The following is a 40803-nucleotide window of genomic DNA, read 5'->3' on the forward strand; positions in this document are numbered from 1 at the left end:
ACCGGGTGGATTTACGTACAATCCATTGCCAGTCATTGACCCAACGATAACAAGTGTTACTCCGAACAATGGAGCAATGGCAGGTTATTATTACATTACGATTCAAGGAAAAGATTTCGATAGAAAAACGACAGTCTATATCGATGACCAAGCAGCGACTTCGACCTATATGAGTGCAACAGAGTTGTCGGTTCAGGTTCCAGCAGGAAAGCGCTCGGGAGCGGTAGATGTTAAGGTAGTAACCGGTGCAAAAGGTACCGCAACAATGACAGGTGGATTTACGTATAATGCACCTGGAGGAGGGGGTCAACAAGGCCAAGCCCCAACGATAACAGGCATTACTCCGAATAGTGGAGCGATGGGTGGCTATTATTACATCACGATTAAGGGTACAGGTTTCGATAGAGGAACGAAAGTAACAATCGATGACCAAGCAGCAAATACGACCTATATAAGCGCAACAGAGTTGTCGGTAATGGTGCCAACAGGAAAGCGCTCGGGAGCGGTAGATGTTAAGGTAGTAACAGGTAAGCAAGGTACCACAACAATGGCCGGTGGCTTTACGTATAATGTACCTGGAGGAGGGGGTCAACAAGGCCAAGCCCCAACGATAACAAGCGTCACTCCGAACAGTGGAGCGATGGGTGGCTATTATTACATCACAATTAAAGGTACAGGATTCGATAGAGGAACGAAAGTAACGATCGATGATCAAGAAGCAGTAACGACCTATATAAGCGCAACGGAGTTGTCGGTGATGGTACCGCGAGCAAAACGCTCTGGAGCAGTAGATGTAAAAATAGTAACTGGAGCGAAGGGGACTGTAACCTTAGCAGGTGGCTTTACCTATCGCTAATTAAGTTTTATGAGCAGGTGCTGTGCACCTGCTCATTTCCATTTTGAAAGAGAGGTTGTTCCATGTTTCCAATATCTCTGTGTATGATTGTGAAAAATGAAGAAAGGCACATAAGTGAAGCGCTGGCTTCAGTCAAGCCATATGTGAAAGAAATGATTGTACTTGATACTGGTTCAACAGATGGTACAAGATTAATTGCAGAAAATAGTGGAGCACAAGTGTATTACAAGCCATGGAATGAAAGTTTTGCAGAGATGAGAAACGTGTGTATATCTTATGTAACTCAGCCCTTCATACTTATACTTGATGCTGATGAGAGGCTTAACTCCGTGAATAAGGAGATGCTAGAGCGGGCAATGGATGCTATGAAACAATTTGACGGATATGCTGCGGATATTATCATAAGGAGCCTAACTCAAACAGGGGAGATTTCCGAATCTTCTAATGTTCGTCTATTCCCTAATCATCCGGATTATTATTATCAAGGAAGAATTCATGAACAGCTAGTTTATAAACATGGAACAGTTAATTCAATACGTTCTGGTATTGCTATTGAGCATCTTGGCTATCAGGAAGAAGAAATCCGTAATAAAGACAAGTACAATCGAAATCTCACTTTACTTCATGCGAGCTTGGAAATGAATCCTGATGATAGTTATCTATTATTTCAATTAGGTAGAACCTATTATGTTAAGCAGGATTATTTGTATGCTGCAGCAGCGCTTACTAAATGTATCGACAATATGGGTGCTAATAAGCAGCATTATTTAAGTACAGTCTATTTAACACTAGGATACACTTACATAAGGTTAAAAGAGTGGGGATTATTCGAAAAATGCTTAAATGATGCTATTGATATTTACCCCGATTATACCGATTTATATTATATGTACGGTACAGCGCTAGTAGAAGCCAAAAATCCTGAATGGCTCATGTATATTCCTGAAGCATTTTTGAATTGTTTGCAGTTAGGTACTCCAGCATCTACTAAATATGAGACGGTTGGTGGAGTTGGTACATTTAAGGCGCATTATAATTTGGGAGTATACTATGAGCTTACTGGAAATATGGAGCTTTCGCTTTATCACTATGAACAAAGCTGTTTATATAATTACAAACTAGCTAGTCACGCTGTACAACGATTAAAGCAGTATAAAGAGGACTGATACTATGAATAATGTTACGATTTCACTATGTATGATAGTTAAAGATGAAGAACATTGTTTGGAACGTTGTTTAGAAAGTGCTAAGCATCTTGTGGACGAGATTATTATTGTAGATACGGGTTCAACTGATCGAACCAAACATATAGCGAGACGATATACAGACAATGTGTATGATTTTGAGTGGACAGAAAACTTTGCAGCAGCACGGAATTATGCGATCGAGCAAGCGTCAAGCGCTTATATTCTGCAGTTGGATGCTGACGAGATTATTATAGATAACGATAATATACTGAAAGCTGGTTTAGATAAAGATTTCTATCATATTACGATTCATAATAATGTTGATTCAGGTCAATTTATTGTTCATCAGTTCGCAAGAGTATTTAAAAATACACCCAAATATAGATATGTGGGAGAATTGCACGAACAAATCCCCGTCAATTACGATACAGAAGAGTGGGGGTTACTACCTTGTTACATCGAACATGATGGATATCTTCAAAGAAATGTACAGCTAAAAGATAAATCAAATAGAAATATGCGAATTCTTAAGAAAGCAACGGCTCAAAATCCAAGTGCATTTAATTATTTTAATCTTGGAGCACAATACATGCAGGAAAATCGTTATTTAGAAGCTCTAGAAGTATTAAAAAAATCGTACGCGTCCGTGGAGCATAATGACCTAGCTCAGAGAGTTGTTTGTCAAATCGTGAAATGTCTATATGAACTAAAGAGATGGGATGAAGCGATTCAATTAGGTGTGGATGCTTTGCGACTGTATCCAAATTCAATTGATTTATCTTTTTTGTTAGGACATTGTTACTTGGAAGTTCATTATGTAAGAGATGCTGAAAAATGTTTTGAAAGATGTCTGACTATTGGAAATAATGCTAAGGCAGAAAACCTAGTATATCAAGCTGGAGCTGAATCATATTTGGCACTAGCTAAATTGGCCGAAACATATATGCTTGATGATGAGCCAGATAAAGCTTATACGTGTTTACAAGATGCTCTGTTGTTGGTGCCAGATAATAAAATGATAACGCAACTATTATTGGAAGTGCGACCGAATATAAGCTATGAAGAACTTCAGTCAAAATTAGCGCCGGTGCTTCCATTGAATCAGCAACGCTATATAAGTCTGATTGGAGCTTTATATAATTTAAGAAACCCATTGATCGTTCAATTTATCGAGAGTTCTTCCTTGACAGTAACTGGTCCAACTGCAGTCCTCTATTATTTATTTAAAGGGGACTACGAGCTAGTTGAGCAGGAACTATTAAAAGCTAAGGATAAAGACAACTTTAAGAACCATTTAAAAGATGTTCTATTATTAGGATTATTGTCAGGGGATTGTTCCGTATTCCAAGCAATGAAATCAAAATTTGGATTGAGTCAACAAGAAGTGAAATGGCTGCAGCAACTTCTAACTCAAGGTGAACCCAAAACAAGTAATCTTTCATCCAATTTGAAATTAATCTGGAGACAATTAGTAGAAGATCTGCTTCATCTCCATAAGTATGAACTTCTTGAAAAGCTTCTTGCTTACGCTGTAGAACCAGAGATGAGATATATTATGAGTGAGCGATTTGTTGCTTTTGGCTTTTATGAAGCTGCACTAGATATTTTAGTTGAGGGTAAGCATGCTGCTTTTAACTATGATGTGTACAGGTTAGCTGCAAGAGCGTTAGAGAAAATAGGGCATACTTCGGATTCTCTCTTCTATTACCAGCAGGCAATTAAAATAAACAGAAGTATGGATTGCTTATATCGAATGTGGAACCTGTTTGGTGATAATATTGTGGAGCAACAGAGATTGCTGCAAGAAATGAAGAAGCTGCAACCTTATTCAGATTGGGTACACAGTTATTAATAATAAGCTTTAAGGAGATTGACCTATGATAGAAAATACGCTCATGCCTTCGTATATGAAAAACTTCGCCTGCATAGGTGGAGATTGTGAGGATACATGTTGTGCCGGTTGGAAAGTTACAATTGATAAAGATACATATAAAAAATATAAAAAATCAAAAAAACCAAAACTACTAAATAGCATATGCATGGAAAGTGCGGAAGATAGAACGAAGAGTAGTTATGGTTATTTAAAGATGAGTGATGATCATAGATGTCCTATGCTAACAGATAATAGTTGGTGCTCGATTCAACTAGAGTTAGGCGAAGAGGCGTTGTCTACTACTTGTACAACTTACCCTCGTATTCTTAACTATGTCAGTGATAGATTTGAACTGTCTGCGGCAATATCTTGTCCTGAAGTGGCTCGATTGGCTTTGTTTAATGAGGATGGAATTGAATTTGACGAACTAGAATTTGAAGTATCTTCGAATTGGTCCATTGCAAATGTAATAAAAACAAATGAAGGCTCGGATAACGAGCATTTATTCTGGCCTGTTCGCATGTTCAGCATTGAAATTGTTCAATATCGAAATATTGCACTGTGTGATAGATTAATTATTTTAGGATTATTCATTGACCGAGTTCAGAAAGAAATAGATGCAGGTAACACGGTGAATATCGAGAATATTGTTGCCGATTATCGTAATAAGATGAGAGATGCTGCTTACGTTAGTTCTCTTAGTAATATCAACGTTAATATTGAATTGCAAGCTAGAGTAATTTTGGAAATCTTACAATTTAGATTCAAGCATGGCGGGATGATTGGTAGGTACGAACAGACTTACAACGAAATGATAAAAGGATATGGTATTACTGAAATAGAGGATTCTTCTGCCCAATTGATTCAAGCGTATCAAGATAATTTTTCTAGATACTACAAACCGTATATGGAAAAGATGGAGTATGTACTTGAAAACTATTTAGTTAACACTATTTTTTACAAGTCATTTCCATCTATGATGAATAAAATGTTTCAAGATTACATGTCAATTATGGTTAACTATGTTCTGGTTAAGACACATCTAGTAGGGGTAGCTGGACACTATGAAGGTCTTAATGATGATATTGTGCTTAGAACCATCCAATCTATGGCGAAAGCAACGAATCATAATGCTACTTTTACTGTGAATGTAATGAATTTGCTTGAAAAAAATAATTACAATTCACTAGCGCATATTGCTACTTTGATTAAAGATGTAAATGTCAATGCAACAGTAGGAATGCGATAAAAAATTCAGATGGCCCATGATTAATTTTCTAGAGAGAATTAATTATGGGCTCTTCTTTATTATTAGTAGTGCAGTAATGAATTTTTTTATTTTTTTTGAGATTACTGAATTTTGAGTTTCTCATGAACTGGTTAATAGCCTGCTAGTTATATTAAAGGGTTTAATAGATTCAAGAATCCAATTATTTTCAAGCCGAATGCACCTCGGTTTTGCTATTAATGTAAGCGAGGAAAGCGTGATTTCTAACGGAGTGGTTGCAAGGATCGTTGTGATTACAAGATCCAGATACGAGCTAAGACGGGGATCGTGCATTGCTTGGCATTACACTCATCGTAGTAGTAATAAGTTGTATGATCTTTCATATTGGAGGGGCTAATTTGTTTATCTATTAGTACGAACAGCGTGCCACGGGCAAGGGGGAGGCGTGTTTGCTTTAGATGAGAATAACTACAATAAATGGCTGTTAAGAAGCATGAAGATTACGTCTTATTTAATAAGATTCATACCTTTAAAGTAGTGAGTACAGTTCCGCTCTGTAGTAATAGAAGAAGGCAGTAATAATATAACAATTTCTCATTGACACCGCTTCCAGCTGATGATATAGTCGATGTTGTGAAGATAAACTTCACGGTACTTGAAGATGAAGGGATGTATAAAGATGCAAGGTAAAGTTAAATGGTTCAACGCAGAAAAAGGTTACGGTTTCATCGAAACAGCTGAAGGTAACGACGTATTCGTTCACTTCTCCGCTATCCAAACTGACGGCTTCAAAACTCTAGAAGAAGGTCAAGCAGTAGAGTTTGATATCGTGGAAGGCGCTCGTGGACCACAAGCAGCTAACGTAATCAAGTTGTAATTATACCGGCAATTGCCGAATAATATATGATACGCTAGCTAAGCCCTCTGACTTGTTCAGAGGGTTTTTTCTTTTATACGGGTATCCAGCTTCGCTGTTCATTCTACTGTCTTAGTATGCTAAATTTCTCGTTACTATTATACAGACTGTTCTCCACTATACTCGCTTTAACGTCTTAATGCAAATCCAGCATCATTTTTTTGGTGAGATGATATTGTTTTGAGCTGTCATTCTTATTGAATATACATACTTATAGCATAATTTATCTTCCAGACTCCATTATGCTGTTTCAATCCTCTTTCAGAACGGGTACATGTAATGAAATAAAGTTCTTACAATCGTAAACGTTCTTTTGAAATCATGTGTGCCCATATGATATAATAGAGGTAAGCAAAGGAGGAGTGCCCTATGAATTACAGCATTCGAGGCCAACAGATTGAAGTTACTGACGCTCTCCGCGAGTATGTGGAGAAGAAGCTAAGCCGACTTGAACGCTATTTTGAAGCACCTACTTCTGACTTGAACGTAACGCTAAGCGTTACCCGTGATTTACACGGCGTTGAAGTCACAATTCCAATGCCAGGTTTACTATTGCGTGCGGAAGACCGCAGCAAAGATATGTATGCATCCGTTGATGCAGTAGTTGATAAGTTAGAGCGTCAAATACGCAAGCATAAGACCAAAGTAAACCGTAAGTTCCGCCAGCGTCATGACGGTGGATTGAAGCAATTGTTTACTGATGGGGATGCTGCACATTCAGCCGTACAAGTACAGGAACAAGAGGATGAGCTAGAACTCGTTCGAACGAAACGTTTCACGCTGAAGCCGATGGATGTGGAGGAAGCGATTCTCCAGATGAATATGATTGGACATAATTTCTTTGTCTTCTCTAATGCTGATACGAAGGAAGTCAACGTCGTATATCGCCGCAATGACGGTCGCTACGGCCTCATTGAGCAAGGCTAATTGATAAGGCGCACTTTCTAATTATAAAGGACGACGTCCCTAATTTATGAAGATTAGAGCCTATTTCCCACAACGGAATGGGCTCTTTTCACGTATAATAGATTATAAGACTTATAGATCCCCGAGACGGGGCTGGGACGGTTGCGACAATCCCATGAAAATGTTACAATTTATTGCAAAACGAGTCAACGAACAAGTTCTCTGTTGCAGGCCTAATTTAGCAAGATAAGCCGTGAGAATACGTTCTGTTTTGCGTGAAAGGGGCTAACCATGCTAGGACTTGTGAAAAAAATATTCGGAGATGCCAATGAACGTGAAGTAAAGCGGTTAATGAAGACCGTTGAGTTCATTAATGGCTTGGAACCGGAATTCGAAAAATTAACTGATGAACAGGTTCGTGCGAAAACGGATGAGTTCCGTGCGCGTATTGAGAAAGGTGATTCATTGGATCAGCTTTTGCCGGAAGCGTTCGCTACTGTTCGAGAAGCTGCGAAGCGTACCCTGGGTATGCGTCATTATGATGTACAGCTACTTGGTGGTATGGTACTTCATGAGGGCAAGATCGCGGAAATGAAAACGGGTGAAGGTAAAACACTTGTTGGAACTTTGCCGGTTTATTTAAATGCGTTGGCAGGTAAAGGCGTGCACGTCGTTACAGTCAATGACTATTTGGCAACTCGTGATAGCGAGATTATGTCTCAAGTTTATAACTTCCTCGGGATGACAGTAGGATTGAACTTGTCGAATATGGATCCTGATGATAAACAGGAAGCATACGCTTGTGATATTACGTACGGAACGAACAATGAGTTCGGTTTCGATTATTTGCGTGACAACATGGTGTTATACAAAGAACAAATGACTCAGCGTCCATTGAACTTTGCGATCATCGATGAGGTAGACTCTATCTTGGTCGATGAAGCGCGTACACCACTTATTATTTCGGGACAGGCTGCAAAGTCTGCTGAATTATACTTTGGGGCAGATCGCTTTATCCGCCGCTTGGTGGAGGAAGACTACTCCATCGATGTGAAGACGCGTCAGGTGTCTCTTACAGAGGCTGGTGTGGCGAAGGCTGAGAAAGCTTTTGGCATCGAGAATATGTACGATGTGAAGAACGTAACGCTAAATCATCATATTCAGCAAGCACTTCGTGCGCATTATATTATGCGTCTTGATGTAGACTATGTAGTTAATGATGGCGAGATTGTTATCGTCGATGAGTTTACAGGACGTATGATGGCTGGGCGTCGTTACAGCGATGGCTTGCACCAAGCGATCGAAGCGAAGGAAGAAATGGAAATTCAGAACGAGAGCATGACTCTTGCTACGATCACATTCCAGAACTACTTCCGTATGTATCGCAAGTTGGCTGGTATGACAGGTACGGCGAAAACAGAGGAAGAAGAATTCAAGAGTATTTACGGTCTTGAAGTTATTCAGATTCCAACGAATAAAACAAACCAACGTAAAGATATACCGGATGTCGTTTACAAGTCAGTTAACGGCAAGTTTAAGGCTGCGGTTGAGCAGATCGTTGAATGTAACAAGAAGGGGCAGCCAGTACTAGTAGGTACGGTTTCCATTGAAAATTCAGAGCGCTTATCTGACATGCTTCGTAAGAAGGGTGTTCAGCATAAAGTGTTGAATGCGAAGTTCCATGCGGAAGAGGCAGAAATTATTTCTCGTGCAGGTCAGCCGGGCTCCGTTACAATTGCGACGAACATGGCAGGCCGTGGTACGGACATCTTGCTAGGTGAAGGTGTAGCTGAAAAGGGTGGTCTTCACATTATCGGCACAGAGCGTCATGAAAGCCGTCGTATCGATAATCAGTTGCGTGGTCGTGCAGGACGTCAAGGTGACCCAGGTTCTTCTCAGTTCTACTTGTCTCTTGAAGACGAGCTAATGCGTCGTTTCGGTGCTGATAACATTATGGCAATGATGGAACGTATGGGCTTTGAAGAAGATCAGCCGATCGAATCGAAGTTGATTACGAAGGCCGTTGAGTCTGCTCAGAAGCGTGTTGAAGGTAACAACTTCGATATGCGTAAAGTCGTTCTTCAATATGACGATGTGATGAACCAACAGCGTGAGATCATCTACAAGCAGCGTCGTGAGGTGCTAGAAGCAGAGAATATCCGCCAAATCGTTATGGATATGATCTCACCTTGTGTTGATCGTATTGTAGAAGCACATTGTAACGATGAAGAAGTTCCAGAGAACTGGGATTACGAAGAAATTATGAAATATATGCACCTTCATTTGCTTGAGGATGGTTCGGTTACGAAGGACGATCTTTGGGGCAAAGAGAAAGAGGACATTAAAGAGTTCCTCTTCAAGAAGGTTGAAGCTAAATATATTGAGCGCGAAGAAACGATGGGCGAAGAGCTTGTGCGTGAATTCGAGAAAGTTATCGTGCTGCGTGCGGTGGACTCGAAATGGATGGATCATATCGATGCGATGGATCATCTTCGTCAAGGTATTCATCTTCGTGCATACGGCGGTACAGATCCGCTTCGTGAATATCAATTTGAAGGTTACGAGATGTTCCATCAAATGATTGCAGCGATTCAGGAAGAAGTATCGACACTCGTGATGAAGTCTCAAGTAGAGCAAAAAGTAGAGCGTCAAGCTGTCATTGATGAGAGCAAGATCTCTACGAATGCTGAACCTGGGGTGAAGCGTCCTGTTCAGAAGGACGAAGAAGTTGGACGTAATGACGCTTGCCCTTGCGGCAGCGGTAAGAAATATAAACAGTGCCACGGTAAGTAAGTGACGTGCAGCGTCTAGTCAGAGAACGGATAGTCTTCATATGTAGCTAGACGTTTAATTGACTGGTGTACGTTACGAATTATTACTAGAGGTATAACTGTATGTAGCAACGGGCAGCCGCATTGGGTGCCCGTTGTTATGTGCATAAATATTTAGTGAGGTGAATTATGATGATCGATCCAAATGTCCGTCATCAACTGCGAGATATCGCTTCCAAGCTCACGAATCTTAGGGGGTCTCTTTGACTTAGACCTTAAGTTGGAGCAGATTGCGAACTATGAAGAAAAAATGGCTGCACCTGACTTTTGGGACGATAACGAACGTGCGCAAGGCTTGATTGCTGAACTTAACGGTGTGAAAGGCATTGCTGATCAATATCAGGCTTTGTCTCAAGAACATGAAGACGTAGCCATGATGCTAGAGTTGGCCGAGGAAGAACAGGATCAATCGCTTGCGACTGAATTGGAATCCTCAGTAAAGCAACTGCTTGATAAGGTAGAAACCTTTGAGCTGCAATTGTTATTGAGCGAGCCATACGATAAATTTAATGCAATTTTGGAGCTGCATCCTGGAGCTGGCGGTACGGAGTCTCAAGATTGGGGACAAATGCTGCTGCGTATGTACACGAGATGGGCAGAGAAGCGTGGCTTTAAGGTTGAAGTCGTTGATTATTTGCCTGGGGACGAAGCGGGAATTAAGAGCGTTACGCTTCTCATTAAAGGCTTTAATGCTTATGGGTATTTGAAAGCAGAGAAGGGTGTTCATCGACTCGTTCGTATATCGCCATTTGACTCTTCTGGACGTCGACATACATCGTTCGTTTCCTGTGATGTTGTTCCTGAAATTACAGATGATACCACGGTAGAAATTCGTACGGAAGATCTAAAGGTCGACACGTATCGTGCAAGTGGTGCGGGTGGACAGCACATCAATACGACGGACTCAGCGGTGCGGATTACGCATATCCCTACTGGTGTCGTTGTTACCTGTCAGACAGAACGTTCGCAGATCAAGAACCGTGAACGTGCGATGACGCATCTTCGCTCCAAGCTCGTTGAGCGGAAGATCGAAGAGCAGCAGAAGCATCTGGCGGAAATACGTGGGGAGCAAATGGAGATTGGCTGGGGCAGCCAAATCCGTTCTTACGTATTCCACCCTTATAGTATGGTCAAAGACCACCGCACATCAGCGGAAACTGGCAATGTCGGCGCCGTCATGGATGGTGACCTCGACATGTTCATTGAAGCCTATTTGCGCACTAGAATTGTATCTTCTTCGGAAAGCTAATAGTAACTTTAAAATGAACCTGCGCCGACATTGTCGGGGCAGGTTTTTTTGTATGCTTGAACGCTGTACCTTAACAAAGAATGGTTGCTGTATAGATGTGCATACTACCTTTGAAGTGAGGGGTATCGGTATATTTAGAGATATGAAATGTTGAGGTATGAAAATGTAAGCAATATTATAAAAGGGGAGAATGTATACTTATGTCATCTTGGTCATTAAAACGTGAACGACGAGGAGCTCCGCTATTTCCTGTCAATCATCCGATTCGTATTGTGTTTGATTACGGATTAATCTTGCTCGGAGCCTTCATTATGGGCATTACATTCAACATGTTTCAATTGCCGAATAAGATTGCTTCCGGAGGTATTTCTGGGTTATCGATCGTCTTGGAAGAAGTACTTGGATGGGTGCCAGCAATAACACAGTATGCATTTAACATCCCGCTCTTTATTTTAGGTGTCATGTTGCTTGGCAAGCAATTTGGTATTCGAACATTGATTGGCTCAATCGCTATGCCATCATTCATTTTTTTAACCTCAGATTTGCCGGCTGCTACTTATAATCCATTGCTGGCATCTATTTTTGGTGGTATCGGAATTGGTCTCGGTCTTGGACTTGTGTTTCATGGTCGTGGCTCAACAGGCGGGAATGCAATTACGGCTCAACTTATTCATACATATCTAGGCGTCAGCAGGCCGCTCGCAATCGCGATGTGTGATGGGATCGTCATTATTTTGGCTGGCGTATTATTGTCGTTTGAGGATGCAATGTATGCCCTGATTGGTCTGTTTGTCATGAGTAAGACGCTCGATGTCGTGCAAGTCGGATTCAGTTATACGAAGGTAGCGTTCATCATTACGGATAAGACAGATGAGATGAGCGGCGCGATCTTGAAGGACTTAAACCGTGGTTTGACGAAGTTGCAGGGTGAAGGTGGCTATACCGGTGAAGGACGTATTGTGCTAATGGTAGTAGTCGGCCAAACGGAAGTCATTAAGCTCAAGCAGCTTGTACAGAGTGTTGATGCAAATGCATTTGTCATCATAAGCGATACAAATGAAGTGCTAGGTGAGGGCTTTAAAATTCCGGCATAACATGATGTGTGAGGTAGGAACTTACCCATTTTGACCCAAAAATAATACTACTACTGCAATTCATGTAGTGTTGGACTATGTAGGACCGTGCAGACGGTCCTTTTTTAATACTCATTTTTAAAATGAGGCTAGTTTGAAAAGAGAGATTGGTTCGCTATCTCTATACATTATTCATGCATAAATGAATATTCCTCGTTCATAAAAGAAAAATTTATAAAAATTAAAAGTGCGCAAGAACGCTTTTATAAAAGGGTTTTTGTGTACTTTTTTTCTGTTTCCACTCACTTTATATGTCAAGCCGAGCAAAAAAGTTATTGTATCTATATAACATAGTAAGTATAATAATGCATAACTTCTAAATCGGTAATACATAAGCGAATAGATACTTATATGGAGCCAGCGGGCGGTTGGATTCCAGAGTGTCAGACGGAGGGAGAGAGGTAGTTGCATACAACAGAGCAAGTTCAATCAAAAGTGAAAGTTGCAATTGTCGGTTCGACAGGGTACGGCGGTGTCGAGCTTATTCGATTTTTGATCCATCATCCAGGAGTAGAAATTACATCAGTAATCTCAGCATCGAGCGCAGGAGAATCGATTGCAGCGGGCTATCCACATTTGAATCAAATTTTGATGAATACGTTGGACGGTGTTGATCCCGTTGAAATAAAAGCAAAGGCAGATGTTGTATTTACAGCTACGCCTTCTGGTGTGAGCACGAAGTTGGTACCACAGCTGCTAGCGGTCGGGTTGAAAGTGATTGATCTGTCAGGAGACTTCCGATTGAAAAATGGCGAGCAATATGAGCAGTGGTATAAACATGAGCCAGCACCCACTGAATTGTTGAATTCTGCTGTGTATGGGCTATGTGAATGGTACGGTAACGATGTGGTAGGCACATCTTTCATTTCTAATCCTGGCTGTTATCCAACAGCGACGCTGCTAGGACTTGCGCCGGCCCTTCAGGCAGGCTGGATTGATGCGGATTCTATCATTATTGATGGGAAATCAGGTGTATCAGGTGCAGGGCGGGGAGTTAGCTTGACGAGCCATTATGCGGAGATTAATGAGAATCTCAAAGCTTACAAAGTAAATCGTCATCAGCATATTCCTGAGATTGAGCAAGTGCTGCAAGATGTGCATGGGCAGCCAGTGACGGTTACATTTACAACACATTTGACGCCGATGACGCGTGGAATTATGTGCACCATGTATGCCAAATTGAACGGCAGCTATACGGATCATGACTTTGTGCAATTGTACAGTGAGCATTATGCGGGGCGCCAATTTGTTCGCATTCGTCCTGAGGGCACTTGGCCCGCAACGAAGGAAGTGTACGGCTCCAATTATTGTGATATTGGCTTTAGCGTAGATAAGCGTACGCAGAGAGTAACCATTATTAGCGTTATTGATAATGTGGTGAAGGGTGCGGCTGGGCAGGCCATTCAGAACTTGAACTTAATGATGGGCTGGGACGAGACAACAGGACTATCTTATGTGCCTGTTTATCCATAATCGTTAGATCGATACGGACCAGTATCTATTAGATATAAAGTAGCTGGATATAGAGTAGGCGGAGGGATAGCCATGATGAATAAGGCGATATCTGAATCGGCAACGGTTGCCGATGGTGCAGATCATAGTTGGAGCGGGCAACAGCAGTTTGCCGTTGTAGATGGGTCGATTACAAGTCCGGCGGGGTTCCGGGCAGCAGGGCTTCATTGTGGATTGAAAAAGACGAGCCGCAACGACATCGGCGCGATTGTGTGTGACGTTCCTGCAACGGCGGCAGCTGTGTACACGTTGAACGCGTTCCAAGCGGCACCGCTTCACGTGACACGTGCAAGCTTAGCGGCGGAAGGCAAGCTTAGCGCCGTCATCGTCAACAGCGGCAACGCGAACGCCTGCACAGGTGTGCAAGGCGAAGCGGACGCGTACCGCATGCGCAATGCCTTCGCCGAGCAGCTCGGCGTGCCTGCGCATCAAGTAGCGGTAGCCTCGACAGGCGTCATCGGCGTGCCGCTGAAAATGGACTGCGTAGAGCGCGGCATTGCGGCGCTCCCAGCTGAGCTTAGCTCGGCGCGAGACGGTGCCGAGCAATTTTGCCAAGCGATACTAACTACCGACCTCGTGAAGAAGGAAGTATGTGTAACGGTTCAGGTCGCCGGCCAGTTGGTGACAATCGCAGGCGCAGCCAAAGGCTCAGGCATGATCCATCCGAACATGGCGACCATGCTAGGCTTTGTTACGACAGATGCGGTCGTATCGTCAGAAGTGCTGCATTCCCTACTCAGGCAGACGACAGATGCCACGTACAACATGATTACCGTCGATGGAGATACGAGCACGAATGACATGCTGGTTGTTATGGCAAGTGGTGTGGCAGGCAATCAGCCGCTGCATGAAGAGCACCCAGATTGGTCTTCCTTTGCAGCAGCTTTCCACTATGTGAACGAAGTGTTGGCTAAAGCGATTGCTCGCGATGGAGAAGGGGCAACCAAACTGATCGAGGTGCGGGTCAACGGAGCGGTGCATGATCAAGCCGCTCGTGCGATTGCGAAAAGTGTGGTCGGCAGCAGTCTTGTAAAGTCAGCTGTGTTTGGAGCTGATGCGAACTGGGGCCGTGTTATTGCAGCTGTTGGGTACTCAGGCGAAGCGGTAAACACGGACTCCGTAGATATTTTTCTAGGACCGATCCCTGTATTGAAGCAATCTACTCCCGTTGTGTTTGACGAGGAACAGGCGTTGGTTTATTTGAAGGAAGATACGATCGTATTTACGATTGATCTCCATATGGGGCAAGGAAGTGCAACTGCATGGGGTTGTGATCTCACATATGATTATGTCCGTATTAACGCGGCATATCGAACATAGAGAGGAGAAGTCGTATGGGATATTCAGCAGGGAAGTTGAGGCGATTCGTGATGAAGTGCGGGGGCAGCACACTTGCTGATTTGCCCGACAGCTTCTACGAACAATTAAGAGAGGTACAGCAATCGGGAACGATGCCGATTATTGTGCATGGCGGAGGACCTGCCATTTCAGAGACGCTGAGCAAGCTCGGCATCGAGACGGAATTCGTCAATGGCTTGCGCAAGACGAGTGAAGAAGTACTCGATGTAGTAGAGATGGTGCTGGCAGGCAGTATGAACAAGCAAATCGTGCGAAGACTGAACCGACTAGGTGCAAGCTCTATTGGGGTATCTGGCACGGATGGCGGGTTGATCGGGGCACAGCCTGTCTCGAACGCAGCTGAAATTGGCTTTGTTGGCGATGTGGTTGGGGTGCAAGCAGAAATTATTAACGGCCTTATTGATATGGGATATATGCCCGTTGTTGCACCGATTGGAATTGATGCGGCAGGCCAGCGCTATAACATCAATGCAGATACAGCGGCAGGCGCGGTAGCAGCTCATTTAGGTGTGCAGCAACTGCTGGTCATTACGGATGTGCCGGGTATTATGCGAGTTGTGGATGGAGAGAAGCAAGTGCTTCCTGTTGTTACGACAGAAGAGATTGAATCTATGATTGCTAGCGGTGAAATATACGGGGGTATGATTCCGAAGGTACGAGCGGCTATGAAGTGTATGGAAGGCGGCGTAGCTGAAGTAATTATCGCCCATGGGATAGAGCCAAATGTAATTCGAAAATTAGCAGCGGGAGAAGCGATCGGTACTAGAATTGTACGTGAATCCGTTTCTATCGTACAGAATTCGTAGTTATTTGTAGTTTTAATTAGGGAGGGATAGTCGATGAGCAATAATACGATGGGTGTGTCCAACAATAGTTCCTTATTTCCTACATATAATCGTTACCCGATTACGCTTGTAAAAGGGGAAGGCAGCAGACTGTGGGATGAGAACGGGCGAGAATATTTGGACTTTATGAGCGGGCTTGCTGTAACCAATCTTGGTCATGTGCCTGAACAGGTCAAAGCACGTCTGACCGAACAGTTGGATGCGTTGTGGCATGTGTCGAACTTGTTTCATATTCCGCAGCAAGAACAGGCAGCAAAGCTGCTAACAGAGCACAGTTGTGCAGATGCCGTGTTCTTCTGTAATAGTGGTGCGGAAGCGAATGAGGCGGCAATCAAACTTGCTCGTCGCTATCACCAAAAAATTGCGAATACAGGACGCTATGAAGTGATTACGTTTGAGCAGTCGTTCCATGGACGGACATTGGCAACGCTGACAGCGACAGGTCAAGACAAGGTGAAAGATGGTTTCACACCGTTGCCTGATGGATTCCGCTATGCACCTTATAACGACATCCAAGCGCTTGAAGCAGCGATCACGGACAAAACATGCGCTATCATGCTGGAGATTGTGCAAGCAGAAGGTGGCGTTATTCCAATTACAGCTGAGTTTGCTGAAGGTGTGGCCAATCTATGTGCTGTGCATGGACTGCTGCTCATTATTGACGAAGTCCAGACAGGAGTCGGTCGTACAGGGCGCTGGTTTGCACATGAGCATTTTGGATTGAAGCCAGATATTTTTACAGTAGCTAAAGGATTGGGCAGCGGATTCCCGGTTGGAGCGATGTTGGCGAAGCAATATTTGCGTGATGCATTTGGCCCAGGTACCCATGGGACGACGTTTGGCGGAACACCCATTGCTATGGCGGCTGTTCTCGGCACGTTAGAAACGCATATTGAAGAGTGCATTCCTGAGCGAGTAGCGGAGATTAGCAGTTATTTGCTAGCACAGCTTCATCAGAAGTTGGGTACACATCCAAAGGTGAAAGCCATTCGCGGAATGGGCCTTATTGTCGGTATCGAATACGATGGTGCAACAGGAGAAATGATCGCTCAAATGCACCAAGAAGGATTGTTAGTGGTACCTGCGGGTCCGAATGTGATTCGACTGCTGCCAAGTTTGCGTGTCACAAAAGAAGAAATCAATGCAGCTGTAACAATCATAGAACGTGTACTGATAGAGCAACCAGCTCAAGTCGGTTAGATAAATTAAACTAGAGCAGCTTAGCTGTGAAATATGGATAGAATGACGTAGCGAGTTGGCTCTATGCCAACTATAAAGATGAAAATGAAGCCACAGAAATGGTTTGGAATGGAGGTATATTCCCTATGATAACGACTCAATTGGACTTAAAAGGGCGGGACTTCGTCGCTCTTGCAGATTATACACAAGAAGAAATATATGCCTTGATACATGATGCTATTGAACTGAAGCGGCTGCAAAAGGCAGGAACACCGCCCCAACCTCTTAAAGGCAAATCGCTTGCAATGATATTCGAAAAGTCTTCCACGCGGACACGGGTCTCCTTTGAAGTGGGAATGTTCCAGTTAGGTGGAACGGCACTGTTTTTGAGTAAAAATGATATTCAAATTGGTCGTGGTGAAACAATCTCCGATACGGCGCAAACATTGTCACGTTATGTAGACGGCATTATGATTCGTACGTTTGCACACAGCACCGTTATTGATTTAGCACGCAGCGCAACCGTTCCGGTTATTAACGGATTGTCTGATTTGAATCACCCCTGTCAGGCGTTAGCTGACTATATGACTGCTTATGAGAAGAAGGGCAAATTGGAAGGGCTGAAGATTGCTTATATCGGTGATGGCAACAATATGGCACATTCACTCATGATGGGTGCTGCTAAGTTGGGTATGCACATCGCAGTAGCAACTCCAGAAGGTTATGGTCCAGATTCGGATGTGATTAAACAGTCCAAAGAACAAGCTGAACTTTACGGATCAACAATAACGCTGACGAGCGATCCACAGGAAGCGGCAGCGGATGCAGATTTTATTTACACTGATGTGTGGGCGAGCATGGGCTTTGAGTCCGAACAAGAGAAGCGGGAAAAAGCATTCAAGAACTTTCAAGTGAATGAGTCACTTGTGAAATATGCCAAGTCAGATTATTTGTTCATGCATTGCTTGCCTGCTCATCGTGGGGAAGAAGTGAGTGAGGGTGTCATCGATGGCCCGCATTCTATTGTGTTTGATGAAGCTGAAAATCGACTGCATGCACAAAAAGCGATTATGGCCGCTATTATGCGCGACTAGTATTTCTATAGACTTTGTAGTGGACGTTTGAGAGGAGCGGGAACGATGGCGAAGGAGAAAATAGTGCTGGCCTACTCTGGTGGGCTGGATACATCCGTTATTTTGAAGTGGTTGAAAGAAACGTATGATGCTGAAATTATCGCTTTTACTGCAGATATTGGGCAAAAAGAAGAGTTGGATGGCTTAGAGGAAAAGGCACTAGCGACAGGTGCTTCCAAAGTATACATCGATGATTTGCGCGATGAGTTCGCGAGCGATTTCATTCAACCGATGTTCCAAGCAGGAGCTCTTTATGAGGGACAATACTTGCTAGGAACGAGCATTGCTCGCCCACTTATTGCAAAGCGTATGGTTGAGATTGCCCGTGCTGAGGGAGCCACTGCAATTGCGCATGGTGCGACTGGTAAAGGGAATGACCAAGTGCGTTTTGAACTTACAGCGGCTGCACTTGCTCCCGAAATTAAAGTGATTGCGCCTTGGCGTTCCGAAGCTTTCCGTGAGCAGTTCCCTGGTCGTGCTGAGATGATTGCTTATGCGGAGAAACATGGCATTCCTGTGCAAGCTTCTGCTGCGAAACCTTATTCCATGGACCGTAACTTGCTTCATATTAGCTTCGAAAGCGGTATTTTAGAGGACCCTTGGTTCGACCCAAGTTCAGATGAGAACAAGGGAATGTTCGTATTGAGTGTATCTCCGGAAGATGCGCCAGATACGGCTGAATATGTTGAACTATCATTTGAGCAGGGTAACTGCGTTGCGATCAATGGTGCTACTCTCACACCGCTGCAAGTAATGGAGAAATTGAACGAACTTGGCGGCAAGCATGGCGTTGGTCGTGTGGATATGGTTGAAAATCGCTTCGTAGGCATGAAGAGCCGCGGAGTGTATGAGACGCCGGGTGGAACGATTTTATTTACGGCTCATCGTAAGATGGAGTCGTTGACGATGGATCGTGAAGTGATGCATTTGCGTGATTCATTAATTGCGAAATATAGCAATATCGTTTACAACGGTTTCTGGTTTGCGCCAGAGCGCTTGGCTATTCAAGCATTGGTGCAAGAAAGTCAGAAAAACGTTACAGGTACGGTGCGTTTGAAGCTTTATAAAGGAAATGTGATTGGTGCTGGGGTTAAGAGCCCAGTCAGCCTTTATAATCCAGATATCGCAACGATGGAAGCTGATCCGACGCAGGCTTACGATCAGAACGATGCAACGGGCTTTATTCAGTTGAACGCATTGAGATTAAAAGTATCTGCTGGTGTACACGGTGCGAATGCGACGGCAGAAGCTCCTAAGCAATCGGCAGAAGTTGTATTCACGAATTGAACCTTGTGCTGAAACGTAATTCGTGACGATATGTGATGTGAAATGTCATACCATTCGGATTCGGATGTAGATAGATATTCTCATGGGCAGGAGGGGACAGTGTGAGTAAGCTTTGGGGCGGACGTTTTACGAAGCAGACGGATGAACTGGTGGAGCAATATACGGCATCGATTACGTTCGATAAGAAGATGGCCGAAGAAGATATACAAGGCAGTCTCGCTCATATTACGATGCTCGGTCGCTGCGGAATCGTGCCGCAGCAAGATGCGGATCGCATCAAGGATGGGCTACTGCAAGTGCTGGCGCTGATTCAAGCAGGTGAGATGGAATACTCGGTGTCGGATGAAGATATTCATATGAATATCGAGAAGAAGCTGATTGAGCTGATCGGACCTGTTGGGGGCAAGCTGCATACAGGTCGCAGCCGTAACGATCAGGTTGCTACGGATATGCATCTTTATTTGCGCAAGCATGTTGTTCAATTCGTTGAGTTGTTAGGCAATGTACAAGAAGCGCTAATCACACAGGCAAAGGAGAATGTGGACACCATAATTCCGGGGTATACACATCTCCAGCGTGCGCAGCCAATTCTATTTGCACATCATCTATTGGCTTATGTATCCATGTTCGAACGTGATATTGAGCGGTTGAAAGATAGTTACAAGCGTATCAACACGCTGCCATTAGGCGCAGGAGCCTTGGCGGGGACGACGTTCCCGATTGACCGTCATTTTGTTGCGGAGCAGCTTGGTTTCGAACGTGTTTATGAAAATAGTCTAGATGCGGTCAGCGATAGAGACTTCATTGTGGAGTTTCTAGCCAATGCTTCGCTTATTATGACGCACTTATCGCGATTGTGTGAGGAGCTTGTGCTGTGGTCCAGTACAGAGTTTCAATTCATTGAATTGGATGATGCTTTCTGTACGGGATCTAGCATTATGCCGCAGAAGAAGAACCCAGACGTACCTGAACTTGTACGAGGCAAGACAGGGCGCGTATATGGCAATCTTATCGGCATGCTGACGGTACTAAAGGCACTTCCGCTAGCTTATAACAAAGATATGCAGGAAGACAAAGAAGGCATGTTTGATACGGTTGCAACGTTGGATGGCGCGCTGCGTCTGTTTGCTCCAATGATTGCTACGATGAAAGTAAACCGTAGTCGCATGCGTCAAGCGGTCAACCAAGACTTCTCAAACGCGACGGATATTGCAGATTTTCTTGTGAACAAGGGTTTGCCTTTCCGCCAAGCGCATGAAGTTATTGGCAAGACGGTGCTGTACTGTATTCAAAAAGGCGTCTACTTGCTGGACTTGTCGCTTGAGGAATTCCAGCAGTTCTCTCCGTTGTTCGATGAGAAGATTTATGATGTGCTCCAGCCTGAGCAGGTCGTGAATGCACGGAATGTTTACGGCGGAACGGCTAAGCCGCAAGTGGAAGCGGCGATTGTTCGTGCAATGGAAGCTTTGCAAGTTACGATTGCTTGGAATGAGCAGAAGCAAGCTGAAGCAACTGCAGCCCAGGTTCAACCCATGATTGCAAAGTGATGAGGTGCAGAATTTAATCAGCATTATGCTTAGGATTAGGTAACTAATTCAAGGGCAGCATGATGCCCACTATAAACAGCACGCGTTAATAGCGTCCCGTGAGGCGCTAACGCGTGCTGTTTGGTTTATTTTGATAACTTTCTTTTTATCTACCTTGATCGAAGTTTGGACCATGTAAGCCATCTTCTACAATTGGTTTGCGCTCTTCTGCCTTTTCACGTTCAGGCGTGCCTCCATTATTGACAGCAATTAAAGAAGGCTGTGGTTTGTAGGTATCTAACGAAACTCGTTCACGTGATACTTCTTTGCCGTCTACTAACTTTAAACGATAGGTCTCAACTTGGAAGCCGTTCTTTCCAGGCTGTAGCAATTCTTGTGTTCCGGGTGTAAGTTGATTATTCCGTACATATTTGACATCTGGTTTCATGATTTTAATCGTTTTCGTTTCCATTTTGTACTGTACGTTTGAATTCATCGTTCCAAAGAGCTTAATCGTGAGTCGATCCTCTTCTGTTGCTGTTCGAATAAGTAGATGTTTGCCAGTCGTATTTTTGAATTTGAAATTAATATATCCTTGTGAAAAAGTGGCGTCTAATCCTATCGGAATATATTTAACAGGCAAGGAGTGGTTTCTGCGTTCTACGATGTGGAGTCCTGAACGTAGTGCAGCATTGTATAGCGTGCTCGAAACTTGGCAGATTCCACCGCCCACACCTGGTACTAATTTACCATTGAAGATGACAGGGGCTTCCTTAAAGCCATGTTGTCGTTCGGTGTCAACAATAATGCGATCATAGTCAAAGATGTCACCGGGCTTGAGTATCATATTGTTAATCGTTTGGGCAGCTGCTTTAACGTTATGGGTTCGTCCGTCTTCTTCTTGAACAAAAGTTGTCGAGAACTCCATAATTTTGCGTTCGATCCCTTCTGCTTGCAGAGAGTGGAGGGTAACAGGTGCGTCATATCGCTGAAGTGGTACCTCTACCACGATAGAATGAGTTGTGGTCCATTGAGCTGGCAAGGCAGCCCGAATGGTTTGTTCCAGCTGTATTCGGTCGAGGCGATAAACAGGTATATCCGCTTTGTACTCAATCGTATCACTTGCTGTGATGATTCGCGTAGCAGAGATAGGTGCACCAAATGCTTGCAATTCCCATTGTGGAGTGAATCTTTTTCTCCAAATAGACTGCTTCCAATCAAATGTTAGCGACCACTTTTCTTGAAAATATAACCGTTTATGTATTCTCTGCCATAAAGAGCCTTGCTGTAATTGCTTAAGCTGCTCCACGAGTGCGGTAGCTTGATAACGTACGCCAATATCCGCAAGTGTGGTCCGAACTGAAGGGAGCTTAGCGGCATTGAAAGTGAATACAATCGGTCTTTGTTCGAGTTTACGAACTCGTTCAGCTAGTTGCTGCTCGAATGTTGAGATATCCATTCCACTGATTAGCCAGTCGGATAACTGCACATGTGCGGGAATGGTATTGGATTGTGTATAACGTTCAGCCCAGTACCATAAGGCACCGCACGAAAGGACGATAAGAAGTGAAACACCGACTATCCATGCATACCATTTTTTTAGCATAGGAAGCTGCCCCCTGTCCATCAAGGTCGTCTTCCCCATCTTATGCGGATAAGCTGTGAATATTTCCATATTGATTAAAACCATTTTCAACTATTATAAGTCTATTAAAATAAGGATGATTATTCCATTTGTATCGATTTATTTGGCTAATGTTGGACATGTTAAGACATTTTCCCGGGAAATAATGAATTTCTTACCTGTCAACTGCAAAATGGTGTAGAAATTGTAATAATTGAAGAGGATTTAGCGGCCTAGTGTCGAATATATAAGGGCTGATCTTATACACATAGGAAGTGATAACTTTTGATTGAGATGCAAGATATTTGGAAGACCTATACGAACGGCTCGCATGCATTGCGCGGAGTCAATGTCCTTATTGATAAAGATGAGTTCGTATATCTAGTTGGTCCATCAGGAGCAGGTAAATCTACATTTATGAAGTTAATTTATAGAGAAGAAGTGCCTACGAAGGGCCAGCTCTTCGTAAATGGATTTAACATTGGGAAACTGAAGCAGCGTAAAATTCCGTATGTGCGCCGTAATATCGGCGTCATTTTCCAAGATTTTAGATTGCTTCCGAAGCTTACGGCGTATGAAAATGTCGCATTTGCAATGGAGGTTATTGAAGCGCCGAAGAAGGTTATTAAGCGCCGTGTCCCAGAAGTGTTGGAACTAGTTGGTTTGAAGCAGAAGATGAACTGCTTGCCATCTCAGCTTTCAGGCGGTGAGCAGCAACGTGTAGCCATTGCGCGTGCAATCGTTAATAATCCTGCAGTACTTGTGGCCGATGAGCCTACAGGGAACTTGGATCCTGAAACATCGTGGGAGATTATGAAACTGTTAGAAGAAATAAATTATCGAGGCACTACCATTATTATGGCAACGCATAACAAAGACATCGTCAACCGAATACGGCGTCGTGTCATTGCGATTGAAGAAGGTATGATTGTGCGCGATGAGGTTCGGGGGGATTACGGTTATGACACTTAATACAATATCCCGCCATCTTAGAGAAGGTAGCAAAAGCATTGTGCGCAACGGCTGGATGTCGGTTGCTTCTATAAGTTCTATCGTTATTTCATTGTTTATTTTAGGTGTATTTATTCTATTGTCATTTAACTTGAACCATTTGATGAGTCAGGTTGATAGTAAGATTACGATAAGTGTATATCTAAAGGTCGGAACGTCTAAGGAACAAGTTGATCTACTGGAAACGGACATCGGAAATATGTCGGAAGTTAGCCAAGTGACGCTGATCCCTAAAGCAGAGGGTTTGAAGTTATTAGAGAAGAAGCTTGGTGATAAAGGAAAGGATCTTGTTAAAGGATATACGCCTGAGACGAACCCACTTCCCGATGCATTCACCATCGAGGTTTACAAGCCAGAAACGGTGTCCATGGTAGCGAAAAAGATTCAAGCTTTGAACGAAACGAATAAGGACAAGCCTATCGATATTGTTAACTATGGACAAGGTCATGTAGAGAAACTATTCAAATTGACAGAGATGATCCGTAACTTTGGCTTAATTCTTGTTGTCGGTCTAGGTTTCACGGCTATGTTCTTAATTGCGAATACGATCAAGATTACGATTATGGCGCGACAGCGTGAGATTAGCATTATGAAAATGGTAGGTGCAACAAACTCATTTATCCGCTGGCCATTCTTTGTGGAAGGTGCGTTAATCGGACTTATCGGCTCTGTTGTAACGATTGCTATTTTATTCTTAGCTTACAACCAATTGTTTGCACTTACGGCAGATACGATGGGCATTCAGTTTATAGATATGCTGCCTTTGAGCAACATTTGGGCGTTTGCATTTGGTAGCTTGATGGCTTTAGGAATTTTGATCGGGGTTTGGGGAAGTACCATTTCGATTCGCAAGTTCTTAAAAGTGTAAGCTGGTTCAGATCCTACAGCGGATATAGTTTGGACAATCGTTATATCGATTTATATGGAAAGAGGAGGAGACTTGGTTGAAGAAGAAAAGTATCGCGGTTGCTTTGTGCGGAGCTATGCTGCTTACGATGACACCTGCTACAGTCACAGAAGCTTCTCAGGCTGGTTCCATTGACCGCAAGTTAAAAGATCTACAACAGGAAATGCGTAAAGCCGAGCAAGTCCAGCAAAATGCTGATGCTAAGGCCGCTAAGGCAGCGAAAAGTAAAAAAAAGACCCAAGCGGATATGAAAGTAATTTCTGGTCAGATTGAATCTAAGGTTGCAGAAATGACCAAAGTTTCGCTTGATATTGATAAGACAGAGCTTAAATTGAGCGAGAATGCATTCCAATTAGAAGAAGCAAATCGACGTATTGAAGAGCGTAGCAAAATGTTGGATACGCGTGTGAAGCTAATGTATACGAGCGGAAATGTTTCTTATTTGGATGTAATATTTAGCGCGACTAGCTTTAAAGATTTCTTAGATCGTCTTGATTCATTAGAATTGATCGCAAACCAAGATCAGAAGATTTTAGAGGATCATGAAAAGGACAAGCTGCTTGTCATTGAGAAGAAAAAAGAAATTGAGCAAGATCTTAGACGTGTCAAAAGTCTATACGCTAAGTTAGATGAAACGAAGCAGGATCTTATGCAGAAAGAACGCGAAAAAGAAGTCATGATTGCGAGTCTGGATAAGCAAATTGAAGAGGCCCACGGTTTGAGTGAGGAACAAGATAAAATGCTTGTAGAGTTCGCGATGGAACGTTCTAAATTGTTGAAGGACAAAGCAGCAGAAGATGCACGCCGAAAGCGTGAAGCTGCAGAGCGAGCGAAAAAACCGACGACTTCTTATGTGACGAGTGTACCGACATACAGCGGCGGCAAGCTTGCAGTTCCGCTAAAAGATGGCTATACGCTGACTTCTCGTTTCGGTGGGCGTTCAGATCCGATTACAGGCAGAGCTTCTAATCACAGTGGTATCGATATGGCCGCTCCTTCAGGTACACCAATCTATGCAGCTGAGGGTGGTACTGTCATTATGGCAGAGTTGTGGAATGGCTACGGTAATACAGTCATTATTGACCACGGCAACGGTTTGTGGACGCTTTACGGCCATATTCGCAACGGCGGTATCAAAGTAAGTAAGGGTGATGTTGTGAGCCGAGGGCAGAAGATTGCTGAGGTCGGAACAACAGGACGCTCGACAGGTAACCACCTTCATTTTGAAGTTCGCTTAAACGGAAATAAGGTAGATCCTGAAAATTATTTGAATGGATAAGATAGGCATAGACATATACTACAATGGTGGAGCATATTACAAGCTCTAATTCATGAAGGCGGTGAGCAGATGTCATTCAAAGGACGGACAGTAGCGCTTATGGTAGGCAGCGCAATCGTGTTGAGCAGCCTACTGACGGTGGCTGTGATGAACGTACCGGCTCTTTCCGGCCATGTGAATGCAACAGGTACGGGGTTCTCATCGCAGCAGATGCAGAAGCTTAACTCTGTGCTTCATACTATTGAGAGCAATTATATAGAGCCAGTTGAACGGGAAAAGTTATTGTCCGGTGCGTTGGACGGAATGTTTGCTGTATTAAAAGATCCTTACTCCACTTATATGAGAAGAAGTGAAGCTACTTCCTTCAATGAAAGTGTGGAGGGAGAGTTTACAGGAATCGGGGCTGAAGTTTCTTTAGATAATGGTGCGGTGACGGTCGTCTCTCCAATCAAGAACTCTCCAGCTGAGAAAGCAGGCTTGCAGCCTAAGGATGTACTCCTAACGGTTGATGGCGAAAGTCTTGATGGCAAAACGTTGACGGAAGCGGTTAGCAAAATCCGCGGTCCTAAAGGTTCTACCGTTAAGCTTGAGGTGAAGCGACCTGGTCATGAGCAAGTTATGGTATTCCAAATTAAGCGGGACAAGGTAGACTTAGAGACGGTATATCCATCGATGTTGGAAGGTAACATCGGTTATATTGAACTTCGTCAATATTCTGCTAATACAGCGGAACGCTTCGAGAAGGCTCTTAAAGAGCTTGAAGCGAAGCAAATGAAAGGGCTTATTATCGATGTTCGAAACAATCCGGGTGGAGTGCTGGATACGGTTAAGCAAATGACAGAGCACTTTGTTCCAGTTGGTAAGCCTATTTTGCAAATAGAGTATAGAGATAAGAAGCGGGATGTATACAAGTCCAAAGGTGCGAAAGATGTGAAACCATATCCGATTGCGGTGCTAACGAATAAAGGTAGCGCTAGCGCGTCGGAAATTATGGCAGCTGCTTTGCAAGAGTCGGCTGGTGCTATCCTTGTAGGGGATAACACTTTTGGCAAAGGTACGGTGCAATCAAGTCATCTTGTATCCAAAAATGATGGGGATCTTATCAAGCTTACGATTGCGAAATGGCTGACACCGGATGGTAAGTGGATACATGAAAAAGGAATTGAACCTGATGTGAAGGTAGCCCAGCCAAGCTACTTCCAAGCAGCGCCTATTCCAAAAGATAAAACATTGAAGCTTAATTTGACATCCGCAGATGTGGCGAACGTTCAACACATTTTAAAGGGTATTGGCTATCCGGTTGATCGAGTAGATGGTTACTTCTCGCCTGATACGAAAGTGGCTGTAGAGAAATTCCAGCGTGATCATAGTGTCCCGGTGACGGGAGAAGTGAATAAGCTGACTGCGGAAAAGTTGGAACAAGCGGTTATTAAAGCGATTCGTGATCCGAAGAACGATGCACAATTGGATGCTGCAATTAAAGCGGTACAGAAGGAAATCCGCTAGTCGTTGTCGAATAAAGAGAAGGCTGCAGGCTTCGGCTTGTGCCTTCTCTTTTTTGTTTGGTTGGTAGCAGTTCGTTTATTTTATATGATAAGGTTAAAAGGTTGTCAGATAAGGAAGGGGCGAAAGATGTGGACCTCGTCGTTGCATTCGGTACTCGAATCGCTCAAGCAATCCTATTAGGGTTGTTGAATCCATTTTATTGGTTAGCAATTGTATTTATAGCGATACAATATCGTCGTCAAATGCTGTTGGAGCGTCGGTTATATGCAGTTAAGATGCGGAGCTGGCTTGAGCAGACATGGAGGGCGTGGCTTGGGGGACTAGTTGCTGGAATCATTGTCAGCATTGCAGCTGTAGGGCTTGGTGCAGTCATTCCTAGCTCTGTCATGATATTACTTTGGATGATAACTTTTGTACTTGTACTGTTTCGTGTACGTTGGATCTGTCTCGCTTATGCAGGTGGAGCACTGGTGCTTCTGCAGCTTATATTGCGGCTTATGCCAGATTGGCAGCCAGCAGGGTGGATAGCATCGTGGGTGACGGATCTCAGAGATATGAATGCCGCAGGCTTGCTCGTCATTATTGCGCTCGTTCATGGAGCGGAAGCTTGGCTTGTGCGTAAGCAAGCAGCACGCTTTGCAAGTCCTTTCTATATGGATAGTAAGCGTGGTCGCATCGTAGGTGGCTATCAGATGAACATGTTCTGGCCGATGCCCTTGTTGCTGCTCGTTCCTGCAGACGATGGATTAACACTACCTTGGATTCCTTTGTTTACTGAAGGGCTTGGAACTTCGGGATGGGCGTTCGCTGCTTTGCCAATTGTCATTGGATTTAGCGATATGACCTATACGTATTTACCGCAAGATAAAGCAAAAGTAACAGCATCCAGGTTGTATATGTATGCGGCAGCATTGCTGGCAGCAGCATTGCTATCCAACTGGTGGTATCCGTTAGCTCCGATTGGAGCGCTAGTAGCTATAGCGATGCATGAATGGCTTGTTTATCAAAGCCGCAGCGAGGAGTTAGGGCGAAGCCCGATCTATACGCATGACAAGCGAGGGTTGCTTATTCAAGCGGTGCTGCCTGGAAGCCCAGCGGAAGAGTTGAAGCTCCAGCCGGGAGAAATTATTTCGAAAGTCAATGGTATTCCTGTTCATACGAAAGAAGCATTGCATCAGGCTTTGCGCGCAAATGCGGCCTTTTGTAAGCTTGAAGTGTTAAATGGGAACGGGGACGTGAAATTCGTACAACGTGCTATGTATGCGGATGAGCATCATCAATTAGGTGTTCTATTAGCTCCAGATGACAACGTATCTTATGTAGCTGCAATGAAGCCGTTATCTGTACGCCAGTTGTTCTTATCTCCGTGGAGAAAATCCAATAAACGGCTCGAGCAAGCTTCGGAAGAACAAATGCTTTCTTAATTTTCTTACTAATTCTTAATAAGCTGTTAATAGTGTCATTTATGTCCTGACTCCAATAAGGAATCAGGGCATTTTTGTGGATAAGAAAGTGCTTTCATGGAATATACACAGAAGTTATTCAATGTTTGTGTATAAGTAAGTGGATAATGTGTATAACCAAAAAGCATATGTGAATAAGTTGTGTGAAAATGTGGATAAATTGTGTGTAATATAAAAAATGGAAGAAAAAAGCACCTAGGGTTATCCCCGGTGCGATGTTGGTTATACCATTATGAAGTTGGGCGCATGACGTTTCGTAGAATGATAATTTCTACACGTCTATTTTTTTGTCTTCCTTCTAGCGTATCGTTAGTAGCTACAGGTCGTGTATCTCCGTAACCTGCGATCTGGAATTGTTCCGTCTTTAAGTTATGCTCAGTAATAAAGAAACGAAGCACAGACAGGGCGCGTTCAGCTGACAGCTCCCAGTTATCTTTGTAACGGCTGCCTGATGCAAATGGTAAATTGTCTGTATGTCCTTCAATACTAATCATAGAGTCAAGTTGACTGAACAGGGAAGCGAGCTTTTTAAGTGTCGGCTCTGCTTGAGCAGTCAGCTCGGATTGTCCGAGACTGAATAATAGTCGGTCACTTAGGCGAATTTCGATTCCTTTAGGAACATCGTTGACGCTGATGGAATTTTGCAAATCATTTTCATCGATATATTGCTGGATCTTCTTCATCGTGTCTTGAAGCTGCTGCTCTTGCTTGCGGAAAGCCAAATCTTGCTGCGTAATTTGACCGATCATAACGCCTTGGTTCGATGCTGACTGCTTGCCGTCGCGATTGTCTGTGTTTTGGTCGCCAGAGCCCCCATCCACCTTCGTTTCTAATCCGCCTGTTTCTCCCGGCTTCGTGTGGGCACCTTCTAAAATACCGCTTCCGTCAGGAAGTGGGCCTGTGCCTCCACCATCACTAAAAGTAGATGAAAGGGTGGAGGATAGAGATTCATATTTCGTTAAGTCAACCTGACTCATCGCATACATAACGACAAAGAAAATCATAAGTAGTGTAATCAGGTCGGCATAGGTGATGAGCCATCTTTCTTGATTTTCCACTGCTGAGGCTTGTCCGCGCCTCCTACTTCTGCGTCTCAACCTTCATCCCCCGCTTCATTTCTGGCATACGAGCTAACGGTTGATGAGAGGTTTCGGTTAGCATAAAGGAACTAAGCTTTTTGCGGATGATCTTTGGATTTTCACCTGCTTGAATAGAGAGAATACCGTATTGGATCATTTCCATTTCTCGAATGATTTGACTGCTGCGAATTTTGATCTTGGAGCATACCGGTAAGTAGATGACATTGGCTGTCGCTACCCCGTACAAAGTTGCTGTAAATGCAACTGCAATGGCAGGTCCAAGGTTGGCAGGGTCATTCAAGCTGCTCAGTACGTGAATAAGACCCATGACCGTACCGATAATCCCCATCGTTGGAGCATATCCACCCGCAGCTTCGAAAATTTTGGCATAGCCTTCGTGCTTTTGTTCAATAGCGTCGATATCTAAGTCGGTCAGTTCTTTCACCGTTTCCGCTTCTGTGCCGTCAACGACGAGCAGCAGCCCTTCTTTCAGGAAGGGATTATTGTGTTTGTGTGCTGCGTCTTCCAGAACGAGTACACCTTCTCGACGCGCTTGCGTAGCCATGGCAACCATATCATCAATTAGTTGAGGCATCTCAGATTTAGGCTGTGTGAAAGCCATCTTCAACGCATCAGGTATCGTGCGCAAACGATTGGCTGGGAAGCTAACCACGACTGCGGCAATCGTACCGCCAAATACGATGATAGCTGCTGTACTTTCCCACAAACCGCTCAAATGTCCGCCTTCCATAATAAATCCACCGATAAGTGCGATGAGCCCAGCGGCAATTCCGATTATCGTCGTTTTGTCCATAAATTATATCCTCCTAAAATGAAGTTCCCATTTGCATCCAAACCGTGTTAGGAGTATAATAAAAGGGAACAAACATTCTTATTTTAACATATGTAAGCGATGATAGATTACTAATAAATAAGTTCATTTCAAATATAGCTGTTGAGCATTGATATTTGCTGTTGTGATAGGGCTATACTGTTTCATATATCGGGTGTTCGGAAGCGAAACTTTAGCATAATGAAGGTGGCTGAGGGAAATGAATCTCTAGACCTAGAAGCAAGGCTATATTAGATTAGGATTAATGATGAAGGGTGCGGTGATAAGCGAGTATGGAACATATTCAGATGAGTTCGAAGTCGTTTGAGTTAGTATCGGATTTTAACCCCCAAGGAGACCAGCCGCAGGCGATTGAAGAGCTGGTAAAGGGCGTCCATGAGGGGAAGCGATATCAAACGCTGCTTGGTGCAACAGGTACGGGTAAGACATTTACGATTGCTCACACGATTGCCAAGCTCAATCGACCTACACTTGTCATCGCACATAATAAGACATTGGCTGCTCAGTTGTGCAGCGAGTTCAAGGAATTTTTCCCTAACAATGCAGTGGAATACTTCGTAAGTTACTATGATTACTTCCAGCCTGAAGCCTACATTCCATCATCGGATACGTATATTGAGAAAGATTCAAGTATTAATGAAGAGATTGATAAGCTGCGTCACTCTGCAACGTCAGCTCTATTTGAGCGTCGGGATGTTATTATTGTGGCGAGTGTATCTTGTATTTATGGTTTAGGTTCTCCAATTGAATACGGAAATCTGGTATTTTCTATACGAAAGGGTATGGAACGCTCACGTAATGAAATCCTGTCGAAGTTGGTGGATATTCAATATAAGCGCAATGACTTGAACTTCGTACGCGGAACATTCCGTGTTAGAGGCGATGTAATAGAGATTTTCCCAGCATCAAAGGGAGAGCAGGCTATTCGAGTAGAGTTGTTTGGAGATGAGATTGAGCGCATTACCGAAATTGATGTGCTTACGGGTGAAATTATTGGCGAACGTGTTCATGTGGCGATATTCCCAGCATCTCACTTCGTTACAGCTTCAGAAACGATGAAGGTGGCGCTTGTTAATATCGAGCGTGAATTGGAAGAGCGTCTGCAATTGCTGCGCAGCGAGAATAAGTTGCTGGAAGCTCAGCGTCTTGAACAGCGTACGCGTTATGATATTGAGATGATGCAGGAGATGGGCTTCTGTTCTGGTATTGAGAACTATTCGGGTCCGCTTACGTTTCGTGAGCCTGGTGCAACGCCATACACCTTGTTGGATTACTTCCCTGATGACTTTGTTGTTGTTGTCGATGAGTCACATGTAACGCTTCCGCAAATTCGAGGTATGTACAATGGTGACAGAGCAAGGAAGACCGTTCTAGTGGAGCATGGCTTCCGTTTGCCGTCTGCGCTGGACAATCGACCACTTAGGTTTGAGGAATTCGAAGGTAAAGTGAGCCAATCTTTATTTATTTCGGCGACGCCAGGACCATTTGAGTTAGAGCATACACCAGAGATGGTACAGCAGATTATTCGTCCAACAGGATTGCTTGATCCTGTTATCGAGGTTCGTCCTACGAAGGGACAGATCGATGATCTTATTGGAGAAATACGCGCGCGCATTGATAAGGATGAGCGTGTACTCGTTACAACGTTGACGAAGAAGATGTCAGAGGACTTGAGCGAGTATTTGAAAGAGATAGGAATCAAGGTTAAATATTTGCATTCGGATATAAAGACGTTAGAGCGGATGATGATTCTGCGTGATCTGCGTCTCGGTGTTGTTGATGTATTGGTGGGCATTAACTTGCTGAGAGAAGGATTGGACTTGCCAGAGGTATCATTGGTGGCCATTCTCGATGCAGATAAGGAAGGCTTCCTGCGTGCGGAACGATCGCTCATTCAGACGATTGGGCGTGCGGCACGTAATGCGGACGGATTCGTAATCATGTATGGTGATAAGATTACGGATTCGATGGATAAGGCACTTAAAGAAACGGCACGACGTCGTACGATTCAAATCGCATACAATGAGAAGCACGGTATTACGCCGCAAACGATCCGCAAGAAAGTGCGGGATGTGATCGAAGCGACGAAGGCTGCTGAATCGAAGGAAGAGTACACTACAAACAAGCCTATCGAGAAGATGTCGAAGAAGGATCGCCATGCTGTCATTGAGCGCTTAGAGCAGGATATGAAAGAAGCTGCGAAGAACTTGCAGTTCGAACGTGCTGCGGAACTGCGTGATGCATTGTTGGAATTGCGTGCAATGGATTAAGTAATAACGAAGTTGTGAATAGGTAAGAACGGATATTTCGTTCTACTTGAATGATATAGAAGCTTGAAATTGTGGTTCGCGTGAACCTAGAGCGGAGGGTGTAAGTTGGCTAGTGAGAATATCGTCATAAAAGGGGCAAGAGCCCACAACTTAAAAAATATTGACGTCACGATCCCGCGTGATAAGTTCGTTGTGTTGACGGGTTTGAGTGGGTCTGGTAAGTCGTCTTTGGCATTCGATACGATTTATGCGGAAGGGCAGCGCCGTTATGTAGAGTCTTTGTCTGCCTATGCACGTCAATTTCTTGGACAAATGGAGAAGCCGGATGTAGATTCGATTGATGGGCTTTCGCCAGCCATTTCTATCGATCAGAAGACAACTAGCCGTAATCCTCGTTCTACAGTAGGAACGGTAACGGAGATTTATGACTACCTTCGTCTACTATTTGCACGGATTGGTCGTCCACACTGTCCAGATCACGGTATTGAGATTACATCTCAGACGGTTGAGCAGATGGTTGATCGAATTATGGCTTATCCAGAACGGACTAAGCTGCAATTGCTTGCCCCTATCGTTTCAGGGCGTAAAGGTGAGCATAAGTCTGTGTTTGCTGATATTCAAAAACAAGGTTTCGTTCGTATCCGTGTTGACGGAGAAATACGTGAAGTGTCTGATACGATTGAGTTAGAGAAGAACAAGAAGCATAATATCGAAGTGGTTGTTGACCGTATCGTTGTAAAGGACGATATTGAAGCACGACTTGCAGATTCCATTGAAACTGCGTTGAACTTGTCCGGGGGCAAGCTTATCGTTGATATTATCGATCAGGAAGAGCTTGTATTTAGTTCGAACCTAGCTTGCCCAGAGTGTGGATTTAGCATCGATGAGTTGGCACCGCGCATGTTCTCATTTAACAGTCCTTTCGGTGCTTGCTCTGATTGTGATGGGCTGGGACAGAAAATGATTGTTGATGCTGAGCTGCTCGTACCGGATCGAGATAAATCGATTGATGATGGGGCATTTGAAGCTTGGGCGGGAAGTACGTCGAACTATTATCCACAATTTCTTCGTGCTGTTTGCGAGCACTATTCTATCCCGACAGACATTCCGGTTTCACAACTGGAGCCTGAGCATATGACGAAGATTCTTCATGGCACAGGAGCTGAGAAGATTCGATTCGTTTATGAAAATGACTTCGGACATCGCAAGGAAGCTCAAGTTACGTTTGAAGGCGTTATTCATAATCTAGAGCGCCGCTATCGCGAGACAGCTTCTGAAGGCATCCGCGAATTTATAGAAGGATTTATGAGTGCGAAGCCATGCGGCGGTTGTAAAGGTCACCGTCTACGCAAAGAAAGTCTAGCGGTTACGATTAACGATCAGAACATGGCATTCGTGACAGCATTGTCGATTGGTGAAGCACAGCAATGGTTTGAGTCGTTGACACTTACAGATAAGGAATTGCTGATTGCGAACCTCATTTTGAAGGAAATTAATTCTCGCCTTGGTTTCTTAGTAAATGTCGGCCTTCAATATTTGACGCTAAATCGTGCAGCTGGCACATTGTCAGGTGGTGAGGCTCAGCGGATTCGTCTTGCCACACAAATAGGTTCCAGCCTTATGGGTGTATTGTACATTCTAGACGAGCCAAGTATCGGGCTTCATCAACGTGATAACGATCGTTTGATTCGCACGCTAGAGCATATGCGCAATTTGGGTAATACCCTCATTGTCGTTGAACATGATGAAGACACGATGCTTGCTGCTGACTATATTATTGATATTGGCCCTGGAGCGGGTATTCACGGTGGTATGGTTGTATCGCAAGGTACACCGCAGGAAGTGATGCAGGATGAGCAATCTTTGACAGGCGCGTATTTGAGCGGCCGCAAATTTATTCCTGTACCGTTGCAGCGCCGTCAAACCGATGATCGTTGGCTTGAGATTCGCGGTGCGAAGGAAAATAACTTGCGTAACGTTAATGTGAAGATCCCTCTTGGTGTCTTTACAGCTGTGACAGGAGTATCTGGTTCAGGTAAGTCTACACTCATTAATGAAATTCTTTATAAGACGTTAGCGCGTGATCTGCATAAGGCAAAAGTTCGTCCAGGTGCACATCGTGAAATTCGAGGTCTTGAGCATATTGAGAAGGTTATCGATATTGATCAGTCACCGATTGGACGTACGCCACGTTCCAACCCAGCAACGTATACGGGTGTCTTTGACGATATTCGTGACTTGTTCGCGACAACGAACGAAGCGAAGATTCGCGGCTATAAAAAAGGCCGCTTCAGCTTTAACGTGAAGGGCGGACGTTGTGAGGCTTGTCGCGGGGACGGAATTATTAAGATTGAGATGCACTTCCTGCCGGATGTGTACGTACCTTGTGAAATATGTAAAGGCAAGCGTTACAATCGTGAAACGTTGGACGTGAAGTACAAAGGCAAAAACATTGCTGACATTTTGGACATGACAATTGAGGATTCGGTTGTCTTCTTCCAGAACGTTCCTCGCATCCATCGTAAGCTGCAAACACTGTTCGATGTTGGGATAGGCTATATGAAATTGGGACAGCCTGCTACAACATTATCTGGTGGTGAGGCACAGCGCGTGAAGCTTGCTTCTGAGCTGTATCGTCGCAGTACAGGCAAGACGCTGTATATTTTGGACGAGCCGACTACCGGTCTGCATGTGGCGGATATCGATCGATTATTGGAAGTGCTGCATCGTCTGGTTGAGTCAGGTGAAAGTGTGCTTGTTATTGAACATAACTTGGATGTAATCAAGACAGCTGACTATATGATTGACCTTGGTCCAGAGGGCGGAAGCGGCGGTGGTATGATCGTCGCACAAGGTACACCGGAACAAGTCGTTCAAGTGAAGGAGTCTTATACGGGACAGTATTTGCAGCCGGTTATGGAGCGGGATCGTGAGCGTACAATCGAGTTGGAAGGTCAGCAAGTTGATGAAGGTGAAGAAGTTGGCAGTTCAACGTAAGGCTTAATTAAGGGTAGTTATAGCAGAGGTAGGAAGGTAAGTGCGATGTAACAGGGAAGGGCGTAGTATTGCAACCTTTCCTGATTGCATCGCACTTTTTAATATGCCTACAGATGATGGCTGCGCTTGTACCATCTTATGAGCTGTTTGCAAACTAGCTAGCGATTTAAGATTTTAGTTTAGTTTTCCTATTACATTTTAGGTACGCAAGCGTATTAAGCTGTTATCTAAGGAAGGCGATTTTTGGAAGGAAATGCACTGCTTATGTCGAACACGTAGTATAGACGAAATACCCGTGTAATGACTACAGAATAAAGGGTGAGAGAGATGGCAGAATTAAGTGTTGGCGGCAATCGCGTGCAAGTAAAAGGTGTATTGTTAGACAAGGACGGTACATTATTGCAGTTTATAAGTTTATGGGGACGTTGGGCAGAGACTGTACTAGATGGTTTGGAGAGGGAGTTGCGACTCGAAGGGGCAGAACTTCCTGAAGGTCCCGGATACTTGCTAGGCGTTGATCTTGATGAAGGTCGTCACGTGCTATCTCATGACCGCTTTGGCCCGCTGGCGATGGGTTCTCCTTCACAGATGATAGGTATCGCAGCTTATTACTTATACCGTGCTGGTGTGCCTTGGAATGATGCGGTGCGTCGTGCGACGAACGTATTTGAGCATGCAAATGCAGACAATGTATTAAACGCTCATATTGAGCCTGTGCGTGGAGTTGTGACTTTTTTAGAGCGCTGCAAAGAACTTGACTTGAAGCTCGGTGTTGTTACCGCAGATGATAAAGGACCTTCTCAAGATCATTTGACCAAGATGGGAATTCGTCAGCATTTTGAAAGTGTAGTTGGGGATGATTGTGTGTCACATGGCAAGCCATACCCGGATATGGTGTATTTGGCTTGTGAGGAGCTTGGCTTGGAACCGAAGGACGTTGTCGTTATTGGAGACTCAACCGGGGATATGGAGATGAGTGCAAGCGCGGGCTGTGCGATGCATATTTTCATTGATGAGGATGGCCACTTTCAACAAAAGCCCGCTTCAGCACATGTCATGATTCGTTCTTATGATGAGATTGAACTGCTTCCATAGGATTTCGAAAGGATAAGTGATGTTACATCTCGTTGGAAATATATTTTTGAAATAACGAGCAGACGTATATCCTGTATATCTTAGTGTTTTACGAACTAAATGATTAATGCTGCTAATCAGTGTAGGTCATAAATATAGTCACGAGATAACTTACATGTCACTTCGAAATGTGACTAAATGGTGACAATCTAGTTTGATTTCCAACATTTATGTTGCAAGATAGAATGGATAAATATAACATGGGATAAGATAGGTAAACTCTTTGCATAAAGGGAGGTCCACCATGTTAATAGCTGCAGGTGAGGCAGGCAAAGTCGCCTTTGATTGGTTCGATGTATTTATGATCGCATTTACTTTAATTTTGTTCTGGGCACTGATTAGACAAGTGAAGCAACGTCCCCGTAACTTATTTGCACTGGGGTTTGCTGCCGTAAGCTTGCTTACATTTGTGCTTGCAGATATCGTTATGGTATGCGGATATCTTGGAATTACGCCTCCACCTTATTTCGCTTTTTTAAAGTAGTGTAGGGGCAATTAGGAAGTAGTCTAATGCATGTGTATAGAAGAATTCGGTCAAGTGGGGACCAATTCATAGACGTTGGATGGTGTTGAACTCTTTGATGATTATCGTCAAAGGGTTTTTTTATTTTTGAACGGAGGAGAACGTTTATAATAGATTTGAGAATATGATTATATGTATGGTGGGAGTGTTGGTTTTGAAAAGAATAAGAAGTTTGCCATTATTCACGATGATAATAACGTTAGTAATAGCTGTAACTGCAACGGTAGCGCCTCATTCTGTGGGAGCTGCACAATCTTCTGCTGCTTTAGCGAAGGTATCATCGAATGTGATTCCGAATCTAGTAAAACAGGTGAACCCTGCGGTAGTTATGATTATTGGACAAGATCCATTGCTGTTAGAAGAAGTGGGAGATCCGCGGGATGCATTAGGATTTGGGAGTGGCTTTGTCATTCGCAGTGATGGTTGGATCGTTACAAATGCACATGTGGTAAAAGGGCTCAAAGATGCAAAAGTTATTTTTCAGGATGGGAAGAAGTACGATGTAGTGAAGTCTCTTGTAGATATAGAGACAGATATTGCTCTTGTTAAAATAAACGCGAAGAACTTGAAGACATTGAAACTGGCTTCCAACAGCATGAAAGTAGAGCTTGGTGAAACGGTTATTGCTTTCGGAGTCCCTCTACAAGTGAAGCTGCGAAATAGTGTCAGTGCAGGAATTGTAAGTGGAATGGATCGCAATATTGATGAGCCCTATCGATATTTGCAAACAGATGCAGCGATTAATCCAGGTAATAGTGGTGGGCCGCTTGTTAATTTACGTGGTGAAGTAATTGGCGTAAATACGTTGAAGGCATTCGGTGAGGATGTAGATACGCTTGGATTCGCTGTGCCTGCAGATACGGTGAGATGGGTAGTAACTGAGATGCTTCAACATAGCAAGGTGAGAAGAGCTTCGATTGGGATTATGTTAGAAGAGAGTTGGGCTGCCTCTTATGGATTGCCGACGAAAGAAGGATTAACGATTACAGAGGTAAAAGCGGCGAATGCCAAAAAGGCAGGTTTGAGTAAAGGAGACAAATTACTCGCTGTAAACGGTCAGCCTGTTCAAACGATTGTTGATGTGAATGAGGCGCTAAAAGGTGTATTGCCGGGTAAAACGATTAAGGTGAAGGTGAAACAGCGAGTTAATGGTAAAGTAGTTGAGAGGAAAGTAACGTTAGGAAAAAAATAAGAAGATGGTATAAGCCTGCTTCCTGTTTTTACACGGGGCAGGTTTTTTTGTTGTCCTAAATTCTCAGCAATTTCTCATTTTGCTATTGTTTTCTTCTCATTTTCGACATCTATGATAAGGATGTAAGCAAGAACAGCAGAAAGCATAACGAAAATTCAACTTTCAAGGAGGAATTGTAAAATGAAAAAATGGATTGCGACTTCAGTGGCAGGTGCGTTAGTGGTAAGTGGACTTGGTCTTGGGTTTGGTAGTGTAGTAAGTGCAGATCACGATAATAAGCAAGCTAAGGTTGTGCAAACCTCTAAAAAGAATGAAGTTCGAATTTCGTTAACGTTGGCAAAGCAGATTGCGAAGCAAGTGTATAACGGCGGCAAGATCGATGAAATCGAGTTGGAGAAGAAAAATGGCCGTCTCGTTTACCATGTAGAATTCGAAAATCGTAAAGATAAAGAAGATGAGATTTACATTGATGCAGATACGGGAAGTGTTACTTTCGAAAAAGATTTCAAATTGAATGATGACGATGATGACAATGACGATGATGATCGCGATGACAACGATGATGATAATGATGATCAAGACGGTGACCGCGATGGTTATGATGATAACGATGATCAAGACGACGACAACGATGATAATGATGACGACGATAATGACGACAGCGATGATGATCAAGATGATGATAACGACGATGATGGTGACGAAGATTAAGAGTAACTTGTAGTATTCGATGTGTTCTGTCAGATGAAATATCTACGTAAACAGCTATAGCTAGCTAGTACGATGTAGGTCATTACGATTGTTTTTATATCATTAGTAGGACAGACAAGAGGCACCTTTCCCCAGGAGGTGTCTTTTTTGTATGTTCGGGTTTAGGAATGAGCGAACAACCTTTACAGAGTTATTGCAATCGTGATAGAGCATCTCATCTTTTATAGCTTATTTCTCATCAATTTCTCATCTTTCTATCCATGTGTTCTCATTTAGCAGGGTTAATATAAGGTCATAGGAAAGAACAACAAGAACTTACGGCAGCATCTTGGAGCCAAATGAAGATAAGTGCAGATTAAGAAATAAAAAATCAAATGATACATTATTAGGAGGAAAACAAAATGAAAAATTGGGTAGTAGCAACAGTTGCAGGAGCAGTATTAGTAGGTGGCGTAGGATTTGGTTCCGTAGTCATGGCGGATAACAATGACCAATCGAAGGCAAGAGCTGTGCAAGTAGCTAATCAAAATGAAGTAAAACTATCTCTCGCACAAGCGAAGATAATCGCTAAAGGTTTGTACAAGGATGCTAAAATTGATGAAATCGAATTGGAGAAAATCAATGGCCGTCTCGTTTATCATGTTGAGTTCGAGAACCGTAAAGATAAAGAAGATGAAGTGATTATCGATGCAACGACAGCTCATGTGACTTGGGAAAAAGATTTTAAAAAGAACTTCAAAAACGACGATGACTATAACGATCGTGACGATCGTGATGATAACGACGATGATGATAATGATGACCGCGATGATCGTGATGAGAAGAAAAACGTACCCACAAGCAAAGTGAACATTACCAAAGAGCAAGCAAAGAAAATAGCATTGTCTCAAGTAACCGGTAAAGTTGAAGATGTTGAGCTTGAGAAAAAGTTCCGCAATCATGTGTATGAGTATGTATATGAAGTAGAAATTGATGTGAAAAAGGGCGACGATGCTACGGTGTACGTAAGTGCTGAGACAGGTAAAGTCCTTAAAGTAGAGTTGGAAGATTAATTCGACACGATATCAATAGCTAAACGCTGCGAGTTTAGGCTAAAAGGGCACCCCTAGGGGCAATGTCATTAAGTTAAACTCATAAACTAAATCTTAAAAGAAAATATTATCTAAAACGGCATGGTGAAGTTCCCTATGCCGTTGTTTTTTTGTGCAAGCAAGGAAAAATGCGCACAACAAAC

General features: G+C 43.6%; 31 protein-coding genes. 28 read left to right on the plus strand and 3 right to left on the minus strand.

Annotated features, from left to right (window positions below; all coding sequences use genetic code 11):
• The 16 genes from IFO66_RS08060 to argH all read left to right on the plus strand — a co-directional run.
• A partial coding sequence (locus tag IFO66_RS08060; RefSeq protein WP_192024622.1) for an IPT/TIG domain-containing protein occupies positions 1 to 856 on the plus strand: 856 nt, incomplete at its 5' end.
• A gap of 83 nt (positions 857 to 939) precedes the next feature.
• Positions 940 to 2022 carry a glycosyltransferase family 2 protein gene (locus IFO66_RS08065; protein WP_225445603.1) on the plus strand — a complete coding sequence of 361 codons (1083 nt, stop codon included), beginning with the start codon at positions 940 to 942 and terminating at the stop codon, positions 2020 to 2022.
• A 4-nt stretch (positions 2023 to 2026) separates the two neighbouring features.
• A complete protein-coding gene (locus IFO66_RS08070; protein WP_192024624.1) occupies positions 2027 to 3895 on the plus strand; it encodes a glycosyltransferase family 2 protein in 1869 nt (622 codons plus the stop codon).
• Between the two features lie 25 nt (positions 3896 to 3920).
• Positions 3921 to 5165 (plus strand): flagellin lysine-N-methylase, encoded by a 1245-nt coding sequence (fliB, locus tag IFO66_RS08075; RefSeq protein ID WP_192024625.1) that lies wholly within the window; start codon positions 3921 to 3923, stop codon positions 5163 to 5165.
• Between the two features lie 658 nt (positions 5166 to 5823).
• Entirely contained in the window at positions 5824 to 6021 is a 198-nt protein-coding gene (locus tag IFO66_RS08080; protein WP_019424729.1) for a cold shock domain-containing protein, read from the plus strand.
• 408 nt (positions 6022 to 6429) lie between these two features.
• On the plus strand, positions 6430 to 6987 hold the full coding sequence (hpf, locus tag IFO66_RS08085) for a ribosome hibernation-promoting factor, HPF/YfiA family (protein ID WP_028593778.1): 558 nt from the start codon (positions 6430 to 6432) through the stop codon (positions 6985 to 6987).
• 270 nt (positions 6988 to 7257) lie between these two features.
• On the plus strand, positions 7258 to 9759 hold the full coding sequence (gene secA, locus IFO66_RS08090) for a preprotein translocase subunit SecA (protein ID WP_192024626.1): 2502 nt from the start codon (positions 7258 to 7260) through the stop codon (positions 9757 to 9759).
• Positions 9760 to 9929: 170 nt separating this feature from the next.
• Positions 9930 to 11046 (plus strand): peptide chain release factor 2 gene (prfB, locus tag IFO66_RS08095; protein WP_225445604.1). Its coding sequence is split into 2 segments (ribosomal slippage): positions 9930 to 10001 and positions 10003 to 11046, totalling 1116 coding nucleotides; the frame shifts between segments, so codons are not numbered across the junction.
• A 200-nt stretch (positions 11047 to 11246) separates the two neighbouring features.
• Positions 11247 to 12140, plus strand: a complete 894-nt coding sequence (locus IFO66_RS08100; RefSeq protein WP_192024627.1) for a YitT family protein — start codon at positions 11247 to 11249, stop codon at positions 12138 to 12140.
• 444 nt (positions 12141 to 12584) lie between these two features.
• A complete protein-coding gene (argC, locus tag IFO66_RS08105) occupies positions 12585 to 13652 on the plus strand; it encodes an N-acetyl-gamma-glutamyl-phosphate reductase (RefSeq protein ID WP_225445574.1) in 1068 nt (355 codons plus the stop codon).
• Between the two features lie 75 nt (positions 13653 to 13727).
• On the plus strand, positions 13728 to 15011 hold the full coding sequence (argJ, locus tag IFO66_RS08110; protein ID WP_192024692.1) for a bifunctional glutamate N-acetyltransferase/amino-acid acetyltransferase ArgJ: 1284 nt from the start codon (positions 13728 to 13730) through the stop codon (positions 15009 to 15011).
• Between the two features lie 14 nt (positions 15012 to 15025).
• On the plus strand, positions 15026 to 15856 hold the full coding sequence (gene argB, locus IFO66_RS08115; RefSeq protein ID WP_192024628.1) for an acetylglutamate kinase: 831 nt from the start codon (positions 15026 to 15028) through the stop codon (positions 15854 to 15856).
• A gap of 33 nt (positions 15857 to 15889) precedes the next feature.
• Positions 15890 to 17095: an acetylornithine transaminase gene (locus IFO66_RS08120; RefSeq protein ID WP_225445575.1), complete on the plus strand. Its 1206-nt coding sequence runs from the start codon at positions 15890 to 15892 to the stop codon at positions 17093 to 17095.
• A gap of 125 nt (positions 17096 to 17220) precedes the next feature.
• A complete protein-coding gene (gene argF / locus IFO66_RS08125; protein ID WP_192024629.1) occupies positions 17221 to 18168 on the plus strand; it encodes an ornithine carbamoyltransferase in 948 nt (315 codons plus the stop codon).
• 45 nt (positions 18169 to 18213) lie between these two features.
• Positions 18214 to 19494 (plus strand): argininosuccinate synthase, encoded by a 1281-nt coding sequence (locus tag IFO66_RS08130; RefSeq protein ID WP_192024630.1) that lies wholly within the window; start codon positions 18214 to 18216, stop codon positions 19492 to 19494.
• A gap of 101 nt (positions 19495 to 19595) precedes the next feature.
• Positions 19596 to 21041, plus strand: coding sequence for an argininosuccinate lyase (gene argH, locus IFO66_RS08135; protein WP_192024631.1), 1446 nt, complete (start codon positions 19596 to 19598; stop codon positions 21039 to 21041).
• A gap of 145 nt (positions 21042 to 21186) precedes the next feature.
• On the opposite strand, the gene IFO66_RS08140 is transcribed toward argH, so the two are convergent.
• The gene (locus IFO66_RS08140) at positions 21187 to 22626 is read right to left on the minus strand and encodes a VanW family protein (protein ID WP_192024632.1); all 1440 of its coding nucleotides are present in this window, start codon (positions 22624 to 22626) and stop codon (positions 21187 to 21189) included.
• A 303-nt stretch (positions 22627 to 22929) separates the two neighbouring features.
• Here IFO66_RS08140 and ftsE point away from each other — a divergent pair, with 303 nt between their 5' ends.
• The 5 genes from ftsE to IFO66_RS24210 all read left to right on the plus strand — a co-directional run bounded on the left by ftsE (position 22930) and on the right by IFO66_RS24210 (position 28771).
• Positions 22930 to 23616, plus strand: a complete 687-nt coding sequence (ftsE, locus tag IFO66_RS08145) for a cell division ATP-binding protein FtsE (protein ID WP_192024633.1) — start codon at positions 22930 to 22932, stop codon at positions 23614 to 23616.
• On the plus strand, positions 23606 to 24523 hold the full coding sequence (gene ftsX / locus IFO66_RS08150; protein ID WP_192024634.1) for a permease-like cell division protein FtsX: 918 nt from the start codon (positions 23606 to 23608) through the stop codon (positions 24521 to 24523). Before ftsE ends, ftsX begins: the two co-directional genes overlap by 11 nt.
• A 76-nt stretch (positions 24524 to 24599) precedes the next feature.
• The gene (locus IFO66_RS08155; protein WP_225445576.1) at positions 24600 to 25841 is read left to right on the plus strand and encodes a murein hydrolase activator EnvC family protein; all 1242 of its coding nucleotides are present in this window, start codon (positions 24600 to 24602) and stop codon (positions 25839 to 25841) included.
• Positions 25842 to 25910: 69 nt separating this feature from the next.
• Positions 25911 to 27347 (plus strand): S41 family peptidase, encoded by a 1437-nt coding sequence (locus IFO66_RS08160; protein WP_192024635.1) that lies wholly within the window; start codon positions 25911 to 25913, stop codon positions 27345 to 27347.
• A gap of 128 nt (positions 27348 to 27475) precedes the next feature.
• Positions 27476 to 28771, plus strand: coding sequence for a PDZ domain-containing protein (locus IFO66_RS24210; protein ID WP_192024636.1), 1296 nt, complete (start codon positions 27476 to 27478; stop codon positions 28769 to 28771).
• Between the two features lie 269 nt (positions 28772 to 29040).
• On the opposite strand, the gene IFO66_RS08170 is transcribed toward IFO66_RS24210, so the two are convergent.
• Positions 29041 to 29907 carry an OmpA/MotB family protein gene (locus tag IFO66_RS08170; protein WP_192024637.1) on the minus strand — a complete coding sequence of 289 codons (867 nt, stop codon included), beginning with the start codon at positions 29905 to 29907 and terminating at the stop codon, positions 29041 to 29043.
• Complete coding sequence (locus IFO66_RS08175; protein ID WP_192024638.1) at positions 29891 to 30703, minus strand: flagellar motor protein; 813 nt, start codon at positions 30701 to 30703, stop codon at positions 29891 to 29893. The genes IFO66_RS08170 and IFO66_RS08175 overlap by 17 nt, the downstream gene beginning before the upstream one ends.
• Before the next feature lie 311 nt (positions 30704 to 31014).
• On the opposite strand from IFO66_RS08175, the gene uvrB reads away from it, so the two are divergent.
• The 7 genes from uvrB (at position 31015) to IFO66_RS08210 (ending at position 40621) form a co-directional block, all read left to right on the plus strand.
• Positions 31015 to 33012 carry an excinuclease ABC subunit UvrB gene (gene uvrB, locus IFO66_RS08180; RefSeq protein WP_192024639.1) on the plus strand — a complete coding sequence of 666 codons (1998 nt, stop codon included), beginning with the start codon at positions 31015 to 31017 and terminating at the stop codon, positions 33010 to 33012.
• A gap of 105 nt (positions 33013 to 33117) precedes the next feature.
• Positions 33118 to 36009, plus strand: coding sequence for an excinuclease ABC subunit UvrA (gene uvrA / locus IFO66_RS08185; RefSeq protein WP_192024640.1), 2892 nt, complete (start codon positions 33118 to 33120; stop codon positions 36007 to 36009).
• Between the two features lie 327 nt (positions 36010 to 36336).
• Positions 36337 to 37104, plus strand: a complete 768-nt coding sequence (locus tag IFO66_RS08190) for an HAD family hydrolase (protein ID WP_192024641.1) — start codon at positions 36337 to 36339, stop codon at positions 37102 to 37104.
• Between the two features lie 283 nt (positions 37105 to 37387).
• Entirely contained in the window at positions 37388 to 37627 is a 240-nt protein-coding gene (locus IFO66_RS08195) for a hypothetical protein (RefSeq protein ID WP_192024642.1), read from the plus strand.
• A gap of 193 nt (positions 37628 to 37820) precedes the next feature.
• Positions 37821 to 38858 (plus strand): S1C family serine protease, encoded by a 1038-nt coding sequence (locus IFO66_RS08200; RefSeq protein ID WP_192024643.1) that lies wholly within the window; start codon positions 37821 to 37823, stop codon positions 38856 to 38858.
• 180 nt (positions 38859 to 39038) lie between these two features.
• Entirely contained in the window at positions 39039 to 39569 is a 531-nt protein-coding gene (locus tag IFO66_RS08205; protein ID WP_192024644.1) for a PepSY domain-containing protein, read from the plus strand.
• Positions 39570 to 39970: 401 nt separating this feature from the next.
• Positions 39971 to 40621 (plus strand): PepSY domain-containing protein, encoded by a 651-nt coding sequence (locus IFO66_RS08210; protein ID WP_192024645.1) that lies wholly within the window; start codon positions 39971 to 39973, stop codon positions 40619 to 40621.
• Positions 40622 to 40803: the final 182 nt, after the last annotated feature.

Origin of the sequence: Paenibacillus arenosi, assembly GCF_014841135.1 — a bacterium.
Lineage (GTDB): Bacteria > Bacillota > Bacilli > Paenibacillales > Paenibacillaceae > Paenibacillus_B > Paenibacillus_B arenosi.

What these genes read in the sequence shown, in the direction of transcription:
- IFO66_RS08065 (WP_225445603.1), top strand. Translation starts at nt 940, where the DNA reads ATGATTGTGAAAAATGAAGAAAGGCACATAAGTGAAGCGCTGGCTTCA.
- IFO66_RS08070 (WP_192024624.1), top strand. Translation starts at nt 2,027, where the DNA reads ATGAATAATGTTACGATTTCACTATGTATGATAGTTAAAGATGAAGAA.
- fliB (WP_192024625.1), top strand. Translation starts at nt 3,921, where the DNA reads ATGATAGAAAATACGCTCATGCCTTCGTATATGAAAAACTTCGCCTGC.
- IFO66_RS08080 (WP_019424729.1), top strand. Translation starts at nt 5,824, where the DNA reads ATGCAAGGTAAAGTTAAATGGTTCAACGCAGAAAAAGGTTACGGTTTC.
- hpf (WP_028593778.1), top strand. Translation starts at nt 6,430, where the DNA reads ATGAATTACAGCATTCGAGGCCAACAGATTGAAGTTACTGACGCTCTC.
- secA (WP_192024626.1), top strand. Translation starts at nt 7,258, where the DNA reads ATGCTAGGACTTGTGAAAAAAATATTCGGAGATGCCAATGAACGTGAA.
- IFO66_RS08100 (WP_192024627.1), top strand. Translation starts at nt 11,247, where the DNA reads ATGTCATCTTGGTCATTAAAACGTGAACGACGAGGAGCTCCGCTATTT.
- argJ (WP_192024692.1), top strand. Translation starts at nt 13,728, where the DNA reads ATGAATAAGGCGATATCTGAATCGGCAACGGTTGCCGATGGTGCAGAT.
- argB (WP_192024628.1), top strand. Translation starts at nt 15,026, where the DNA reads ATGGGATATTCAGCAGGGAAGTTGAGGCGATTCGTGATGAAGTGCGGG.
- IFO66_RS08120 (WP_225445575.1), top strand. Translation starts at nt 15,890, where the DNA reads ATGAGCAATAATACGATGGGTGTGTCCAACAATAGTTCCTTATTTCCT.
- argF (WP_192024629.1), top strand. Translation starts at nt 17,221, where the DNA reads ATGATAACGACTCAATTGGACTTAAAAGGGCGGGACTTCGTCGCTCTT.
- IFO66_RS08130 (WP_192024630.1), top strand. Translation starts at nt 18,214, where the DNA reads ATGGCGAAGGAGAAAATAGTGCTGGCCTACTCTGGTGGGCTGGATACA.
- IFO66_RS08140 (WP_192024632.1), bottom strand. Translation starts at nt 22,626, where the DNA reads ATGCTAAAAAAATGGTATGCATGGATAGTCGGTGTTTCACTTCTTATC.
- ftsX (WP_192024634.1), top strand. Translation starts at nt 23,606, where the DNA reads ATGACACTTAATACAATATCCCGCCATCTTAGAGAAGGTAGCAAAAGC.
- IFO66_RS08160 (WP_192024635.1), top strand. Translation starts at nt 25,911, where the DNA reads ATGTCATTCAAAGGACGGACAGTAGCGCTTATGGTAGGCAGCGCAATC.
- IFO66_RS08175 (WP_192024638.1), bottom strand. Translation starts at nt 30,703, where the DNA reads ATGGACAAAACGACGATAATCGGAATTGCCGCTGGGCTCATCGCACTT.
- uvrB (WP_192024639.1), top strand. Translation starts at nt 31,015, where the DNA reads ATGGAACATATTCAGATGAGTTCGAAGTCGTTTGAGTTAGTATCGGAT.
- IFO66_RS08190 (WP_192024641.1), top strand. Translation starts at nt 36,337, where the DNA reads ATGGCAGAATTAAGTGTTGGCGGCAATCGCGTGCAAGTAAAAGGTGTA.
- IFO66_RS08195 (WP_192024642.1), top strand. Translation starts at nt 37,388, where the DNA reads ATGTTAATAGCTGCAGGTGAGGCAGGCAAAGTCGCCTTTGATTGGTTC.
- IFO66_RS08205 (WP_192024644.1), top strand. Translation starts at nt 39,039, where the DNA reads ATGAAAAAATGGATTGCGACTTCAGTGGCAGGTGCGTTAGTGGTAAGT.
- IFO66_RS08210 (WP_192024645.1), top strand. Translation starts at nt 39,971, where the DNA reads ATGAAAAATTGGGTAGTAGCAACAGTTGCAGGAGCAGTATTAGTAGGT.